The sequence below is a fragment of the Oscillospiraceae bacterium genome (assembly GCA_031265355.1).
GTDB lineage: Bacteria > Bacillota > Clostridia > Oscillospirales > UBA929 > JAIRTA01.
The window spans coordinates 1-44,654 of the sequence record JAISCT010000024.1 but is presented as its reverse complement, the minus strand read 5'-3'; the positions used below and the strand labels follow the sequence as shown (position 1 = coordinate 44,654).

The following is a 44,654-nucleotide window of genomic DNA, read 5'->3' as shown; positions in this document are numbered from 1 at the left end:
TTATACACGTGGGACCGGGGGACAATTGGCCGGGTGGGCGAGCCGGTCATCGCGCCGCCGGCTTTGGCGCGCTGTTCCACAGGGGTGGGGACGCGGGCCGCGCCGGCGTCCACTCCCTTAACTATTGTTGCACCTATTTTTCCAGCACAAGCGGCACTTCCACCACTATACCTTCATTTGCACCTCTGAATTCGAGCGTCAGCGTTTCCGGCACATCGAAATACATGCTCTCGATTTCAAACCAGCACGTCACCACATCGCCGTCATAGTCCATGAAGTCGTTTGACATATCGCCATATACATGGCCCTTCGGGTCTTGTGCTCTTACGCCTACAACCATCAAGTCATACTTGGCTTTTGGGAATCCTGTTTCCGCAGAAATTGCCGTACTGTTTGGGTTGTCCAGACCGCTTTTGGCAAAGTCAATCATGGCTTCAATCCTGCAAACTCCGGGTTGAACTGTCACACTTGTTATCTCCACACCGTTTGCAGTGGCGTTCTCTGCAACAGCGTACGTCAGCGTTTCGACATTGGCGTACTTGCTGTGAAGGTCAAAGTCGAACGCCCAACCTCCGTCAACGGCGACACGCTTGTCTACGGCTTCATCGTCCTGCAGATCGCCAGGGCATACAAACGTCAGCCCGCCGATTTCGATGTGCACATTTTCGGCGATGAAAATATCGCTCTCTATGGACGCAACGATTACTGTGATGTCATACGTGCCGTCGTCAGCTTTTACATAGTCGGCGTTCACGGTGAAGTCGCCGATGCCGGGTTCGTAGCTGTATTCATTTGTACCGTCAGGGTTGCGGTCAGAGAAGTAGTGCCCGCCTGGGAACACACGACTTTCAATGTTGTTTTCTGCGTCAATGACCCATTCAAAATGGTAAATTTTTCCAAATGAATTTGTCATCTCCAAACTCAAGTCGCTTACATACAACCGATCGTATTCCTCGGGAATCTCCGCATCCGAAAGAGTGAAGCTAAAGCCGAACTCTCTGCTGTCGGCGTAATGGCCATTCAGTACAAGTGCACTGCCGCCGGATTCCGCAGGGGCAGAGACATTTACAGTCTCGACATAACCGCTCTTAACCATCGCCTTTCGCGAACCATTGGCAATCGGACTGTATTTTCCGTCCCCTGTTATAACCGCGAAGATGTTGCCTAGCACGCCCGTCGCTGCGAGTGCGGTTGTACCGAGCGCCACCAGTGCCACGGCCGCGATAACGGCGGCGACAAAATGGGGACGGTGTAAACTTCTCGTGAAGGAATTCTCCCGATGCGAGTGATGCTTGACTCTGTTTATAAGATCTGTGCCCGGCATTTCCGAGCTGGACAACGCTCCGCGGAGCATCGCGTCAATGTCCGTTCTGCGGTCAGCAGCCATACTCTGAAACCAGTCCTTTCTCAACGATTCCGCGCGCCTTATGCAAGCGGCTCTTAACGGTTCCCGTGGGGATTTGCAGCGCTGCCGCTATGTCGGCAACACTCATTTCATTGGCGTAGTACAAAATGACCGGGATTTTCAGCTTGTCCGGCAAAGCGCCTACAAGCCGCCTGACGGCAAGTTGTTCTTCCTGCCACAGATACTCGTCCTCTGTACTCGGTGCGGATGTGCCGCCGCTGTCGGCGGCTTCGAGTTCTGCTTCCGGCGCGAGCCTATTTCTGCGGGCGTATTTCCTGCACTTGCTTTTCCACAGATATGCCGCCGTCGAAAGCAGGAAACTTTGCGGGTTCTGGGTTTTCTGAACCTTGGCCATCTGGGAAAACACTTTTAAATATGTCTCTTGAAACAGCTCGTCCGCGTCGTCCTTTGCGCCTGTGATACGCCGGCAGAACTTGTAGACTGCCCCGCCGAAGTCATCCACAAGCCGCGCTTCGGTCATCTCGCGGGCCGGAACCGCCTGTACCGCGGCGGCAATGATCGGTAGCGTTTCTATCACATGCGACCTCCTTTCTCAATCCCTTCACTTGGTAATCGTCACGAGATCGAAAACGGTTCACGTTTTCCTGCATATTTTTCTTCACAAGGGAGGGGGACGCCGGCATGACCGGCGTCCCCCTCCCTTGTGAACATGTATTTTTATCTCTCCGCCGGGGTCTCTTCGGCGCCGGCAGAGGGTTCGGTCTCTTCGGTGTCCGCCGGGGTGGCGGCTTCAGCGGCGTCACGGAGCAGGAGATTGTACAGGAACTGGGCGGCCTCGGCGCGGGTCGTCACGCCTTTGGGGTTCATCCGCCCGTCTGTGCCATTTAAAAGCTTTATCTTTGCGAGATTTTGCAGCGGCACAGCGGCGTAATCCGCCACATCGTCCCAGTCGTCAAAGATGAGGAACTCCAGTGTGAAGAAGGCCGGCAGCATCTCGAATTTCTCCATCGCGCGGTATACCATGACGGCCATGTCCTGCCGGGTGATCGTGTCGTTCGGGCGAGCGTCGCCCTGCGCGTCGCCGCGGACAATGCCGAGCGCCGCGGCGTCCGCAAAGGCCTCCCGCGCCCACTCGGGGATCTCCTCCGCGTCGCCGAAGGCGAGCCCGTCTTCACGCGCCGGCGCGGCGTCCAGCAACCGCAGCAGCATCGTGACAAACTGCGCCCGCGTGACGGATTGCTCAGGGGCAAACCGCGCCGTCATCACGCCGTCCGTCATCTCCGGGTTTGTCACACCCTGCACCACGCCGCGGGCCGACAGGTAACGCACCGCGTCGTCCATCCAGCGGCCCTGCGTATCGGAAAAGACACCCCACCCGAGGTAACGCGCGCTGAACGCGCCTGCGCCGTCATACACCCGCGCGGCCACCGCTTCGTCCTGATACGCGGAACGGGGGATGATGTGGGCCGGGTCCTCTTCGCCGCGGTTCTCCACCAACACGACAAACGCCGGGTCTTCACCCTCACCGAGCTCATACGGCGCCTTCACAGAGACCGGCGCAAACGGATTTTCCGGCTGTGTCCCCGAGGTAGGGATCGGTTCGGACGCATCCGTCATCCGCGTGATGTCCCCTCCGACAATCGCGGCGGCGGAAAACAGACCCGTACTCAGCAGTAAAACCGCAGACATCACGGCACACAACATACTTTTTGAAAAATTTCTCACTAAAATTCCTCGCTTTACCACAAAAATTTACGCAAAAATTTTACGCATTTCCCGCAGAAGTCCCCACTACATATTGTATTTGATTACAACATGTGGTATAGTAAACGTGCGGAATGTCAATAGCCCTCCGCATGGCTGCGATACCACTGCCAGGCGGACGCAATGATCTCGTCCGGCGTCAGATATTTGGGTTTCCACCCGAGGATACGTTCGGCCTTTTCGGTCGACGCGACCAGTTCCGCCGGGTCCTCGGCGCGCCGGGGCGCCGCTTCCGCGGGGATGGCCGCACCGGTCACGCGGCGGGCGGACTCGATGATCTCCCGCACCGAAAATCCGTGCCCCAGGCCAAGGTTGAAGTCGTCGGACACGCCGCCGCCGCGCAGATACCGCAGGGCCGCCAAGTGTGCGTCGATGAGATCTTCCACGTGGATATAATCGCGCACACAGGTACCGTCCACCGTCTGGTAATCTGTTCCAAACACCTTCACGGGCGTCTTCTCCCGCGCGGCCCGGAGCACGACGGGAATCAGGTGCGTCTCCGGCCGGTGGTCCTCTCCAATGCCTCCGCCGGACGCGGCGCCGGCCACATTGAAGTAACGGAGCGCCACGTAGCGCAGCCCATAGGCGACGCCGTACCATTTGAGCACGTTTTCCACCATCAGTTTGCTCTCTCCGTAGGGGCTTGTCGGCCGTTTCAGCGCATCCTCCCGGATGGGCACCGACGCCGGATGCCCATAGACGGCCGCCGTGGACGAGAAGATCAGCGGCGGACAGCCGTGTGTGCACATCACCTCCAACAGATTGACTGCGCCGGCCACATTGTTGAGAAAATACCGGCCCGGTTTTTTCATGCTTTCGCCCATCAGCGACAGTGAGGCAAAGTGGAAAACCGCTTCGATCCGCTCTCGGCGGAATATTTCGCCCACGTAGGCAGGGTCATTCAGGGATCCGGCATACAGACGGATCTTTGGGTTTACGGCCGCGCGGTGTCCCCGCGTCAGGTCGTCGAGCACCACGGCGTCCTCTCCCGCCGCATGCAGCGCCGCCACACAGTGGCTGCCCACATAGCCGGCGCCGCCAGTCACTAAAATCGACATTGCGTTCTCCTTACATTTGAGACGATCTTTTTCCCCATAAGTTCCCGGTATTTTGAAAAATCTTTCCGGCAGGCCCTACATCGACCCGAACAGAACGTCCAACAGCGCGTTGATCTGCGGCAGGCTGTGTACGATGGCCAGATAGACAAGCCCCGCCAAGACGATCCAAACGGTCAGAATAATGATGAGCGAGGCACGGGCCAGCGCCCTGAGCTGCGCGCCGGCGCATCGGCCAAACGACCACACGCAGGCGCAGATCAGGTTGACGAGGGGTACCAGCATAAGAAAAAAATACCCCACGAGCCGCGCCGCAGACAAAATCTCCGGGGCCGCTTCTTGTTCCTGTGCGCCCCGCGCGCTCTGCGCGGCGGCTCGCTCCGCCCGCTCGGGCACGGGCGGCCACAGGGGACGCGATAAAACGGGCGTAGCGGCGGGCACATAGGGGTCCGCCGTCCACACCGCCCGGGGCGCCTCCCAGACCTGTCGGGGTTCGTACGACGGCGACGGTGACGCGGCCTGTGCCGGCAGCCCGCAGTAGGAACAGTACCGGGCGCCGTCCCGAATCGGCTGATGACAATTTGCGCAGATCATACGACTCCCTCTCTCTTTGGCCTGTCTTTTGACGCTTGTCCGGTCAGCGGGTGCACGCCGAACCATGGATCCTATTTTACAATACTTGCCCGCCCTTTGTACAGAGTTTTTTCGCCGTTCGTCGGCCATCCAATTTCTTTCCGGGCGTTTGAGAATTATATTTGACATTTCGCGTATTTTTGTATAGAATAAATTACGATTATTTTAGTAGCGGGTCCGCATATGGCAAGGTCTCCAGAGATATCTGCATGTACGGCCGTCTCTTGTCAATCGGGCGCCTCTTCACAGCTTTGTGCCGCATCGGCAGAAGTGATGCTTCAGGTGATAAGAGGTACCCAATCGCCGCCGGTACGGCATAGAGCGGGAGGTTTTTGTTTTGGCTCCAAAAAAAGAAAATCGAAAAATGGCGGATATGCTGGAACGCATGGGCATGATTAAGAAGGCGGATGACGACCTGGATGCGGCGGTTCCTGAGGAATCTGCGCCGGCGTCCGCGTCCGCCGCGCCCCCAAGCGCCGCCGTTGACGTCAAATCCGCCCCCGCCCGACAGGCTCCGCCGCCGGCCGCACAGGCATCCGCCAAGACCAGAGGGTCCGCGCCGAAGGCACAGTCTTCGCGCGCCGCCCGAAAGCCGGCCGCACCGCCGCCGGCCCCTGTTGTCTCGGAACCCGCCGAGCCCGCGGCACCCGAACCGGCGGTGTCTGAACCCGCCGCCGCGTCGGTCTATACGCCGCCAGCCATGCCCGTGACCCCGCCCGCAGCTGCGACGCCGGCGCCCGCGCCGGCGATCTCTACCCCTCCGGCGGTGCGTCCGACGGTACCGCCGCCCGCAGCCTCCGTACCGCCGCCGGCCCCTGCGGCACCGCCGGTTTATACGCCGCCGGCCGCCTATCAGCCGCCGCGGCCCGTGGCGCCCCCCGTGCCCGTGCCGCCGCCCGCACCCTTTGTCCAGCGGCCCCCCGAGTCCCCCGCCTACCGGGCCGCCTATATCTCCCCCGAGGCGGAAAAAAATCTCTACGCCCATCTCTCCGTCTCGAATTCTTATTCCTTCGGCAACAGATCGGTCCCGTTTGAGGGCGCTCCGGGCAACTCCCTGATCGACAGTTTCTGGGCCGATACCCCGGCTGTCGATTCCACGGTGGACCGATATCTCGATACAGCGGAGCTCTACACAAATTTCCGCATGAAGCTGAGCGGTATCGATACCATTTACCTGATCGAAGAGTACATGAAGACCCTACCGGATTCTTTGCCGGTGGAACTGCGCCGCTCCATCATCATCCGCATCGTGGCGTCCTCCGGGTTTGATTTCGAAAAATTGGTCAATGACGGCATCGATCGCGTGACACGGCTCAACGAGTATGCCACCCAATTTGCTGCGCGCACCGACGAGGTTGTGACGCGTCAGAACGCCGTCATCGAAGATCTGGAGCGTCAGATTACCGCCATACGCGCCGAGATCGACGAGCGGAAGAATCTGCATAAGCAGCAGTTCCTCACCATCGAGGATGAGGCGCAGCGTCTGAAAGAAATTCTGGATTTCATCACAAAATAAGGATGCTCGGCGCCGACGGACCCGTCAGCGCGGTTGTTGGGCGGTTTGAGGTGAGCGGTAGTTGTGAGTGGATACGAATTGACATTGCGCGGCAAGCTGACGCTCGTCCTTCTGGCTGCCATCATGCTGACGGCCATCTACTCCGCTTACGCACTCTTGGGGCAGGCGGGGAATTCGTCGGCCACGATGCCCACGCCGCCGGCCGGGAATCTGCAGCCGCCGGTATCTCTGCCGGACGACGTCACGCCGACGTCGCCTTCTTTTCCGCCGGCGGATCCCACGCCGGGTACGCCGCCTTCCCCTGTTTCCCCGGCGGAACCGCAGCCGGATTCGAGCGGTCCGGACAAGCCGGCCGTTCCGAATGCGCCGGATTCACCGTCCTCTGCACCGCCGGTATCGGCGCAGATCCCGCAGACAAAGCTTACGGTGTACTTCATGCCGGGCGACACCGCGCTCTCCGATATGGCGCGGGACGACTTGCAAAATTTTGTACGCCTGGTGCCTGGTTTCCAGAACGTCTCCGTCCTCATCGAGGGGTCCGCCCTGCCCGGCGAATACGACGGCGAACCGGAGGAACTGGCCGGCCGGCGCGCCCGCGCCATCGCGGAATATCTCAAAGAACTCGGCGTGCCCGCGGACCACACAATCCCCACGACGTTTTTTGCGCCCAACAGCGAGTTTTCCGGCGCCATTTTGTCCTACACGGGTCGAAACGGAAAATGACAGGGGTGTCCCGGACGCCTCTCGACACGGGGTCGGGCTCAGCCCGGCTCCGTATCTATGGTTTAGGTGTCACCTAAACCATCTATTTTTGAGAGGGGATTTTTCATGACCACTTTACAAAGCGGCGGCGTCTATCTGCGTCAAAACCGCCTCATACCGCCCGAACGCGGACTACCCGCGCCCGAGGAGGCGCGGACCGGCACCATGACCTACGGGGTGCTGGCGGCGCACAACACCTCGGGCCGGATGGACGCGCTGCAGCTCCGCTTCGACGCCATGGCCTCGCACGACATCACCTATGTGGGCATCATCCAAACGGCGCGCGCCAGCGGACTGACCGCCTTCCCCCTCCCCTATGTGCTGACGAACTGTCACAACAGCCTCTGCGCGGTGGGCGGCACGATCAACGAGGACGACCACCGCTTTGGCCTGTCCGCCGCGCATCGGTATGGCGGCGAATACGTGCCGGCCCATATGGCCGTCATCCACCAATATATGCGGGAGTGTTACACCGGCGGCGGCCGGATGATTTTGGCCTCCGACAGCCACACCCGCTACGGCCCCTATGGGACGTTGGCCATCGGCGAGGGCGGCCCGGAGCTCGTCAAACAGCTCCTGGGGCGCACCTACGACATTGCCCGCCCCGAGGTGGTAGCCGTTTGGTTGGAGGGAACGCCCCAACCCGGCGTCGGTCCGCAGGACGTGGCGCTCGTTTTGATCGGCGCCACGTTCCCGAAGGGCTTCGTCAAAAACAAAATTTTGGAATTTATCGGTCCCGGCATCGCCGGTCTTCCGATGGATTTTCGCAACGGCATCGACGTGATGACGACGGAGACGACCTGTCTCTCCACCCTCTGGCAGACCGACGCGCGCGTGGCGGAGGAACTGGCTCGTTTCGGCCGCGCGGAGGCCCACCGGGCGCTGCAGCCCGGCGCGCTCGCTTACTACGACGCGGCGGTGCACATCGACCTCGGCGCCGTGGAGCCGATGATCGCCCTTCCTTTCCACCCCAGTCGGACATATCCCATCCGGGTCTTTCGCGCGCACGCGTCCGAGCTGCTCCGCGAGACGGCGGCGAACGCGGCGGAGCAGTGGGACCTGGCCGCCCCGCCCCCGCTGACGGATAAAGTATGCGCCGACGGGCAGGTGCGGGTGGACCAGGGCGTCATCGTCGGCTGTTCCGGCGGACTCTACCAGAACATCGCGGCGGCCCGTGCCATCCTGTCCGGCGGCGGGATGGACGATTCCGCCTTCGCTCTCTCCGTCTACCCGGCCAGCCAACCGATGGCGCTGGCACTGGCTCGCGACGGCATTTTGGCGGACCTCACAGCCATGGGCGCCACTGTGCGCACCGCCTTCTGCGGCCCCTGTTTCGGCGCGGGCGACGTGCCCGCCCATGGGGGACTGTCCATCCGGCACGCCACCCGCAATTTTCCGAATCGCGAGGGCAGCAAACCCGGCGAGGGGCAAAGCGCCTTTGTCGCGCTCATGGACGCCCGCTCCATCGCCGCCACGGCGCGAAACGGCGGGCTGCTCACGGCCGCGACGGAGCTCTCCGATCCGCCGTCCGTCTCGGACGGCGACGCGTATGTCTTTGACGGCGCCCCCTATGCGCGCCGCGTCTACCGCGGCGTGGGACGGTCGGAGCCGAAAACGCCGCTCGTCTACGGCCCGAACATCGCCGACTGGCCGCCGCTGCCACCGCTGCCGGACGCACTGATCCTGACGGTGGCCGCCGCCCTTTACGACCCCGTGACCACCACCGACGAACTCATCCCCTCTGGGGAGACTTCTTCTTACCGCTCCAACCCATACCGTCTAGCGGAGTTTACGCTCTCGCGCAAGGCGCCGGGTTATGTGGCCCTGGCCAAGGAAATTCTCGGCCGTGAGAAACGCCGCCGCGAGGACGCCCCGGAGGCGCCCGGCCTCGGCAGCGCGGTGGCGGCGCTGCGGCCCGGCGACGGCTCGGCCCGTGAACAGGCGGCCTCCTGCCAGCGGGTGCTCGGCGGCGTCGCCAACATCGCGCTGGAGTACGCCACCAAGCGCTACCGTTCCAACCTAATCAACTGGGGAATGCTGCCGCTCCTCTGGCCGGACCTGGACACGCGGCGCCTCGCGGTCGGCGACACCATCGCGCTGCCGCACATCCGCGCCGCGCTGCTGGGAGATACGGAACGCGTCGAGGCATTGTGGACGCACGGCGGTGTCTCAGAGACGGTCACACTCGCGCTCGGTCCCCTCACCCGGCAGGAGCGCGACGTCATCCTGGCCGGGTGCCTGATCAATTATTACGCCCATGAACGGTGAGACGAGGCGCCCCGCTTCCGCCGACCTGGGCCGCATCTTTCTCGTGATGCTGCGCATTGGCGCCACCACCTTCGGCGGTGGCTACGCGATGATCCCGCAGATGTCGCGCGATTTTGTCACGCGCCACCACTGGATCGAAGAGGATGAGATCGTCGACTTGTTCGCCGTGGCGCAGTCGACCCCCGGCGTCATTGCCCTCAACGCCTCCTTGCTGGTGGGCTATCGCATCGCCGGCGTGCCGGGCGCGCTGGCGGCCGCGCTGGGCGCCGTCCTGCCCTCTCTGGCCGTGCTCTCATTGATCACGGTCGTCTACCAGGCTTTCCTCGAAAATCCTTATGTGCTGGGAGCGCTGCGCGGCGTACGGGCCGCTGTGGCCGGACTGCTTTTCTCCACCGTCGTCCAGTTGCGCCCGGCGTCGGTCCGCGGCGCGCTCGGTTGGCTGCTGTTTGGCGCGGCGCTGGCCGTGGCGGTGTTTCTGCCCTTTGTAAACGCCGTCTGGATCCTGCTGGGCGGCGGTCTCATCGGCCTGCTGAGCGGGCGCCCCTGGCGCCGCAGACAGAAGGGAGCGCCGTCGTGAGTCGGTTGTTTGAATTGTTTTTACTCTGTCTGCGCGTCGGACTGTTCACCTTCGGCGGCGGTCTTGCAATCGTACCTCTGATTCAGCAGAATCTGGTCGGCGCCGGTTTTATGACGGCGAGTGAGTCAGTGGACATGATCGCCATCTCTCAGATGACCCCCGGCCCCTTCGCCATCAACGCGGCCACCTTTGCCGGCACCAAACTCGCCGGCATCCCGGGCGCCCTGATCGCCACACTGGGCATGGTGCTGCCGAGCGTCCTCACCGCTCTCCTCGTCGCGAAATTTTTCTTTTCGGCCCACAAATCGCAGGGTGTTCAGTCGACGCTGTCCGGCATCCGTCCGGTCGTGCTGGCGCTCATTGCGGGCGCGGGACTCACGGTGGCCCGAGAGGCCTTTCTCCCGGGCGGCGGGACCATCGATCTCCCGGCCATCCTCTTGGCGGCGCTTGTGTTCGTGCTCCTCCGTTTCACCAAGGCCGGCCCCGTTTGGCTTCTCACCGGCTGCGGCCTCTTGGGGGCTCTCTTCCTGCAGTAAGGGTGGGCGCTTGCACGTTGTTATCCCAATATATGGAATAACAAAACATTTTGTATGGAAAATAGTGCATTCTTGTGCGCGGCGGCGCCTTGTGATATACTGGGTTCGGCCCATCGGGGGTGGGGATCTGTCCCGCTGCCGAGCCGCCGCAGTTTCAGGGCGGCTCGGCAGAATGTTGCTCCTACGAGCTCTGGCTTTGTTTGCTATCAACTGTTTTTAATTTTTTGGGGGGTCTGCGAACACATGCTGTTAAGAAGAAAGAGACGCCAAAAACCCTGCCGCGCCGCTCTGTCTTTGGTGCTGGCCGCGGCACTTTTGACAGCGCCGTCCCTGGCCCTGAGCACTCCTGTCCCGGGCGTGGGCACGCTGTATCGGGAAAGCCGGATTTCCCTTGACGACCAGACCGAACTCGTCCAGACCACGCTGCAGCACGCCTCCGCGGGCCGGCAGGAGGAACGTTACATAGAGTGGGGGCCGCTTTCCGGCCTCCAGACCATCGTGGCTTACGGGGACAAGGTGTCCGGAAGCGCGCTGACGATGTCGGAACTCCACCGGAAACTGGCGGCCGCCAATTTAGATGTGGCCGCCATCATGAACGGGGACTTTTTCACGCTGAGCACAGGCGAGCCCGTCGGTATCTTGGTCACGAACGGCATCCTGCGCGCCTCCGACAACTACGCCGCCGCCATCGGCTTCCCCTCGGGCGGTGGGGCTTTCATCGCCAAAGAACCGCTGAAAATTACGATGTCGGCCCAAATCGCGGGCACTACCCGCGACATCGCCATCGATCACGTGAACCACACCCGCCGCGAATCGCGGCTTGTGCTGTTCACCCCGGACTTCGCCGCCACCACGCGGACAGACACAGAAGGCGTCCACGTCATTTTGGACATTGCCGGTTCCCTGACCATCGGCGGGATGGTGAGCGGCGCCGTCCATGAAGTCGTGCGCGGGAAGGCCCCGGCCAACCTCACGGCGGGCCGGATGGTGCTGTCGGTGGATGCGAAAGGCCCCGTAGATCGCGTCGCCGATCTGATCCCGGGCACCCCCGTCACAATCCGCGTCGACTGTGCGGACAGCCGCTTCCTGTCTGTCCCGTACGCCGTCGGCGCCAATGTGAAGCTTCTGACAAACGGACAACTCGCCGAAGGGCTGGGCACCGGCACCGCACCGCGGACAGCCCTCGGCGTCAAAAGCGACGGCACCTGCGTCTATTACACGGTGGACGGCCGGCAGGAGGGTTACAGCGCCGGTCTCTCGCTGACCGACGTCGCCCGGCGGCTTCAGTCCCTCGGCTGCGTGGATGCGATCAATCTGGACGGCGGCGGTTCCACGATTTTGGGCGCGAAATACCCCGGTCAGGACGCCCTGAACCCGATGGGCAAGCCCTCCGACGGTCAACCGCGCCGCGTGGCCAATTTTATCGCCCTAGTCAACCCAATGCCGCGGACAGGCACGGCGGACCGGCTCTTTGTGTATCCGCCCGAGGCCACCGTGCTGAAAAACGCCAGAGTCGCCTTCAAGGGATATGCCACAGATCTTAATTATCACACCGTGACGACACCGCCGCTGTCCTGGTGGTCCACAAACCGCGCCGTCGGTTCGATGGACGCCGCCGGCGTGTTCACGGCGGAGAGCGCCGGCGAAACCCTCGTGGGCGCGGAGAACCTTAACAACTACTATGTCTACGGCGACGCCGCCGTGCGGGTGGTGGACACGTTGGATTCCATCCGATTGACTCATGAGACCACGGGGCGGATACTGTCGTCTCTGGCCGCGGCGCCCGGCGAAGCGGTCAATCTGTCGGCGACGGGCTTTTTGGACAATCTCGCGGTTTCCGGACAGGATGTCTGCTTCGCTTGGAGTGTCACCGGGCCGGTCGGCAGCGTCGACGTGAACGGGCTGTTCACCGCCTCCGACGTCCGGGGGGCCATAGGCCGCATCACGGTCGCGTACGGCAATGTGGTAAACAGCATTCCCGTGGAAGTCGGCAAAATGCCTCAGGCCGTTGAAACATTTGAGGAAAAGAGCAGCCGTGTCCCGGAGGGCGGCGACAAGATCTCCTTCCTGTATGAACGGGACATGGACCGGGTACAGTACGGTCGGCAGGCCGGCCGCGTCACGTATGACTTCAAAGACATGCCGGCGGACGCGCCGCCGACGCTGACGCTGCCCGTGAGTGTCCCGCTCGCGGACCGCCCCGCCTATCTCAATCTATGGGTCTTTGGGGACAACTCCGGCAATACCTTCGGCGTGAAGGTCGCCGATACGACGGGCCAGGAGACCAACCTGTCCGCGCGGACACTGGACTTCGCGGGATACCAGTACGTCCAGGTCGCTCTGCCGGCGGGCGCGGCCCGCGTCTCCGGTCTCTGGGTCACGCGCGCGGAAACCGGAGCGGAACGGGGGACGCTGTACACCGACCACTGGGTCGCGTCCCACCAACCTTACAACGACACACAGCCGCCTCTGGTGCGCATCGACGCCGCGGACACGCTGTCCCAACCCGGTCACGCGGCGGTGGAGGGTTTTGTGACGGACGACAACGGCGCGCCGCTGCGGGACCTCGATGTGGCGCTGCGTATCGACGGCGTCACCCAACCTTTCAGTTATGACCGCAACACAGGCCTGTTACAGGCCATACCCGCGCTGCCCGACGACCAGTGGCACAAACTGACGCTGGAAGCGGTCGACCCGGCCGGCAACCGGAGTCGCACGGGTATCGAAGTGTCGGCGGCCTTGGAACCGCCGGCCCCGCTTGTCCGTTTCTCTGACGTTGAGGACACGCACTGGGCCTACCGGGATGTGGCATTTTTGGACGAGCGGGGTATCCTCACCGATTTTGTTGTGGAAGACCGCGTCGAATTCAGGCCGGATCGCGCGCTGACGCGCGCCGACATGGCCCTCTTCATCGCGCGCATGCTGCGGCTCGACACGGACCTCTCGGCAGGTGTGACGCTGCCTTTTACCGACGCGGACGCCATCCCCCCCGAGGCCGCGCCGGCGGTTCGGGCGCTCTATGGGATGCGCGTCATCAAAGGCAAATCCCAAAACGGACAGCTGTTCTTCGATCCTGCGGCGCCTATCTCCCGCGCTGAATTTTGCACGATCATCGGGCGGACGATGGCGCGCGGCTACGCAAAAATACCCACAAACTTCGCAGACGGCGACACCATCCCCGCCTATGCCAAAGATCACATCGAGGTGCTGGTCTCGCTGGACGTCATCGGCGGCTACCCCAACAACACGATGCGCCCGCAAAGCAACATCACCCGCGCAGAAGCCGCCAAAGTTCTGTGCCGTCTGTATTGATGATTCAGGTGTCAGAAGTGCGTCAGCCCCGCGGCGCGAGCTCCCCGGCGGCAAACAGCTCCGCCACCTCCGGGTAGAGGAAAAATCCCTCGCTGACACCGAGGCCGGCCGCAAGGCGCAGTTTTTTCAGCAAACTCTGCCCGTCGTCGTACAGGACGAAGTGAGTCTCCCCCGACGCGTCCTTGTAGGTAAAATAGTGCGTGCACAGCTCTTGGGAAAAGAACACCTGGCGTCCCACCGTCAGCCGCGCGAGCGCCCGGGGCGTCAGCCGTGCGCCCGGCCCCGCCTTCGGCAGTGTGACGTCGCACATCAGGCGCTCCCAGTCCGGCGCCAGCCGCCGGCCCTCGTACCGCTCCCGCGCCGTCGTCAGGCAGTCGCGCACAGACCCGGACACCGGCGCGCACGGAAACACGACGCGGCACGCGCGCGTGCAGTGCGCGTATCCCGCAGACACATACAGCACCAGCCCTTTGGCCTCCAGTACAGGCGCGCACTCGGCCACGAACTGTTCTAGTCGGCCGTGACCCGGCGTCTCGAAGTCGGCTACGACTCCCTCGAAGGCGTGTGCGGCGCAGGTCCGCATGACCGCCTGGCAGAGCGCGCTCACCCCGTCCGTCGCGTCCTGCCCCGCCGGTCCGCCGGCCCGGTCCGACAGCACCATCAGACCGCCGCGCGCGGACAAGTCGGCGCGCCGGCGCACGAGGCCGTACGCCGGGTCCACGTCGTATGCCAAATGCGCCACGCGGACACCCAGCGCCGACGCCGCCCGGACATCGGCCGGTACCGCCGCCACAATGGGCGAAACAGCGGCTTCCACTCTGGCCACATCCTTTCGTATTTTTGTTCACTATGTTTCGTCTCCCATTGTGAATCGCGCCGCCTTGTGGTATACTTGATTCGTTCCCTGTTGCGTTTTTCCTGATTTTGTCACCCAACATCATTTATATGACGGGGACGTTTGATTATGCGAATGAGCAAGTTTGGCGCCAATTTCATCCCCGACAAAGTGTTTGCCAACATCCAGGACATCACCCCCGAATGGCTTCTCTCGAAAGGGCTGCGGGGCTTGGCCGTAGATTTGGACAACACGCTGGCCGGTTACGGGCAAAAGCGTCCGACGCCCGACGTCATCCGCTGGATCGGCCAGATGTGCGAGGCGGGTCTGGGCGTTGTCATCATCACAAACAACGCGGAGGACCGCGTGCGGCGATTTTGCGCAGGTCTCCCCGTCGGCTATGTCCCCCGTGCGCGCAAACCCTTTTCGCTCGGCTTCAAGCGGGCCGTGGAACTGCTCGGGCTTCCGCCGGTTCAGGTGGCCGAGGTGGGCGACCAGATCTACACCGACGTCCTGGGCGCCAAGCGCAGCGGGCTGTTTTCCATCTTGGTCACGCCGCTGCATCTCAAGGGCCACTTCTTTTTCAGCCTGCGCCGCCGTCTGGAGCAGCCCTTCATCCGCAAAGCGCTCCAGCGGGACGCCTGTCAGTGACGCCGCCCCCTGTTTGCCGTGTGTTTTTGCTCTTATCATTTTAGTCCGATTGTCCCGGGATATCGGAAGAGGAGGCCGCCGTGAACCGTCTGCCGTCCTTGCAGGCGCTGTTGGAGGAGGAATCTTTCGACGCGCTGCTGCTCACCTCCCGCGTGGCCCGGTATTATGCCACAGATCTCTTCACCTCCGCCGGTATGGTGCTGATCACCCGCCAAGGCGGAACGTTTTATACGGATTTCCGTTATATCGAGGCCGCGCGGACGCGCCTGTCCGGTTATGCGGTGGAGATAACCGACCACACGCATCCTTACCGCGAGACCGTCGGCAAAGCCCTGGCTCGTGCGCGGGTGAAGATGCTCGGTTTCGAGCAGGACACCATGACGCTCACCGAATACGAGACCCTCTCCCGCGCGTTTTCTGTGGATTTTGTGCCGGCGCACGAGGCGCTGCACAGGCGGCGGCGCGTCAAAGACACCGAGGAATTGGCCCGTATGGAAGAAGCCCAGCGCATCGCCGAGCGAGGGTTCCTTGAGACACTCCCGCTCATCCGGGTCGGCATGACGGAGCGGGCGTTGCGCGCCGAGCTCATCGCCCGGCTGTATCAAGCGGGCGCGGATCATCTCTCGTTTGACCCCATCGTCGTGACTGGCCCGGGCGCCGCGCAGCCGCACGGGGAAGCCGGCGACCGTCCCATCTCGAGGGGCGACTTCCTCACGATGGACTTCGGCGTCGTTCACAGAGGCTACTGCTCCGACACCACCCGTACAGTGGCCGTCGGCACAGCCACCGACGAGATGCGCCGCGTGTATGACGTCGTCTTGCGCGCGCAGCGCCGCGGCATCGAGACGGCCCGCGCCGGCGTCGCCGGTCGGACGATCGACGCCGCGGCCCGCGATCTCATCGCCGAAGAGGGGTATGGGGCCTATTTTGGCCATGGTTTCGGTCACTGCTTGGGGATCGAGATTCATGAACCGGGCGGTGCATCGCCCTCCGAAGAGAGCCCTTTGCCCGCCGGCACCGTTCTCTCCGCCGAGCCTGGCATCTATTTGCCCGGCCGTTTTGGGGTGCGTATCGAAGACGTCATTGCCCTCACCGAGACCGGCGCACGCAATCTCACCGCCCTGCCCAAAGACCTGCTCGTGGTGGGATAGAAATTTCAACTTGCCAACATCACAGGTTTATAGTAAGATTATGAGTGCCGAATGTGCACGGAGAACCGCGGCAATCCCCCCGGATGCGGCGTCCGGAAAGAAAACGATACCGCCTGAGCGGAAAAGCCCCGGCGGGATGGAGGTCATCGAATATGGTTTCAGCGGGCGATTTCCGCAACGGCGTCACCTTTGAGATGGACGGCCAGGTGCTGCAGGTCGTGGAATTTCAGCATGTCAAGCCCGGCAAAGGCGCGGCGTTTGTGCGCTGCAAGCTGAAAAATGTGATAGGTGGCGGCGTGGTCGAGCGCACATTCAGCCCGACCGACAAATTTGAAAACGCCTATGTGGAGCGCCGCGACATGCAATATCTGTATGCCGACGGCGATCTGTATTACTTCATGGACACGGAGACCTATGAACAGATCCCCGTCTCCAAGGGTACGCTGGGCAGCGGCTTTCAGTTTGTCAAAGAGAACATGGAGTGTAAAGTCATCTCATACAAAGGCAATGTTTTCAATGTGGAGCCGCCCGTGTTTGTCGAGCTGGAGGTCGCGGAGACCGAACCGGGCGTGCGCGGCGACACCGCAAACAATGTGACAAAGCCCGCCACCCTGGAGACAGGCGCCGAGATCCGCGTCCCCATTTTCATCAACGCCGGCGAGATGATCCGCATCGACACCCGTACCGGCGAGTATATGGAGCGCGCCAAGGGCTGACCTTTGTACGCCCATCACCGGAAAGGATGTGTGCCGCGTGAGTTATTTGAAAAAGCTTGGCTACGTCAAAGGACTGGCCGAGGGACTGTCGTTGGACGACGACACCAAGGAAGGCCGTGTGTTGCACGCGATGATCGATCTTTTGGACGAGATGACGGACGCCCTCTCCGGCGTGGAGGAGGCAAACGGGCATCTGGGCGAGGAACTGAATTCCGTGGCAGAGGATGTGCGGCATCTGGACGAAACGGTGGACGGCCTCGGCGAGTGCGTAGAGAGCATCACACACGGTCTGTCGCGCCTCTTGGAGATCTTCTCCGACGATGAGGATGAAGATGACGAAGACGACGAGGATGACGAAGACGAGATCGATCTGCCCGACGGGAACTACTACTATGAGATCCAATGCCCAAAGTGCGGCGAGGAGACCGTCATCAACGAGGAAATGCTGGAAGAGGGGAGCATCCAGTGTCCAAAATGCGGCGAAACGTTGGAGTTCGACCTCGATTGCGACGATCCGGACTGCGATGACCCGGATTGCGACGGACACCATCACACGTGACGACCGCCGCGTCCGTCTTTTGCACACCCCCCCGGCCGCACCGAGTTCTCGCGGCTTGTTGGTGCGCGCGTTTTGTGCGGACCGTTCTATTTTCCCCGTCCTTTGGCGGGGAAAAACTATAAGGTGATGACCATGAATGAGCAACAACGGCGCATTCGCGCGCTGGCCGAAGAGAAGCACGCGCTGATTCTGGCCCATTTTTACCAGACGATGGACATCCAGGAGGTCGCGGACGTGGTCGGCGATTCCTTTGAGCTGGCCCGGCAGGCCCGACAGGCTACGCATCCGGTCATCGTCCTGTGCGGGGTCCGCTTCATGGCCGAGAGCGCCAAGCTGCTGAATCCGGACAAGACAGTGCTGCTCCCCGCGCCGGACGCGGGCTGCCCGATGGCCGACATGGTCACGCCCGACGACGTAACCGTTTTGCGGACAAAACACCCCGACGCCGCATTTTTGTGTTATGTCAATTCATCGGCCGCCGTCAAAGCGGTCTGTGACGTCTGCTGTACTTCTTCCTCGGCGGTGCGCGTGGCCCGCGCGCTGCCGCAGCGAGAGATCGTCTTTTTGCCGGACCAAAATCTGGGGCGCTTCGTGGCCGAGAAGGTGCCGGAGAAGCGTTTTCATCTCTACGACGGCTACTGCATTGTCCACCACCTGGTGCGGGCCGAAGACGTACAGGCGGCGCGGCGAGCGCACCCCGAGTGCCTGGTGCTGGTCCACCCCGAATGTCCGCCCGCCGTCGTGGCGCTGGCCGATTTTGCCGGTTCCACGGCGGAAATTCTGCGTTACGTGGAGCAGCGGGAGGCGGCGGGCTTTCTCATCGGCACGGAGGTTGGTGTGGTCGAACGGCTCCGCGTGACGGCGCCGGACAAACGGGTCTTCCTGCTCAAGCCCTCGCTGCTGTGCCGGAACATGAAAAAAACCACCCTGGTCGACTTGACGCACGCGCTGGAGACCGGCCGGGAGACCATCGAGATCGACCCCGCACTGGCGCAGTCCGCCCGCCGCACGCTGGACCGGATGATCGAGTGTAATCTTTAGTACCTTGTTGCCGCGAAGCGGCAACAAAAAACAAGAATTTGGGTTGTGGGTTGCAGGTGCAACCCACGTTAGTCTCTTGCAAGGAGATGATTCCATGCGACGGACCGCATGGCCGCGCGACATGGTCATATCTGAAACAATATACACCGACGTGGTGATCGCAGGCAGCGGCATGGCCGGACTCTATACGGCCATGAGCCTCGACGAGCGGCTGCAGTGTCTCATCATCACAAAAGAGGGTCTCGACCTCAGCAACTCCTGGCTGGCGCAGGGCGGTATCGCGGCGGCCATCGCCAAGGACGACCACCCAGAGATCCATCTGGAGGATACGCTGGTGGCCGGCGCGGGTCTATGCGACGCGGACGCCGTGCGCGCGCTGGTGGACGAGGGGCCGGAGGCCATCGCCTCGCTCGTGTCCATGCAGGTGCCTTTCGACCTCCGGGAGGACGGCGAACTCCAGATCACCCGCGAGGGCGGCCACACCCGGGACCGCATCGTACACGCCGGGGGCGACGCCACCGGGCGCGAGACGGTCAAAGTGCTGGCCACGCTGGCTGTCGGACGGCCAAATATCCATTTTTTCCCACATTCATTCTTGGTTGACATTCTGACAAACGACGGTCAGGCCTGCGGTGTTCTGATCCACGACGGCGGCGTGTTCAAGGCGATCTTGGCGCGGGCCGTCGTACTCTGTACAGGGGGCATCGGCCAGGTCTACGGCCGTCACACAACCAACCCCTCCGTCTCCACCGGCGAGGGCTTGGCTGCGGCGTTGCGCGCCGGGGCCGCCGTGCGCGACATGGAGTTCATCCAGTTCCATCCGACGGCGCTCTACACGCCCCACGAGGCCGACCGTGCTTTTTTGATCTCAGAGGCGGTGCGCGGCGAGGGCGGCGTACTCAAAAATGCCGCCGGGCACCGCTTCATGGCGGACCAGCACCCGATGGCCGAACTCGCCCCCCGGGATATCGTGGCGCGTGCCATCGTCCGGGAGATGCAGACAGAGGGCGTGCCCTATGTCTTTTTGGATGTGACGCACCACTCCTATGAGTTTTTGGCCACCCGTTTTCCGACGATCACCGGCCACTGTCTGCGACTTGGCATTGACATCTCCCGAGACATGATCCCCGTCTGTCCGGTGCAGCACTACCTGGTGGGCGGGCTCAAAACCGACCTCAACGCCGAGGCGACGCTGCCCGGCCTGTATGCCTGCGGCGAGGTGGCCTCCACCGGCGTGCACGGCGCCAACCGACTGGCCTCTAACTCCATGCTGGAGTGCCTGGTGTTCGGCCGCCGGGCAGCCCGGTACATCGGCGGCAGCGCCCGTCCGCGGCCGGACAGGCCGTTTTCCCTGCCCGTCGCAGATGGATTGTACTACCACGGGCCGGAACCGGAGGAGATCCGCCGCCGCGTCGTCGCGATTGCGAATCGTGACGCCGGCGTCATACGCCACACGGCGGATCTCGTCGCCGGGCTGGGACAGATCCAGAGCATTCTCGGCGCGATGGCGCACAAAAACCTGCCCACCAAGGCACACTGGGAGGCGCTGGGCCTCGCCACGATAGCCGGTGAGATCCTGCAGGCGGCGCTGAACCGCCGCGAGAGCGTTGGCGCCCATTTTCGCGAAGACTGACGCGAAGGAACTGTTAAACAGTTTCTAAAAACGGCGCGACCGGCGCCGTGTGAGGAGGTTCCCGAGATGGATGCGATTTGGCTGGACAACTTTTTGCGGCACGCACTGGAAGAGGATATCGGCGGCGGCGACATCACAACGGAGAGTTGTGTGCCGGCGGGCCGGCGGATCCAGGGACAGTTTCTCATCAAAGAAGCCGGCGTCCTCTGCGGGTTCGGCGTGGTGCGCCGGGTGTTCTCGCTACTGGACCCCGGCATTGTTTTGCGCATCGACCACCTGGACGGCGAACCGGTGAAAGCGGGGGATGTGGCGGCCACGCTGGAGGGCCCGGCCCGCTCAATCCTGACCGGGGAACGGACGGCGCTCAACCTGCTGCAGCGCCTGTCCGGCATCGCCACCGCCACCGCACGGGCCGTGGCGGCCGTCAAAGACTTCCCCGTCCGGATCACGGACACCCGCAAAACGACGCCCGGCATGCGCGCGCTCGAAAAATACGCGGTGCGCACAGGCGGCGGCGTCAACCACCGGTTGGGCCTGTCGGACGGCGTCCTGATCAAGGACAACCACATCGTGGCGGCCGGCGGCATCGGTCCGGCGGTGGCGGCGGCGCGTATACGCGCGCCGCACATGCTCAAAATCGAGGTGGAGGTCTCCACTCTCCACGAAGTGCGGGCGGCACTGGACGCGGGCGCCGATTGCATTATGCTGGACAACATGACGGACGACGACATGCGGGCGGCCGTGCGGCACATCAGCGGACAGGCGCTCGTCGAGGCCTCCGGCAGTATGGGCGCGCGCGACCTGGCTCAGGTCGCGGCCACCGGCGTCAATCTCATCTCCATCGGTGCGCTGACCCACTCCCCCCGGGCACTGGACATCAGCCTGAAGCTTTAGACAATCTCTAAAAACTTCGTGTTCGGCGGCCCGCGGCCCTCGCCGGGGGCCAGCAGCGACAGCGCCGCATATGCGGCGGCGGCCAGCACGGTGATGTCACGGCCGGCGGTGTGATAGGCCCAAAGGCCCGCCGCCGCCGCACCGGCCGCACAGAGACCCGTGAGAATGGTCAGCGCGCGGTCGGCGGCCGCGGCATGCCACCGCCAGCGCAGCAGCAGGTGCAGCGCGTGCCCTCCGTCCTGTCCGCGCGCTGGCAACAAATTGAACCCACCCTGAAACAGCGAGACGCCGGCCCAGGTATACAGGCCGGCGTCTTTTGTGCGCCCGGCCCACAATGCGGCGGCGAACGCGCACATCAAATTGGCCGCGGGGCCGGCCAGCGTGGCCAACAGTTCCCGCCCGTAGGAGAGCGCCGGCCAGACCGGCAGCCGCATAGCGACGCCGCGCAGAGAGAGTTCCCATCGCGCCACACGCCCGCCCACCAGGCGCAGTACCACCCAATGGCCCGCCTCGTGCACAAACGCGGCCGCGGCTATCCACAGGAGCAACCCGGCGCTATCGAGAAACACGAGGAACGTCATGAGCAGCAGAAACCCGCCCTGTACGGTCAGACGGCCCCATGTCATAGGCGCGGCGCCGCGCCGCGCGCGGAATTGTCAGAGAGGCCCAGATAGCGCTCCGGCGCCAGGCTGACGCCGTTCAGACGAAGTTCGAAGTGCAGATGCGGCCCGGTGGCCAAGCCCGTCATGCCCACCCGGGCGACAGACGCGCTCCTGCTGACCGCCTGCCCGGCTTTCACCAGGATCTGGCTGCAGTGTGCGTAGAAGCTGGTAAAGCCGTCCCCATGGTCAACTTCGAGACAATATCCATATGTATCACTGAAACCGGCGGAGAGCACTGTGCCGTCCGCGAAGCAACGAATCTCGGCGCCGGTGTCGGCGGCGAGATCCAATCCGTAATGGAAGAGAGTCTCCCCGTACACCGGATGCCGGCGAAACCCAAACTCTGAACTCACCACCCCTTGGAGGGGCGCACTGTAGGCAAAAGGAAGCGGATACCAGGTGTAGTCCGCCCGCTCCGGCACTTCGGTTCCGAAGGGGACAGGCGCAGTATCATCCAGCGCGTCCTCGGCGGACAGCGACACCGTCCAGTCGGATATCCATACGGCGGCGCCGGCGGCTGTCCCGGCCGACGCACCCCAACGCGCCCGCCAAGCCGCGTCGGCGGCCGTTTGCACAGGCACCCCGCTCTGCCCCACCTCCACACCGGTCACTTCAGAGGCCGGCTCACTGTCGGCTCCGACCCCGGATGCTGTCCCGGCGGCCTCTGACGCTGCCTTGGGCGTTTCCTCGGGCGCTGCGGATGGCTCCGCCCCGTCCGCCCCCGTCGTCGGCGGCTCACCGGTCTCATCCGCCGGCGACGGGTCCGTTTCGACCGGCCGGCTGCCAAAGAGTTCCTCCGTCCACACGCGGAAGGCCGTCACGATGCCCCCACCAGCCGACAACGTCTCTCCGGCCGTGGCAAAGGCGGTCCGGTAATCGAGCGCCCCGCCGACGCCGTCAGCAAGCGCCGCCCGCACCGCCTCGGCGGCGTCCGGCGACGCCAATTTGATCACCAGCGCCGCCCCAAAAATGATGAGAGAAACCACGAGTTGCGCAAACCGGCGGCCCGTCCGGTCCCGCCGGCTGCCGGCGGGCTGCCCTCTACCGGTCCGCGCGGACGCCGTCCGGCGGCTCCGCTCCGTCTGTCTTCCCACAAAACGCGCACGCGCGCCGTCCCGCGGTCCGCGCACCGGTGAGCCCTCAGGTTTCGTAAACCCCACATCCCGGCGCGGCCGCCCCTCCGGCCGCCGCCGCGTATGTTCAACCGTCAATGGCACAGTCAATCGTTCCTCTCTTTTCACCGTTTTCTCACACATCGCCTCCGTTATGAAGTAATTATATGACACCCGCGCGTCACACAGACCGATTTTTGGGCCGCTAGCGTTCAATCACTTTGCAGGCCATCGGGATCATTGCTCTGTTTCTTTTTTTCTGTCGTCCCCTGTGGGGAATTATAGTCAATCGCCGCTCTCCCGTTACGCCTCGGAGGGCTGGCCGATGTGGATGGGGAGGCTGACAGTGACTGTGGTGCCCTCACCCACTTGGCTTTCGATGTCCAGGGTACCGTCGTGAAGCCGGATGATCTCGTCGCTGACGGCGAGGCCAATGCCGCTGCCGCGCGCTTTGGAACTGCCCTTGTAGAACTTGTACTTCACATGGGGCAGCTCCTCCTCCGGGATACCGACCCCGTAGTCCCGAATGGTGACGAGCAGCCGGTCGTCCAACGTACGGGTCATCATGTCGATGCGCCGCCCCTCGCCGCCGTGTTTCGCCGCGTTGTCCAAAAGGTTGATGAACACCTGACGCAGACGCGCCCTGTCCCCCGTGATAAAAGGAATCTCCTCGTCCTCCTGGTAGGTGAGCAGGATATTGTCGCGGGCCAGCGTCTCGATGTAGAGATATACCACCTCCTGGAGCTCCTCCCGGATGTCGAATTCCTCCATCCGCAGCGTCATCCGCCCGCTCGCCATGCGGGTGAACTCCAGCAGTTCCTCCACCATCTTGGTCAATCGGTAGGATTCGCCGAGCATGATGCGCACGCCCTTTTTTACCTCGGCGATGTCGTTGCTTTCGACCGACAGCAACGTCTCTCCCCAACCGGCGATGGCCGTGAGCGGCGTACGCAGTTCGTGGGAAACAGAGGAAATAAAATCATTTTTGATGCGGTCGGCCAGACTGATCTCCGCCGACATGTTGTTGATCGTGTCCGCCAGCTCGCCGATTTCGTCGTCGTACTTCTTCTCGATCATCACGCCGTAACCGCCGGCGGCAATCTTCTTCGCGATCTCATTGATCTCTTGAATCGGCAGCAGAATCGACCGGATGAAGAACAGATTGGACCCGACCACAAAGGCGATGACGGCGATACCGAGCAGCATGGCCATACCGGACGACATCAAAATGCGTTTGTCGACCTCGCTCATGCTGGTCACATAGCGCATGACGCCTATGACCTGCCGGTTCGCAAAGATAAGAGGCGCCGAGACCGACATCACCCGCTCGCCGCTGAGCGGATCCACGCCGAGGAACGAGTCGACCTCGCCGGACTCAAATGCACCCCGAACGTCCGGCGTACCGGGCACAAGCCCCATCGTGATGCCCATGGTGGATACCTCGATGCGGCCGACCTGATTGATGAACTGGAGCTCCAGCTTGTCCCTGTCTTCAAAATCTTCCGCGAAACGGTGGGCGCCCTGAAAGAAGTCGTTGTAACTCGTGTTCAGGTAACGACTGAAGAAGTTGCCCGCGGCCGTGGCGCGGCTCTCCAGGCCGGCGCGCGCGCCGGCCGTATAGAAGTTGGCCGCAGCGATGGAATAGGCCATGACCGCCACCAGCACAATCATGAAAACAAGCCCCAAGCTGTTCAGCATCCACCGCCCCTGGATGCCGTGCAGCATTCGGCGCAGCTTCTTGACGGGCTGCGCCCTTCGCTTCAATTTCCCCATTTGTATCCATAACCCCAAACTGTCGTGATATAGGTGGGATTCGCCGTGTCGTCTTCGATCTTGATGCGCAGACGGCGGATGTTGACGTCGACAATCTTCAGCTCGCCGTAGTAGTCACGTCCCCACACGGTCTGCAGGATGTTCTCGCGGGAGAGCGCTGTGCCGGGGTTTTCGAGAAACATCTTCATGATCGTATATTCCACCTGTGTGAGTTTGACCCTCTCCCCGTTTTTGGAGAGAATCCGGTTCTTCGTGTTGAGCACAAACGGCCCGCTCTTGATCTCATAGCGCACCTCCGGTTCCGGGTCGTCGCCGACGCGGCGGTAGAGCGCGTCCACGCGGGCGATCAGTTCCGTGGGAGAGAAGGGTTTGGTCACATAGTCGTCCGCGCCGGTCATAAGGCCCGTGACTTTGTCCATCTCACCGGTGCGGGCCGTCAGCATGATGATCCCCATCTTTCCGCCGCCCGCCCGGATGCGGCGGCAGACTTCAAAACCGTCGATGTCCGGCAGCATGATGTCCAGGAGAGCCACCCGGATGTCCGGATGCTGCTCCAGACTCTCCAGTGCCTGCTCCCCCGTCTCGGCCTCGACCACCTGGTAGCCGGCCCGTTTGAGGTTGATCACCACGAACCCGCGGATGCTGGACTCGTCCTCCAAAACAAGAACTTTTTTCACAGCGTTGTCAACTCCCCTGTCATCCAATCCTTCTGGAGCCAATGCATCCACCGCGCAACCGCTGTATTGGAAACCGGCGCGTCGGCGTCGATCTCCGCCGCCACGATCATATTGTTGCCGGTCAGCAGCGCGGCACGCCCCGGCTTTGCGGCCAGTTCCTCCATGTTATCCCCGGTCAGCGTATAAATCGTCAGCATATCGGACGGCGGCGCCCCCTCCTCGCTCCGCAGGGCAAATACGACGCCGCGCTCATTGGCGGAGATATCGCGGCGCGTCATGGCCAGCCGTTCCCATGTCCATGACGCGGGCAGCTCGATGTACCAGTTGTCCGTGTAGTTGTGGTAGGTCGTGACCGAGGTGAACACCTCGCCGTCGGAGCGGTAGCGTATCCACTGGATGATCCATACGGGTTCCGCGTTCTCGGCCTCCGGGTCATACGCCGACAGCGCTACAGGGCGCGGGATGTCGATGACGCCGTCGTCGGATAAGCTGGCAAGACTGGGGACCAGATAACTGCGCACTGTCCCGTCGCTCACACCGGTCGTCGGGTCACGCGAGATGTTGGTCAACCGCCGCTTCTGCAGGGCGACGACGTCCGTCACCATCGCGTCCGAGCCATACTGACTCACCACATACAGCGCCGGATACCCGTCGTCGAGCAGACCCGTCCGCGCGCGGATCACCCCCTCGATGTTGCGTGACAACGGCGCCGAAAACTGCGGGGTAATCTCGGAGATCTCAGACACGCCCATCTGGTACATCTCGACCATCCCCGTCTTTTCCGTATCCTGGTAGCGGAGCACCAGCAGATCGGTCCGGCCGTTTTCGTCCATGTCGTGCAGCGCGTACCCGCTGTAGCTCGTGGAGAGAACGGTCTCCAGCCCCTCCGCCCGCAGGGTGTAGACAGTCATCGCTTTAAACGCGCCGCCGACCACCCGCCAGCCGACGATGACCTCCTGGGTACCGTCGTTGTTCAGGTCGGCGTAAGTGACGCTCTGGATCGAGTCTCCCTCGCCGTCGACGCGGGCAAACGGCTCGTACTCCTCTCCGACGATCCGGTAAAAGAAGATCTTAAGCGGCGTGTCGCCGGAAAAACGAAAAAAGAGGACCGCCTCCTCCTGTTTGTCGCCGTCGATGTCGACCTTCTGGATGGTCTGCCGGTTCAGCCCGGTCAGCGGCGCGATCTGCCGGCCGCCGGAGGCGACATGCTCGTCGATGTACCGCTGCAGCTTCACGGAGTCCTGCGGCTGGCGCGGGAGCACCAACAATTCGTCGTCCACCAGGGAAAAACAGCCCGTCAGTGTCAGCAGCAGACACACACAGGCAGCCCAAACACCCATCCGCCTCACACACTCGCTTCCTTTCCCCATCCGGGCGCCGGCGACACCTCTGCGCGCGGCGCCGCACGCTTTTTTTGCGTGACGGCGTATATCACGCCGCCCTTTTGGGCATACTGCAAGCAGTCAACTCATCAATACCCCCTTCTTACTGGGGCGGCAGCTATGCGCTGCCGCCCTCTTTTTCAGAGGGCAACAATTTCAACTGTACTTTGCCTATCGTCAATTGTTTCGTCTCGCCCAGGTGTCGCGCAGACCCACGGTGCGGTTGAAGACGCGGCGCGTGGGAACAGAGTCCTTGTCCTCACAAAAATAGCCTTGCCGCATAAATTGGAAGGTGTCCCCCGGCGCGCCCTCGGCCAGCGATTCCTCAAGCAGACAGTCTGTCAGCACCTCCAACGAGTGCGGATTTAAGTTTTCGGTAAAATCCCCGACGCCCGTCTCATCCGACGGATTAGAAACCAAAAACAGCCTGTCGTACAACCGGATCTCCGCGGAGATCGCGTGTGCCGCCGACACCCAGTGCAGCGTCCCCTTGATCTTCCGGCCGTCGGGCGATTCTCCGCCCCGGCTGTCCGGATCGTACGTCACATGCACGCAGACGACCTCGCCGTGATCGTCCTCGTCATACCCGACGCAGCGCACCAGATAGGCGCTCTTCAGCCGCACCTCGCCGCCCGGATACAGGCGGTGATACTTGGGCGGCGGCGTGACGGCGAAATCCTCACGCTCGACGAAGATCTCACGCGCAAACGTCACCGTCCGCGTGCCAAGCTCCGACCGGTCCGGGTGTCGCTCGACAGGCAGCGTCTCCGAAGTCCCCTCTGGGTAGTTGTCGACCACCACCCGCAGCGGCTTCAGCACCGCCATCGCGCGGGGGGCGTTCGTGTTTAGGTCATCGCGCACACAGGCCTCAAGCAGCGCGTAGTCGACGATACTGGCCGCCTTCGCCACGCCGACGCGCTCGCAGAAGTCGCGTAGCGCCGCGGGCGGATAGCCGCGGCGGCGCATCCCGCACAGCGTGGCCATGCGCGGGTCGTCCCAACCCGCCACCAGACCGTCGTTTACAAGGCGTAGGCACTTGCGTTTGCTCGTCAGCGTGTAATTCAGGTTCAGCCGGGCAAACTCGATCTGCCGCGGCGGGTTTTGAATCTCACAGGCTTTCAGACACCAGTCATACAGGGGCCGGTGGTTTTCAAACTCCAGCGAACACAGCGAATGCGTCACCTTCTCGGCCGCGTCGGAGAGCGGATGCGCAAAATCGTACATCGGATAGACGCACCATTTGTCGCCCGTACGGTGGTGCGCGGCGTGCAGAATGCGGTAGATGACCGGGTCGCGCATATTCAGGTTTGGCGAGGCCATGTCGATCTTCGCGCGCAGCACCCGCGCGCCGTTCGGAAACGCGCCGGCCGTCATGCGCCTGAAGAGGTCCAGGCTCTCCCCGACAGAACGCGTCCGGTACGGGCTTTCCCGGCCCGGCTCGGTCAGCGTGCCCCGATATTCGCGGATCTCGTCGGCGGTGAGGTCGCACACGTAGGCAAGGCCCTTCTCGATGAGCCGAACTGCGCACGCATGCAGAAAATCGAAGTAGTCGGACGCGTGAAAAACCCTATCCCATTCGTACCCCAACCACCGGATGTCCTCTTGGATAGCCTCTACATATTCGACTTCCTCTTTGGTGGGGTTCGTGTCGTCAAGGCGGAGGTTGCACAGCCCTCCGTACTTTTCGGCCGCCCCAAAACTGATGGAGATTGCCTTTGCGTGGCCGACGTGCAGGTATCCGTTCGGCTCGGGCGGAAAACGGGTCTGCACCCGGTCGTACACCCCTTCGGCCAAGTCGCGGTTGATTGCTTCATGAATAAAGTTGACACCCGATTTTCTCTCTTCCAAGTTCAGACACTCCTCTTGTCTTTGCTGGTAATTATTGTAAATTTAAACATTTGGACTCTCTGCCGTTTTGCGGTCAATCTTTCAGCCAGTGATGTTTTGGGTTGCGCCGGACGGAGGAGACGAGACCCATGGCGGCGAACACCGCCACGGTGGACGACCCCCCGTAGCTGAAAAACGGGAGAGTCAGACCGACCACCGGCGTGAGTGCCAAGCACATACCCACGTTGATGATCGTTTGGAACAGGATCATACCCGCCACGCCCACGCAGACAGACGCGGAGAGCTCCGTCTTGGCCCGGGTGGCAATGTAGAGGCACCGCACGACGATGATGCCGAGCAACAGCAAAATGGCGAGGCAGCCCACGAGGCCCAGCTCCTCCCCGGCCACCGAAAAGATAAAGTCGGATTCTTTGACGGGGATCTTCCCGAGCTGTGTGTGGTTGCCTTGGTAGAGCCCCTGCCCGAACAGCCGGCCGCTGCCGATGGCCGTCTTGCTCTGCAGCGACTGGTAGCCGTAGTCCAGCGGATCGAGTTCTGGGCGGAAGCCCACAAGGATGCGCTGCCGTTGGTAGTCTTTGAGTGAATTCCAGATCAGCGGCGCGGCCCCCGCGAGCAGGGCTCCGGCCGCGGCAAACCAGCGAAAGTGGATCCCGGCACCAAGGCACATCGCGAAAAAGATGCAGGCGTAAGCGACAATCATGCCGCTGTCCTGCGAGGTGTAAAAGATGAGCCCTGCCATGCCCGCAAAGTGAAACCCGAGCATGCCGATCGAGAGAATATGGTTCAGCCGCTCCCGCTGGGACAGTTCATACATCTGTTTGGCCAGCAGCAAAATGAACCCGAGCTTCACGAGCTCGGCCGGCTGGATCGAGACCGGCAGGAAAGAGAGCGCCAGCCAGCTCCGGTTGTTCCCTCTGCCGTCGCCCCAGACAAGGAGCAGACACATAAACAGGACGTTAAAGGCAAGGATCCACTTCCAAAAGCCCGCCACCATCTCCACCTCGACGAGGGACAGCAGCACAAAAAGCACGACGCCTATCAAAATGGCGCCGCCCTGCACCAGCAGATGCCGTCTGGACTCCCCCCCCGCGGCAGTCGCGCTGGAGATGAGCACCATGCCGTAGGATGCGGCAAGCAAAGACACAAACAGCAAGAACATATCGGCCGTGCGCAAAAACCGCCCCACCGCCTTGCGCGCCTCTTTCACCCCATCACCTCCCGAGTCGTCGTCTCCCGGCCGCAAACCGCACTTGGCGGCGTACACAGCTCTATGTTATACTATGTTATAATACACCATGTTCGCATCCTGTGCAAGAGAGGGGGCGGTTTTGTATGCGGACAGTCTCGCATGGACCGGATGAGACGCGCGCCCTGGGGCAGCGGCTGGGAACCATGCTGGACGGCCCGGCCGTCGTCGCGCTGCGCGGCGGACTCGGCGCCGGCAAAACTGCCTTTGTGGGGGGGCTGGCCCGCGGCCTTGGCGTTGAGGACCGGGTGACGAGCCCTACCTTCGCGCTGGTACACGAGTATGCCGGGCGCCTGCCGCTGTTTCATTTCGACCTCTACCGGCTCGGCGGTCCGGATGACCTGGACGCGCTCGGCTGGGACGACTACCTGGACCGGGGGGGTGTCTGCGCCGTCGAATGGAGCGAACGGGCGGACGGCTTCTGGCCGCCCGGCACGATCTTCGTGACGTTGGAACCCCACCCCGAACACCTGGATTGGAGGGTCATACTCTGTGACCATTTTGGCGTTTGATTCATCCTCGCTCTCGGCCTCCGTGGCCGTGGTACGGGACGGCGCGCTTCTCGCGCAGAGCTTTCAAAACAACGGACTCACCCACTCCCAAACCCTGATGCCCATGGTGGAGGCGCTGCTGCAAAACGCGCGCCTGACGCTCGCCGACATGGATCTGATCGCCGTGGCGCACGGACCTGGATCGTTCACCGGTCTGCGCATCGGCGTGGCCGCCGCCAACGGCCTCGCGTGGGGGCTGGGGCGACCCTGCCTCGGCGTCTCCTCGCTGGAGGCCGCCGCGCAGGGCGCGGCCCACTGGGGCGGACTCATCTGCGCCGTGCAGGACGCGCGCCGCGGCGAGATGTACAACGCGCTGTTTTCATCAGACGGCGGCGTGCTGACGCGTCTCACGGAGGACCGGGCGCTGCCGCTCACGGCACTTTGGGCCGAGATACAAAAAAAGAACCCTGTCCTGGTTGGAGACGGGGCGGAGTTGTGTTATAATGAGCGCAACGGAGACGCGGCGCGCCTGGCCCCGCCGCATCTCCGGTTCCCCGGCGCCTGGGGCGTGGCCCATCTGGCCGCCGCCCATCCGGACCGGGACAACGCCACCTATGCCACCCCGGTTTACCTCCGGGTCTCAGGGGCCGAACGGGAACGCGCCGAACGGAAGCGCAAAGAGCGGCCGGCAAATACGCCGCCGGCCGCCGGCGGCGATTCTCAAAAGGGCACGCCTGGCAAAAGCGTGTCTGAAAGGAACGTGTCTATATGAGCCGTTTTCAGCTGCTTGAGCACCCTCTGATCCAACACAAGCTGACCATCCTGCGCGACAAAGACACCGGCGTCAAGGAGTTTCGGGAAAGCGTGGGCGAGATCGCCATGCTCATGTGCTACGAGGCGACCCGCGACCTGCCGCTTGAAGATGTCGACGTGACGACACCCGTCGCCGGCGCGCGCGGCCATGTCATCGCGGGAAAGAAGATCGCCGTGGTGCCGGTGCTGCGGGCCGGGCTCGGCATGACGGACGGCATCGTCCGCCTGATCCCCACCGCTCGGGTCGGCCACATCGGTCTGTACCGCGACCCGGACACTTTACAGCCGGTGGAATATTACTGCAAGATGCCGCCCGACATCGGCGAACGCGACGTGCTGATTTTGGACCCTATGCTGGCCACGGGCGGTACCGCTGTGGCAGCCGCTCGGATCCTCAAAAATTTCGGCTGCCGCTCTCTGAGGCTCATGTGCATTCTGGCCGCCCCGGAGGGTCTGCAGGCGATACAGTCGGCGCACCCCGACGTGGACATCTACGCCTGCGCGCTGGATGAACGTCTGAACGAACACGGCTACATCGTCCCCGGCCTGGGCGACGCCGGCGACCGCATCTTCGGCACAAAATGATGGGGACGCCTCTGACGACGTCATGCTCGACGCAGCGCCGGATCTTTTTCCGGCGTATTACAAAGAAGCGTCAGCGTCTGCGATGCTGACGGCGGCGGTTGCCGCGGTAGTTGCCGCGCATGCGGGCGCGGCGGCGGCGGGCGTTGTAGACGATCACAAACACCACATAGAGAATGAGCAGCGCCGCCACACCGGCGATCGTATACTTGACCCAGTCCCGGTCAAAGAAATCACGAAAATCCTCCGCCACCTGCTGAGCCTCGTCCCGCTCCACGTCGCTTGAGGCCACGAGCGCCACGGTGCCGAATTCTCTGTCGCCATAGCGCAGGGAGATTGTGCCGAGCACCTGGCCGCGCGCCACCGGAGCTGTCACGGCGCCCTCGAAGTTCGGGGTGATCTTCCGGTCCACGTCCGACGCCTCCAGATCGTTTGGAACCAACGCCTCCAGACTTTTCTGGGGCACGAGCATGACGGAGTCCTTCCCTTTGCCTTTTTCGACGACCACCTCTCGAATCTGTTCCGTCGTCTTCAGCAGCGGCTTGACGCTGAAATTGGCAAAACCCCACTCGAAGAGTTCGGCTGTCTCTACGAAGCTGAGGATCCGTTTTGTTTCCTCCTCCTCCCGCGCGCCCATGACCACGCTGATGAAGTACAGTCCGTTCTTCTCCGCGCTGGAGACAAGGCAGTACCCCGCCGCGTTGGTATGCCCTGTCTTGATGCCCTTGGCCGGGTAGTAGAGATACTGTCTTTCCGTGTTGTTGGAGATCAGATGGTTCGTCGTGTACAGCGCCCGCTCCTTCTCCCACTTGTTGGTGGGCGGGATCGATTTGGCCGCCGTGTTGCAGATGATCATGAACTCGGGGTACTTCATGGCCTCCCTCGTGACGAGGTAGATGTCCCAGGCCGTCGTATAATGGTTTTCGTCGGGCAGGCCGTGCGTATTGACAAACTGGGTGTTCTCGCAGCCCAGCTGCGCCGCCCGCTCGTTCATTAACGCGACAAAGGCCTCGACACTGCCGGAGATGTACTCGGCAATGACGTTGCAGGCCTCGTTGGCGGAAGAGATCAGGGCGCAGTAGAGATAATTCTCCAGCGTCATGACCTCGCCCTCCTGTATGTTCTGCGTGCTGCCGCCCGGTACCATATCCGCAAAGGCCGTGGCCGAGGCTGTAAGAAGGTCGTCGAGCTTTCCGCGCTCCAGGGCGAGCAGGGCTGTCATGATCTTGGTCAGACTGGCCGGGTAGGCACGCTCGCGGATGTTTTTCTCAAAGAGAATCTCCCCGGAGTCCGAATCGACCAGCAGCGCCGTGTTCGCAGTGACAGTGACGGGCGGCAGTTTTGCCGTGGCCTTCGCGGGCGGGGCGGCCGCGAGGGCCGCCAGCACCAACCAAACACAGAGTCCGCGCACCCACCCGCCGCGCGCGCGCCGCGCCATCTTTTCATCTCTCCCCATACAAAAACCCCCGAAAGACATGATCATTTGACGATACCACGTGGGAACCATGAGGCACCCTCCGAGTTCATGATCATCTTGTTTTTTAAAATTTTGTTTTTTGCTAACATTTAGTTTTTCGGTTTCCGCGCCAAGGCTCCCGGATGATTATATCAAACCGGAAGACGGGATGCAAGCCGCCCGAAGTTGGGAATTCTCGGGCGGCCGCGCAAAGTGCGATTGAGACTCACGCTCCTGTGGGCGAAAGGAGGCGATTTTTTTGCGGAGAAGGCTCACATTTGTCACACTGACGCTGTGCGCGCTGTTTGCCGCCTTTTGTCTCGGATACTTTTTGGCCGGCCGCACGCGACCGGGCACTTTCTCGATCGTCGCCACACCCCAGGACCAGCCGGACAATCTCCCGGCGGCCGTCTCCGCCGCGCCGCCGCCCGTGAGTACCGTGCCGCCGTCCGGACTGGAGGCGGAGCCGGCGCTTGGGGCCGAATCGGAGACGGAAACAGAGACAGGGACGCCCGATACGCCGGCGGGGCCGGCCATCATCACGGGGCCGGAGGACAAGGCCGCCGTGTGGCAGCCTGTCAACATCAACCGCGCAACAGCCGAGGAACTGACCGACCTGCCCGGCGTCGGCCCGGTGCTGGCCGAGCGCATCATCGCCTGGCGTACGGAGCACGGCGGCTTCTCCGACCCGTCGCAGCTCATGGAGGTCTCCGGCATCGGCGAAAAACGATACGCGCAGCTCAAAGATCTGATCACCACGGGCTGATGTCCTGATGACAGATATGTAAATATATGGTAAATTGTTTTGACGAGAGGATCGGGAACATCTGTGAGAGTGCTGCTGGTGGATGACGAGAGACTTCTGGTCAAGGGTCTCAAATTCAATCTGGAACACGAGGGATACGAGGTGAGCTGCTGCTACGACGGCGAGAGTGCGATCCGTCTGGCGCGCGAGAGCGCCTTTGATCTCATCATCCTGGACCTGATGATGCCGGAGGTGGACGGGTTGGAGGCCTGCCGCCGCATCCGCGAGTTTTCCGCCGTCCCCATCATCATGCTCACCGCACGCAGTGAGGACACCGACAAACTGATCGGTTTTGAGTACGGAGCCGACGACTACGTCACCAAGCCTTTCAACATTATGGAGCTCAAGGCGCGCATCCGGGCCATTTTGCGCCGCGTGGTCGTGCAGCAAAACCAGCAGGCGCCGCCGGTGGAGACGCTGCAGATCGGCAACATCACGCTGGACATCTCCCGGCACAACGCCTCCGTGGACGGACGTTCGGTGGAACTCACCGCCAAGGAGTTCGATCTTGTGGAGCTTCTGATGCGAAATCCCGGCCGCGTGTACACCCGCGAGAGCTTGCTTGACATCGTCTGGGGCTACGAATACCCCGGCGACATCCGGACGGTGGATGTCCACATCCGCCGCCTGAGAGAAAAATTGGAGACAAGTCCCGCCAAACCGAAATACCTGCTGACCAAGTGGGGCGTCGGTTATTTCTTCTGCCGGCCGTGACGGCGGCGCGGCGACGACGGGGGGTGCGCGGCATGGCAAAAAAACCGGCGAACCGGCGGATCACCGGCCGGTACCAGTTGAAGATTGCTCTGTCCTACATCGCGATCATCGTGCTCATGCTAGTGCTGCTGAACAGCTACCCCGTTCTAGTGTCGCGGGATTTTCTGTTTCGTTTCAAGCAAGAAAGCCTCACCGCCCGCGCCGACCTCATCGCCTCGTCCCTCTCTTCGCTGGAAACGCTGAACGCGGAGGATGTGGGTCGGGTGATCGAGGTGCTCGGCGACCGGGGGCTCTCCCGGATCGTCGTGACGGACGCCGAGGGACTGGTCGTCTTTGACAATGCCGCCTCCGACAACGCGCGGCAAAAGTACGTTCTTTTGCCCGAAATTTTTCTGGCGCTCGCGGGCAAGGATGTCTTTGTAAGCCGTTACGAGGACGCGGCTTTCGAGAGCCGGGTCGCCCTGCCTATCATGAACCCCAATGGGCCGTTCGGCGCCGTATATCTTTACGAATACGACGCCGACCAGGCGAAATTGATCCGCGATCTGCGCTCCAACATCGGCGGCATCTCCGTGAGCATCGCTTCCGTCGTCATCATCCTGAGCATCCTGATGTCGTCCGCGCTGGCCCGCCGCGTGGGCGCGTTGTTGCGCGCCATCCGGTTGGTGCGCGAGGGGGAGTATAGCCACCGCGTCCTGATGCGCGGCCGCGACGAGCTGGCCTTCCTCGCGGACGAGTTCAACGCGCTCACGGGCCGCCTGCAAAAGACGGAAAACGCGCGGCGGCAGTTCGTGTCGGACGCCTCTCACGAACTCAAGACGCCCCTGGCCTCCATCAGACTGCTGACGGACTCGATCCTGCAGACGGAGAACATGGAGACGGACACAATCCGCGAATTTGTGGCCGACATCGGAGACGAGAGCGACCGGCTGGCCCGCATGACGGAGAAACTGCTGGCGCTCACGCGACTGGACGCGGGCGCTTTTGTCCCCATGATCGTCGTCGATCTGAGGGCGGTGGCGTCGCGGGTCGCCCGCCGGCTCACCCCGCTGGCGGAGCACTATGAGGTAGCCGTGAGGCTCCAACTGGACGAGGGCTGCCTCGTGCGGGGCAACGAGGACGATATCTTCCAGGCTGTCTTCAACCTGATGGAAAACGCCATCAAGTACAACAAGCCGGGGGGGCTGGTGCGCGTGTCCCTCCGGACTCGGAGCGACCGCGCGGTGCTCGTCGTGGACGACACCGGCATGGGCATTCCGTCAGAAGATCTGTCCCGCGTATTTGAGCGCTTTTACCGGGTGGACAAGGCCCGTTCCCGCGAAGCCGGCGGCGGCGGGCTGGGCCTCTCGATCGTGCAAAAGACCATCGAACAATATGAAGGCGACATTACGCTGGACAGCCGTCTCGGTATCGGCACTTGTGTGACGGTCAGCTTTCCGCTGGCGCAGCAGCGTCCCGAAGACGTGGCCGGGGACGTCTGAGAGTTTGATTTTGGGGGAGATCCATCGTGATGTATCTGGGTACCCGTCTGCCGAAGCGAACGCCGGCCGCGCGGCGCGGCGCGGCCGGCTGTCTGGCGCTCATCTGTCTGCTGGCCGGCTGTCAGGGCGCGGCCCGGCCCACCCCCGCCCCGGCCGACGGCCTCACCGTCTACTATGTCGCGGACTGGGAGAGCGGCACTCTGGACCAGATGCTCGCACCCTTTGTATTCGACGCGGCGGGGGCGGCGGACCCCATCGCCTTTGCCGCCGACCGGCTGCTTTCGGCGCCGGAGGGCGACCGCCTGCGGTCTGCCTTTCCGGCGGGCATGCGGGTGCTGTCCACCTCGCTGGAGTCGGGCGCGCTCACGGTCGATCTCTCCGCAGCGCCTTCTTTCTCCGGCGCGGCCGTCACCGTCGCCGGTGCCTGCGCCGTTCTGACGCTGTGCGAACTGCCCGGCGTTCGCACGCTGCGGCTGACAGTGGAGGGGCAGCCCTGCCCCGAGATCGACCGCGCGCTGACCGCACGCGATTTTGTGACGGACTCTCTGGCGCTGCGGCCGGTCGAGCGTCAGCTCACGCTGTACTTTGTCTCCGCCGCCACATCGGCGCTGACGCGCGAGACGCGCGTGGTGTTTATCCGCGAAAATGAGTCCGCCGAGCGCTATGTGGTGGAAGAACTGCTGGGCGGCCCCAAGCTGTCCGGCCTGCTGCCGCTCGTGGGTTTCGACATTTCTCCCCTGAGTGTCCGGACGGAGGGCAGTCTCTGTTGCGTCAACCTGCCGGCCGCTTTCTACGACACCGAACCGGAGGTGCCGCCGGAGCTGGTGCTGGACGCCTTTGTTCTCTCTCTCACCGAACTATCCGGCATCGAGGCGGTCCAATTCCAAAAAGACGGCGCCTCGGCCTTCTTCTACGGCTCCCATTCCCTCGCCGAACCCCTGACCCGCCCGGAGATACCATGAGAATTATAGATATCATACTATTTTCTTTGTCCTACCGCGCCTCATCCCGACGCCGCTCTCGTTCGAGCGACTTTTCCCACGTTTGCGCGGTCTGATGTTTGAGAAAATCCGCCACAGCTTCAGCGCGTCTTCGTAGTTCTTCATTTTGCACAACATCCTTTTTCCCGAGTGTAAGTCAATTATATCACGTGATTGACCGAATTTTGGATACAACAACGAGGCACGCAGCCGAAACAGACCGCGTGCCTCGTTGTTTGTTGCATCAGGACTTTTTCGTGCGCTTAAACATGATGCCAAATACCAACCGTTCGCCCGCAAAAATGACCAGAGGGGTTGCATTGGGACTGCTTTGGTGACCCACCGCGGATTCGAACCGCGGACAACCTGCTTAAAAGGCAGGTGCTCTGCCGACTGAGCTAGTGGGTCGGATGGGGCTGCCATTGCTTGCGCAAAAGCAGTCATCCCCCTCTTCGTCCTCCTCCCCCTCTGCTGAAGACGAGCGGACCTTGGCTGGGATGGCAGGACTCGAACCTGCGAATGCCAGAGTCAAAGTCTGGTGCCTTACCGGCTTGGCTACATCCCATCGTCTGTCCCCTGGGGCACCGGCGTCGTCAACAGGCGCCGCGCAGCAGCCGGTAGGCCCAAGAGCCTCGAAACAGTTACTTAAACATAATATAATAAATTCGTGTTCTTGTCAACGATTTTTCAGGCCCCGGAAATCCATTTTCTGGATTTCCGGGGCCTGAACGCGTCAAACCCACTCAAGCAGAGATTTCGAACCAATTTTCAACGTGTTGAATGATTCTTCACATTTTCGCCGCGACGATCTTGATCGCCGTAGCGGGCAGCGTAGTTTCGCCGACCACGATGTCCTGGATCTTGGCCACATCGCTGGCCAGCAGCCCGCCCTTGGGCGGGGCCACGACGATGTTGACGCCGCTCTCGTTTAAAAACGCCACGCAGTCAGCGAAGCCCTTGGCCTTGACGAGTTCCTCAATCTGGGCCTCTCTCAGCGTGTCGCGGGCCAGCGACTCAAGCAGCGCGGCGGCCTTGTCCCGCAGGGACTGATCCTCTTCCTCGCGCCCGGCGGTCCGGTTTAGCACCTCAAGCGTACTGTCGCGGGCCCGCTGGCGCGAGAGCCGGGCCTGGGCGAAATAACTGTCCGCCTCTCCGCCCGGCGAGGCGCCTTGTACAATCGTGTCCGTACCCGGCTCGATGACGCCGACGTCGACACCCGCCAGTGGATCCCCCGCCTCCGGTTGGACGTCGTGCACCTGCAGCAGGTCGTCCGCGCCGTCGAGGAAGGACCCCATCTCGTCGGACAGGCCATCCTCCGACCGGTTGCCGCTCCAGCTCAGATACAGCGCCACGCACACAAACAGGATGACTGTCATGATCACGGCGTTGCGTTTCCAGATCTTCATTCTGCTTTCCTCCCTGTCCTGCTTTTTTCCATGGGGATCACGGCTATCTTGTCGCTGCCGAGTCCGGTGAGCGCCGCCACCGACTCCACCACGTGTAGACAAACCGTCGGGTCCCCTCCGCCGTCGCACACGACAAGCGCGCCCTTGAACTCCGGATAGACACGGCCTATCACCATCGGTCCGTCTCCGCCGCTGCCGGACACCACTGTCTTCACATCCGTCCGGACGTCGTAATCGCTGAGGCGGCCGTCGTCCCACGAGCGGCGCTCGCTGACGCTCTCTTCACGCGGGAGCAGCGTCTCCATGTCGGTCCGCAGCGTCAGCACCACCCGGACGCGCCCCACCCCGCCGGCGGCCGACAGCGCCTCGGCCAGATGTTCTTCAAACTCCGCCAAAGAAAACGTGACCGGCGGCAGCGACGACGACGCTTCCGTCGGCCGGGAGACGGGCCACATGAGCAGCAGGACGCCGACCGCCGCGATGAGCAGCACATACCGGTACCGGCTCAGCCACGCGGGGAGCTTGACGCCCGGTTTGCCGAGGCGTCCGTCCGTCTTCATCCGCTCACCTCCGCCGCCCAAGTCTGCCGTTGGGCCGGGATGCCGAACGTCCCGGCGATCCAGTCCCCCAGGGTCCGGGCGGCGTCCGGGTTCGGTTCTGTCCGGGACCGCAGATGCACGGCATACGGCATCGGCGTTCCGTCTGTCTCCGCCCGGACCGTCACCTCGGCCGTGAGGGACAGCCCCCTGACGCCGGCCTCGCTCACAATATATGCGGCTGTCCTCTCCGCTATGAGATCCTTCATCACACGCACCTCCGCTTCTTCCGCCTTGGCCAGGCGGCGCTCAAGCTCCGCCCGAGGGGCTTCGCCGGCGGCTTTGAGCCCCCCGCCGGACACGCCGCCCTGCGGCGGCATCCGCATGATGACAAGCAGCAGCAGCAGCGCCCCCGCGATGCGCACCACACGGCGTCCAGCCCCCGGCGGCGTAAGGACGCAGGCCGCGGACACCAGCGCGCCGGCCGCCGCCGCGCCGATCAGCCAATGCCGGAAAAAATCCATCACAGCACACCCACCCCCGATATGGCCGAGACGATCGAGAGAAAGATGAGCAGGGCCGCGGCGCCCGTCATGCCCAAGATCAACCCAAAGGCGCCGCTCAGTCCGTCGATGAGCCGGACGAGCCGTTCGTCGGCCAGCGGCGCGACCGCTGCGGCCGTGAGTTTGTACAACAGGTAGGGTACGCCCACCCGCAGGAAGGGTACGAGGCAGATGCCGGCCACGGCGAAAAGACCGAAGACGCCGACCGCGTTTTTTATGAGCCCCGCTCCGGCAAGTACTGTCTCGGCGGCGTCCGACAAAATGCCGCCGACCACCGGCACGGCGCCCGACAGGGCAAACCGGGCGCCCTTCAGCGCGGCGGCGTCGGCAGCCCCCGCCAGCGCGCCGCCGACCGTGAGATAGGCGACAAAGGCCGTAAGGGAGAGGGTGAGCAGCCCCGTCACCGTCCATCGGACAAATCCGGCCAAGCGCGTCAGCGTTTCCTGCCCGACGACCGCGCCGATCGCCAGCAGGGCTACATAGACAAACACGAGGGGCGTCAGCACGTGGGCCATCAGCGTCAGTAGCAGATCGGAAAACAGCATTGTGGCGACATGGCGCGCCGTCGCCGCGCCCACTTGGCCCGTGGCCGCGGAGGCGGCGGCCAGCGCCGGCAGCAGCACCCGGGCAAAGACGTCCAGGCTCTGGATCGCCTCGCGGCCCACGGTCATGAGGCGTCCTACCTGCCCGACCGAGACGGCCGTGACTGCCAAGATCCCGGCCGGCAGCGCCATATCCGGCCCGCCGGCGCCCTTTTGCACCGCAGCGGCCACGGCACACAGGACGACAATCGCCAGCACCGCAAACAATCCGCGCAGCGCCTCCCGCACCAGGGGGCCGGCCTGGCGCCCGGCGGCGTCCGCCGCCCTCTCCAGCGCGCCGTCCAGATCCTCCGGCAGCGTGTCCGGCGAGAGGCCCTCCACAAAATCCCTGGCCTCCGGCGGCACCGCCCGCGGCAGATCCGGGAGTTCCAGCGCCTCCGCCAACACATCTTGATAGTTGACAATTGACAGTTGACAGTTGACGGTTGGTGGACTGCTGATATCCCCCGCCGCGGCGGCCGCGGGTGCAAACGTGGCCGCCGCACAGAGGCAGACGGACAGGCAGGCGATTGGCCGCGTGTGTTTCGCGTGTTTCATGCGTCTCATGGAGATTCCTCTTTATCATATGGTTCAAGTGTTAGAAGTGCGTCTGCCGAAGGCCGAGCCGATTTTTTCGGCAGATGCAACAAAAAACGCAGTGAATACTGGAGGTATTCGCGAGGCTTTTTGTGAAATATGGCGGAATAAATCGCCGGCCAGCGGCGGGCGAGGCTTTTGACACTTGAGCCATCATATCAATGATGTGACCAGGTCGACGACTTTTGACAACAGGGGCAGCGTCAGGTACAGGGCCACGAGGACGCCGGCGGTCTCTGTGGCGGAGGCGACGGCGCTCTGCCCGGCGTCCCGGCAGACATCGGCGGCCAGTTTGGCGACGAGGGCGATCCCCACCGTCTTGATCACCGGTAAAAACAGCTCCGACGAGAGCCCCGCCATGTCCGCCATCCGGCGCAGAAACGCCATGACTTCCGTGAGCGCCGTCGCCGCCAGTGTCAGGATGACGGCGCTCACGGTCAGCGTCAGCGTGAGCGCCAGTTCGGGGACACTCTTTCGAACCGCCAGCGCGGCCAGCGCGCCCAGCACCGCGATGACGGCTATCTTCCACAGTCCTGTCACCGTTCTAAAACCCGAAGAGCGACTTCACGAGCGTAAACAGGTTGTTGATCTCCCGCAGCAGGAGCATGAGGACGACAATGAGGCCCGCCAGCGTGGTCATCATCGCCTGCTCGGCGCGGTCCGACTTGATCAGCAATTGGTTTAGCACCGCGACGATGATCCCGATGGCCGCAATTTTGAAGATCAGATCCACCTGCATGGCCGCCTCTCCTTTCGGGTCCGGTTCACAGCAAGATGATGACGACGGCGAGGCCCGAGGCGAGGCCCAGGGCGCCGTAGACGCGGCTCTGGCGGATCCGTTTTTCCTCCGCGCAGCGCCGAAGCGCCTCCATCCGTTCCCGGACGTAAGAGACGGCCCGGCCCTGCGCCTCCGCGTCGTAGCGCCCAAGCAAGCCGCCCAGTGTAGCCATAAGCTCTCGTTCCGGCGGCAGCCAGGCCCCCTCCGTCTCCGTGAGGGCTTTGTTCCACAGCGCCTGGAAACTGTGTTCCCCAAGCAGGGTCATGAGGCGCGCGCAGCGGGCGAAGAAGGCGCGCGCGGGCGTGGGCGCCCTGTCGGCCAGCACTTCCATCAGCGCGGGCAGTGGCGTCAGGTTGAACTGCAGCTCCGCGCGCATGAGTTCCAGCGCGTCCGTCAGGGCGGCGAGCAGCCGCACGCGGGCGCCGAGGTTCTGCACGGCCGCGAGGGAGATGGCCGACGCGCCGCCGGCCACGAGGATAGCGCCAATCCAGCGCATCACGGCGCCCTCCTTTCCCCGTCGGGCGGCGTCTCCGGCGTATCCGGGAAGGGGTGGATCTCCCAGCGGCGGTGCCCGTCGGCCCGGTGGATGACGACCACCCGCTGAAACAGGCCGGCCAGCGCGCGGCGGGCAGGGCGCGCCGCGAGGTCGCGCAGGCCGTCGGCGTGAAGGGTGGCGAACAGCGTCACCCCGCAGCCCTGGGCGGCCGCCATCGCGTCCATGTCCTCGGGCGAGGTGATTTCATCCACCATCAGCACCTGGGGGGCCATGGCGCGCAGCAGCCACATGATGCCCCGCGCCTTGGGGCATCCGTCGAGCACGTCCGTGTGCGCGCCCACGTCGAGCTGCGGCTGGCCCCGGTAACAAGCGGCCACTTCGCCGCGCTCATCCACAAGCGCCACCCGGCGCGGCGCGCCGTGCGCGCCTCCGTTGGCAATCTGCCGGGTCAGATCGCGCAGCAGCGTCGTTTTTCCGAACCCCGGCGGCGAGAGGATCAACGTATGGAAGAAGCGGTCCCCGTGCAAAAGCTGCAGCGGCAGTCCATCGGCCGCGCCGGGCACGGCCCGCGCGACACGCAGGCAGACCGAGGAGACGCAGCGCAGCCCCAACGCGCCGTTTTCCCGCTGGATCACGGCGCCGCACACCCCCAGGCGGTGCCCGCCCGGCGTCGTCACGAAACCCGTCCCCAGGGACAAAAGCGCCGTATGGGTGGAGCCCTGTGTCGCCGTTTCGAGCACGGCTTCGAGGTCGCGCGGTTTGACGAGATAAAAACCGCCCGGCGGCAGGGAGCGTTCGCCGTCCGGCAGCGTCACGGTGAGCGGCTGTCCAGCCCGCAGACGGATTTCCTCGGCTTGGGTCCATGACTCTTTGGGGAGTGTGCGCAGCAGCCCCCGCAGCGGCGATGGCAGCAGTCCGACGGCGGATTCATAGGATGTCGTGATCTTTCCCTCCTTCTTCGCCCAGGACCGCCCACAGTCCCGCGGGCCTTATCCCGGTCCTGCCACATCCTATGACGGGTTGTCCGCGGATAGTACTGGGATTTTCACGCGGGTACTACAGTCTCCGCCAGCTCCAGAGCTGCGGGGACCGCCTGTGACCGGTCAATAGTTTTGAACCAAAAACGGCCACTTAAATTGAGCCACTTTTCAAGATTCTTTCCAAAGTTAGTTGATATTCCAGCGAAATTCCGGTAGAATAGAGACAGCCTGGAGGCAGGCAGGAAGCGGGGTAGGCGAAAATGGACGAGCTGGTCAAACTGCTTGACGAGAACCTGGCATATGAGCACCATGAGATCATCGACGACATACTCTACATCTACGTGGCATCTGCACGACAGGAGGCTGTATGCCCATACTGCGGTAGCACCTCAGATAAGACGCACAGCCGCTACGAGAGACGGTTCCGGGATCTGCCCATCCAGGGCAAGAAGACAGAAGTCGTGCTTTTCAATAGAAAGATGTTTTGCCCCAACGAAAGATGCGGGCACAAGACCTTCGCCGAGACGTTTGATTGTCTGCCCCATAAGGCCAAGCGCAGCACACGGCTTACCGAAGAGATAGTGAAGGTTTCACTGGAGGTCAGTTCTGTAAAGGCGTCTGCGCTTTTGAAACGGCGTGTCGCGAAGGTGGGCAAAAGCACCATCTGCAACCTCTTAAAAAAAAGAAGAGCCGCAACCGGATAAACACAGCGTCACGACAGTGCTATTATACTACGCCCACAGCTACCTACTATTTTTTGTTATTCACCGCTCACCAAGTTTTGCGCGCAATTCTGCGATGAGCGCCTGCGCGTCGGCAAGCATTTTGTCCTTGTCGGCAAGCGATTTGTCCTTGTCGGCGAGCATTTCGTCCTTGTCAGCAAGCGATTTGTCCTTGTCGGCGACGACTTTCTCCCACTTGGCGTTTGTATCGTGTACCACGGACGCGAGTTCGTGGTCTCTGTCCATCTGCCACATGCGCCGCGAGTGGAAACGGGCGCGCTCGTTCGCGTCGGTGCTGATTGATGTCAACATTTCATACGCCACGGAAATCCCCTCTTTTCGTTTCAAGATCTCATTGAGTGCATCCCGGCATCTAGGGTCGTTTGCCTTCGCGAGGAACACCACCCACTGCTCGATAGCAGTCATCTCAGCAACGGGTTTTCTCACGATCTCCTCTACCTGCGTCAGATCAATGAAAATCGCGGTCGTGATGTCGGACAGCTGTCTGCCGTTCGCATTGCGATAGGTGAATTCCTCCACAAGTTCATTGTCCCAGTTGAAAACATTGTAATTGCATATCGTTATCTGATAGCTGCTGCGAAAATCCGCATAGTGGACACCGCGCCCAGGTTGGTTCGCGTGCAGGTCGGAAAGACTAAAGACGGAGCGATTGCGTATGTGTTTGTGTTCGTTCTCCTGTGTGT

45 protein-coding genes, 2 tRNA genes and 1 pseudogene are annotated in these 44,654 nt (G+C 62.7%); 22 read left to right on the top strand and 26 right to left on the bottom strand.

The window, feature by feature from the left end:
• Positions 1-133 precede the first annotated feature (133 nt).
• The 5 genes from LBK75_03560 to LBK75_03540 all read right to left on the bottom strand — a co-directional run bounded on the left by LBK75_03560 (position 134) and on the right by LBK75_03540 (position 4,779).
• Entirely contained in the window at positions 134-1,387 is a 1,254-nt protein-coding gene (locus LBK75_03560; protein ID MDR1157370.1) for a hypothetical protein, read from the bottom strand.
• Positions 1,377-1,943: an RNA polymerase sigma factor gene (locus LBK75_03555; GenBank protein ID MDR1157369.1), complete on the bottom strand. Its 567-nt coding sequence runs from the start codon at positions 1,941-1,943 to the stop codon at positions 1,377-1,379. The genes LBK75_03560 and LBK75_03555 overlap by 11 nt, the downstream gene beginning before the upstream one ends.
• Positions 1,944-2,083: 140 nt before the next feature.
• Positions 2,084-3,055 carry an S-layer homology domain-containing protein gene (locus tag LBK75_03550; GenBank protein MDR1157368.1) on the bottom strand — a complete coding sequence of 324 codons (972 nt, stop codon included), beginning with the start codon at positions 3,053-3,055 and terminating at the stop codon, positions 2,084-2,086.
• Between the two features lie 152 nt (positions 3,056-3,207).
• On the bottom strand, positions 3,208-4,188 hold the full coding sequence (gene galE / locus LBK75_03545; GenBank protein ID MDR1157367.1) for a UDP-glucose 4-epimerase GalE: 981 nt from the start codon (positions 4,186-4,188) through the stop codon (positions 3,208-3,210).
• 75 nt (positions 4,189-4,263) lie between these two features.
• Positions 4,264-4,779: a zinc ribbon domain-containing protein gene (locus LBK75_03540; GenBank protein ID MDR1157366.1), complete on the bottom strand. Its 516-nt coding sequence runs from the start codon at positions 4,777-4,779 to the stop codon at positions 4,264-4,266.
• Between the two features lie 376 nt (positions 4,780-5,155).
• Here LBK75_03540 and LBK75_03535 point away from each other — a divergent pair, with 376 nt between their 5' ends.
• The 6 genes and pseudogenes from LBK75_03535 to LBK75_03510 all read left to right on the top strand — a co-directional run bounded on the left by LBK75_03535 (position 5,156) and on the right by LBK75_03510 (position 11,908).
• The gene (locus LBK75_03535; GenBank protein MDR1157365.1) at positions 5,156-6,334 is read left to right on the top strand and encodes a hypothetical protein; all 1,179 of its coding nucleotides are present in this window, start codon (positions 5,156-5,158) and stop codon (positions 6,332-6,334) included.
• Between the two features lie 63 nt (positions 6,335-6,397).
• Positions 6,398-7,057 (top strand): OmpA family protein, encoded by a 660-nt coding sequence (locus tag LBK75_03530; GenBank protein MDR1157364.1) that lies wholly within the window; start codon positions 6,398-6,400, stop codon positions 7,055-7,057.
• A 105-nt stretch (positions 7,058-7,162) separates the two neighbouring features.
• Complete coding sequence (locus tag LBK75_03525) at positions 7,163-9,364, top strand: hydratase (GenBank protein MDR1157363.1); 2,202 nt, start codon at positions 7,163-7,165, stop codon at positions 9,362-9,364.
• Positions 9,354-9,941: a chromate transporter gene (locus LBK75_03520; GenBank protein ID MDR1157362.1), complete on the top strand. Its 588-nt coding sequence runs from the start codon at positions 9,354-9,356 to the stop codon at positions 9,939-9,941. Before LBK75_03525 ends, LBK75_03520 begins: the two co-directional genes overlap by 11 nt.
• Complete coding sequence (locus LBK75_03515) at positions 9,938-10,477, top strand: chromate transporter (protein ID MDR1157361.1); 540 nt, start codon at positions 9,938-9,940, stop codon at positions 10,475-10,477. The genes LBK75_03520 and LBK75_03515 overlap by 4 nt, the downstream gene beginning before the upstream one ends.
• Before the next feature lie 984 nt (positions 10,478-11,461).
• A pseudogene (locus tag LBK75_03510) lies at positions 11,462-11,908 on the top strand (phosphodiester glycosidase family protein).
• Positions 11,909-13,082: 1,174 nt separating this feature from the next.
• Here LBK75_03510 and LBK75_03505 read toward each other — a convergent pair.
• The gene (locus tag LBK75_03505) at positions 13,083-13,289 is read right to left on the bottom strand and encodes a phage DNA packaging protein J (GenBank protein ID MDR1157360.1); all 207 of its coding nucleotides are present in this window, start codon (positions 13,287-13,289) and stop codon (positions 13,083-13,085) included.
• Between LBK75_03505 and LBK75_03500 the strand changes: the two genes are divergently transcribed.
• Positions 13,205-13,789: an S-layer homology domain-containing protein gene (locus LBK75_03500; GenBank protein ID MDR1157359.1), complete on the top strand. Its 585-nt coding sequence runs from the start codon at positions 13,205-13,207 to the stop codon at positions 13,787-13,789. The genes LBK75_03505 and LBK75_03500 overlap by 85 nt on opposite strands.
• Positions 13,790-13,811: 22 nt before the next feature.
• Here LBK75_03500 and LBK75_03495 read toward each other — a convergent pair whose 3' ends face one another.
• Positions 13,812-14,606 carry a hypothetical protein gene (locus tag LBK75_03495; GenBank protein MDR1157358.1) on the bottom strand — a complete coding sequence of 265 codons (795 nt, stop codon included), beginning with the start codon at positions 14,604-14,606 and terminating at the stop codon, positions 13,812-13,814.
• Between the two features lie 147 nt (positions 14,607-14,753).
• On the opposite strand from LBK75_03495, the gene LBK75_03490 reads away from it, so the two are divergent.
• The 7 genes from LBK75_03490 to nadC all read left to right on the top strand — a co-directional run bounded on the left by LBK75_03490 (position 14,754) and on the right by nadC (position 21,269).
• A complete protein-coding gene (locus tag LBK75_03490; protein ID MDR1157357.1) occupies positions 14,754-15,275 on the top strand; it encodes a YqeG family HAD IIIA-type phosphatase in 522 nt (173 codons plus the stop codon).
• A gap of 80 nt (positions 15,276-15,355) precedes the next feature.
• The gene (locus tag LBK75_03485) at positions 15,356-16,426 is read left to right on the top strand and encodes a Xaa-Pro peptidase family protein (protein MDR1157356.1); all 1,071 of its coding nucleotides are present in this window, start codon (positions 15,356-15,358) and stop codon (positions 16,424-16,426) included.
• A gap of 152 nt (positions 16,427-16,578) precedes the next feature.
• On the top strand, positions 16,579-17,142 hold the full coding sequence (gene efp, locus LBK75_03480; protein MDR1157355.1) for an elongation factor P: 564 nt from the start codon (positions 16,579-16,581) through the stop codon (positions 17,140-17,142).
• A gap of 37 nt (positions 17,143-17,179) precedes the next feature.
• Positions 17,180-17,701 (top strand): zinc-ribbon domain-containing protein, encoded by a 522-nt coding sequence (locus LBK75_03475; GenBank protein MDR1157354.1) that lies wholly within the window; start codon positions 17,180-17,182, stop codon positions 17,699-17,701.
• A 126-nt stretch (positions 17,702-17,827) separates the two neighbouring features.
• Positions 17,828-18,742: a quinolinate synthase NadA gene (gene nadA / locus LBK75_03470; protein ID MDR1157353.1), complete on the top strand. Its 915-nt coding sequence runs from the start codon at positions 17,828-17,830 to the stop codon at positions 18,740-18,742.
• Positions 18,743-18,836: 94 nt separating this feature from the next.
• Complete coding sequence (nadB, locus tag LBK75_03465; GenBank protein MDR1157352.1) at positions 18,837-20,375, top strand: L-aspartate oxidase; 1,539 nt, start codon at positions 18,837-18,839, stop codon at positions 20,373-20,375.
• Positions 20,376-20,441: 66 nt separating this feature from the next.
• Positions 20,442-21,269, top strand: a complete 828-nt coding sequence (nadC, locus tag LBK75_03460; GenBank protein MDR1157351.1) for a carboxylating nicotinate-nucleotide diphosphorylase — start codon at positions 20,442-20,444, stop codon at positions 21,267-21,269.
• Here nadC and LBK75_03455 read toward each other — a convergent pair.
• From LBK75_03455 to LBK75_03425, 7 genes are all read right to left on the bottom strand, one after another.
• Complete coding sequence (locus tag LBK75_03455; GenBank protein ID MDR1157350.1) at positions 21,266-21,895, bottom strand: hypothetical protein; 630 nt, start codon at positions 21,893-21,895, stop codon at positions 21,266-21,268. The genes nadC and LBK75_03455 overlap by 4 nt on opposite strands.
• Positions 21,892-23,148, bottom strand: a complete 1,257-nt coding sequence (locus LBK75_03450) for a M23 family metallopeptidase (protein ID MDR1157349.1) — start codon at positions 23,146-23,148, stop codon at positions 21,892-21,894. The genes LBK75_03455 and LBK75_03450 overlap by 4 nt, the downstream gene beginning before the upstream one ends.
• A gap of 198 nt (positions 23,149-23,346) precedes the next feature.
• The gene (locus LBK75_03445; GenBank protein MDR1157348.1) at positions 23,347-24,816 is read right to left on the bottom strand and encodes a HAMP domain-containing histidine kinase; all 1,470 of its coding nucleotides are present in this window, start codon (positions 24,814-24,816) and stop codon (positions 23,347-23,349) included.
• On the bottom strand, positions 24,804-25,493 hold the full coding sequence (locus LBK75_03440) for a response regulator transcription factor (protein MDR1157347.1): 690 nt from the start codon (positions 25,491-25,493) through the stop codon (positions 24,804-24,806). The genes LBK75_03445 and LBK75_03440 overlap by 13 nt, the downstream gene beginning before the upstream one ends.
• Entirely contained in the window at positions 25,490-26,842 is a 1,353-nt protein-coding gene (locus LBK75_03435; GenBank protein MDR1157346.1) for a VCBS repeat-containing protein, read from the bottom strand. Before LBK75_03435 ends, LBK75_03440 begins: the two co-directional genes overlap by 4 nt.
• Positions 26,843-27,052: 210 nt before the next feature.
• Positions 27,053-28,723: a glutamine--tRNA ligase/YqeY domain fusion protein gene (locus LBK75_03430; GenBank protein ID MDR1157345.1), complete on the bottom strand. Its 1,671-nt coding sequence runs from the start codon at positions 28,721-28,723 to the stop codon at positions 27,053-27,055.
• A gap of 73 nt (positions 28,724-28,796) precedes the next feature.
• The gene (locus LBK75_03425) at positions 28,797-29,930 is read right to left on the bottom strand and encodes an FtsW/RodA/SpoVE family cell cycle protein (protein MDR1157344.1); all 1,134 of its coding nucleotides are present in this window, start codon (positions 29,928-29,930) and stop codon (positions 28,797-28,799) included.
• A gap of 125 nt (positions 29,931-30,055) precedes the next feature.
• Between LBK75_03425 and tsaE the strand changes: the two genes are divergently transcribed.
• From tsaE to upp, 3 genes are read left to right on the top strand one after another with little or no spacing between them, the layout of a single operon-like run.
• Positions 30,056-30,481 carry a tRNA (adenosine(37)-N6)-threonylcarbamoyltransferase complex ATPase subunit type 1 TsaE gene (gene tsaE / locus LBK75_03420; protein ID MDR1157343.1) on the top strand — a complete coding sequence of 142 codons (426 nt, stop codon included), beginning with the start codon at positions 30,056-30,058 and terminating at the stop codon, positions 30,479-30,481.
• Complete coding sequence (gene tsaB, locus LBK75_03415) at positions 30,462-31,232, top strand: tRNA (adenosine(37)-N6)-threonylcarbamoyltransferase complex dimerization subunit type 1 TsaB (protein MDR1157342.1); 771 nt, start codon at positions 30,462-30,464, stop codon at positions 31,230-31,232. The genes tsaE and tsaB overlap by 20 nt, the downstream gene beginning before the upstream one ends.
• The gene (gene upp / locus LBK75_03410; protein MDR1157341.1) at positions 31,229-31,858 is read left to right on the top strand and encodes a uracil phosphoribosyltransferase; all 630 of its coding nucleotides are present in this window, start codon (positions 31,229-31,231) and stop codon (positions 31,856-31,858) included. The genes tsaB and upp overlap by 4 nt, the downstream gene beginning before the upstream one ends.
• A gap of 70 nt (positions 31,859-31,928) precedes the next feature.
• Here upp and LBK75_03405 read toward each other — a convergent pair whose 3' ends face one another.
• Entirely contained in the window at positions 31,929-33,311 is a 1,383-nt protein-coding gene (locus tag LBK75_03405; protein MDR1157340.1) for a D-alanyl-D-alanine carboxypeptidase, read from the bottom strand.
• A gap of 259 nt (positions 33,312-33,570) precedes the next feature.
• Here LBK75_03405 and LBK75_03400 point away from each other — a divergent pair, with 259 nt between their 5' ends.
• The 4 genes from LBK75_03400 (at position 33,571) to LBK75_03385 (ending at position 37,273) form a co-directional block, all read left to right on the top strand.
• On the top strand, positions 33,571-34,077 hold the full coding sequence (locus LBK75_03400) for a helix-hairpin-helix domain-containing protein (GenBank protein MDR1157339.1): 507 nt from the start codon (positions 33,571-33,573) through the stop codon (positions 34,075-34,077).
• A 63-nt stretch (positions 34,078-34,140) separates the two neighbouring features.
• Positions 34,141-34,830, top strand: a complete 690-nt coding sequence (locus LBK75_03395) for a response regulator transcription factor (GenBank protein MDR1157338.1) — start codon at positions 34,141-34,143, stop codon at positions 34,828-34,830.
• 32 nt (positions 34,831-34,862) lie between these two features.
• A complete protein-coding gene (locus LBK75_03390; GenBank protein MDR1157337.1) occupies positions 34,863-36,311 on the top strand; it encodes a HAMP domain-containing protein in 1,449 nt (482 codons plus the stop codon).
• A gap of 29 nt (positions 36,312-36,340) precedes the next feature.
• Positions 36,341-37,273 (top strand): GerMN domain-containing protein, encoded by a 933-nt coding sequence (locus tag LBK75_03385; protein MDR1157336.1) that lies wholly within the window; start codon positions 36,341-36,343, stop codon positions 37,271-37,273.
• Positions 37,274-37,623: 350 nt separating this feature from the next.
• Here the strand turns inward: LBK75_03385 and LBK75_03380 are convergent.
• The 10 genes from LBK75_03380 to LBK75_03335 all read right to left on the bottom strand — a co-directional run bounded on the left by LBK75_03380 (position 37,624) and on the right by LBK75_03335 (position 43,147).
• Positions 37,624-37,699: transfer RNA gene (locus tag LBK75_03380), tRNA-Lys, on the bottom strand.
• 81 nt (positions 37,700-37,780) lie between these two features.
• Positions 37,781-37,856: transfer RNA gene (locus LBK75_03375), tRNA-Gln, on the bottom strand.
• Positions 37,857-38,079: 223 nt separating this feature from the next.
• A complete protein-coding gene (locus tag LBK75_03370; GenBank protein MDR1157335.1) occupies positions 38,080-38,697 on the bottom strand; it encodes a SpoIIIAH-like family protein in 618 nt (205 codons plus the stop codon).
• Positions 38,694-39,257 (bottom strand): stage III sporulation protein AG, encoded by a 564-nt coding sequence (locus LBK75_03365; protein ID MDR1157334.1) that lies wholly within the window; start codon positions 39,255-39,257, stop codon positions 38,694-38,696. The genes LBK75_03370 and LBK75_03365 overlap by 4 nt, the downstream gene beginning before the upstream one ends.
• Positions 39,254-39,760 (bottom strand): hypothetical protein, encoded by a 507-nt coding sequence (locus tag LBK75_03360; GenBank protein MDR1157333.1) that lies wholly within the window; start codon positions 39,758-39,760, stop codon positions 39,254-39,256. Before LBK75_03360 ends, LBK75_03365 begins: the two co-directional genes overlap by 4 nt.
• Positions 39,757-40,944, bottom strand: coding sequence for a stage III sporulation protein AE (locus tag LBK75_03355; GenBank protein MDR1157332.1), 1,188 nt, complete (start codon positions 40,942-40,944; stop codon positions 39,757-39,759). Before LBK75_03355 ends, LBK75_03360 begins: the two co-directional genes overlap by 4 nt.
• Positions 40,945-41,127: 183 nt before the next feature.
• Entirely contained in the window at positions 41,128-41,514 is a 387-nt protein-coding gene (locus LBK75_03350; protein MDR1157331.1) for a stage III sporulation AC/AD family protein, read from the bottom strand.
• Between the two features lie 4 nt (positions 41,515-41,518).
• Positions 41,519-41,713, bottom strand: a complete 195-nt coding sequence (gene spoIIIAC, locus LBK75_03345) for a stage III sporulation protein AC (protein MDR1157330.1) — start codon at positions 41,711-41,713, stop codon at positions 41,519-41,521.
• Between the two features lie 25 nt (positions 41,714-41,738).
• Positions 41,739-42,248, bottom strand: coding sequence for a stage III sporulation protein AB (locus LBK75_03340; GenBank protein ID MDR1157329.1), 510 nt, complete (start codon positions 42,246-42,248; stop codon positions 41,739-41,741).
• On the bottom strand, positions 42,248-43,147 hold the full coding sequence (locus LBK75_03335) for a stage III sporulation protein AB (GenBank protein ID MDR1157328.1): 900 nt from the start codon (positions 43,145-43,147) through the stop codon (positions 42,248-42,250). Before LBK75_03335 ends, LBK75_03340 begins: the two co-directional genes overlap by 1 nt.
• A gap of 341 nt (positions 43,148-43,488) precedes the next feature.
• Between LBK75_03335 and LBK75_03330 the strand changes: the two genes are divergently transcribed.
• Complete coding sequence (locus LBK75_03330) at positions 43,489-43,932, top strand: transposase family protein (protein MDR1157327.1); 444 nt, start codon at positions 43,489-43,491, stop codon at positions 43,930-43,932.
• 60 nt (positions 43,933-43,992) lie between these two features.
• Here the strand turns inward: LBK75_03330 and LBK75_03325 are convergent.
• A partial coding sequence (locus tag LBK75_03325) for a PD-(D/E)XK nuclease family transposase (protein MDR1157326.1) occupies positions 43,993-44,654 on the bottom strand: 662 nt, incomplete at its 5' end.

Excerpts from the sequence above, each read along its gene's own strand:
- LBK75_03560 (MDR1157370.1), bottom strand. The coding sequence starts at position 1,387 with ATGGCTGCTGACCGCAGAACGGACATTGACGCGATGCTCCGCGGAGCG.
- LBK75_03550 (MDR1157368.1), bottom strand. The coding sequence starts at position 3,055 with ATGTCTGCGGTTTTACTGCTGAGTACGGGTCTGTTTTCCGCCGCCGCG.
- galE (MDR1157367.1), bottom strand. The coding sequence starts at position 4,188 with ATGTCGATTTTAGTGACTGGCGGCGCCGGCTATGTGGGCAGCCACTGT.
- LBK75_03540 (MDR1157366.1), bottom strand. The coding sequence starts at position 4,779 with ATGATCTGCGCAAATTGTCATCAGCCGATTCGGGACGGCGCCCGGTAC.
- LBK75_03525 (MDR1157363.1), top strand. The coding sequence starts at position 7,163 with ATGACCACTTTACAAAGCGGCGGCGTCTATCTGCGTCAAAACCGCCTC.
- LBK75_03520 (MDR1157362.1), top strand. The coding sequence starts at position 9,354 with ATGAACGGTGAGACGAGGCGCCCCGCTTCCGCCGACCTGGGCCGCATC.
- LBK75_03505 (MDR1157360.1), bottom strand. The coding sequence starts at position 13,289 with ATGCCACATCCCGGTAGGCCCAGTGCGTGTCCTCAACGTCAGAGAAAC.
- LBK75_03490 (MDR1157357.1), top strand. The coding sequence starts at position 14,754 with ATGCGAATGAGCAAGTTTGGCGCCAATTTCATCCCCGACAAAGTGTTT.
- efp (MDR1157355.1), top strand. The coding sequence starts at position 16,579 with ATGGTTTCAGCGGGCGATTTCCGCAACGGCGTCACCTTTGAGATGGAC.
- nadA (MDR1157353.1), top strand. The coding sequence starts at position 17,828 with ATGACCATGAATGAGCAACAACGGCGCATTCGCGCGCTGGCCGAAGAG.
- nadB (MDR1157352.1), top strand. The coding sequence starts at position 18,837 with ATGCGACGGACCGCATGGCCGCGCGACATGGTCATATCTGAAACAATA.
- nadC (MDR1157351.1), top strand. The coding sequence starts at position 20,442 with ATGGATGCGATTTGGCTGGACAACTTTTTGCGGCACGCACTGGAAGAG.
- LBK75_03455 (MDR1157350.1), bottom strand. The coding sequence starts at position 21,895 with ATGACATGGGGCCGTCTGACCGTACAGGGCGGGTTTCTGCTGCTCATG.
- LBK75_03445 (MDR1157348.1), bottom strand. The coding sequence starts at position 24,816 with ATGGGGAAATTGAAGCGAAGGGCGCAGCCCGTCAAGAAGCTGCGCCGA.
- tsaE (MDR1157343.1), top strand. The coding sequence starts at position 30,056 with ATGCGGACAGTCTCGCATGGACCGGATGAGACGCGCGCCCTGGGGCAG.
- upp (MDR1157341.1), top strand. The coding sequence starts at position 31,229 with ATGAGCCGTTTTCAGCTGCTTGAGCACCCTCTGATCCAACACAAGCTG.
- LBK75_03405 (MDR1157340.1), bottom strand. The coding sequence starts at position 33,311 with ATGGGGAGAGATGAAAAGATGGCGCGGCGCGCGCGCGGCGGGTGGGTG.
- LBK75_03390 (MDR1157337.1), top strand. The coding sequence starts at position 34,863 with ATGGCAAAAAAACCGGCGAACCGGCGGATCACCGGCCGGTACCAGTTG.
- LBK75_03385 (MDR1157336.1), top strand. The coding sequence starts at position 36,341 with ATGTATCTGGGTACCCGTCTGCCGAAGCGAACGCCGGCCGCGCGGCGC.
- LBK75_03370 (MDR1157335.1), bottom strand. The coding sequence starts at position 38,697 with ATGAAGATCTGGAAACGCAACGCCGTGATCATGACAGTCATCCTGTTT.
- LBK75_03365 (MDR1157334.1), bottom strand. The coding sequence starts at position 39,257 with ATGAAGACGGACGGACGCCTCGGCAAACCGGGCGTCAAGCTCCCCGCG.
- LBK75_03355 (MDR1157332.1), bottom strand. The coding sequence starts at position 40,944 with ATGAGACGCATGAAACACGCGAAACACACGCGGCCAATCGCCTGCCTG.
- spoIIIAC (MDR1157330.1), bottom strand. The coding sequence starts at position 41,713 with ATGCAGGTGGATCTGATCTTCAAAATTGCGGCCATCGGGATCATCGTC.
- LBK75_03340 (MDR1157329.1), bottom strand. The coding sequence starts at position 42,248 with ATGCGCTGGATTGGCGCTATCCTCGTGGCCGGCGGCGCGTCGGCCATC.
- LBK75_03330 (MDR1157327.1), top strand. The coding sequence starts at position 43,489 with ATGGACGAGCTGGTCAAACTGCTTGACGAGAACCTGGCATATGAGCAC.